Below are 57,671 nucleotides of genomic sequence, written 5' to 3'. Positions count from 1 at the left end.
CCCTTCGGAATCCCGATCCAGCCGGCCGACCGGGAAAATCCAACCGCCCCGCCATTCCGGCGGGAGCAGATCATAAATGGTCTTGCGGCCCATTTCATCGCTGCGGGAGGTCACGTAGCCGGGCGGCTTGTGCATGCACAGGTAGATGCGGGCCGCCGGGGTAGCAGGTGCGTTACCCTTCTCCCCCGCCCCGACGGTTTCCCCCGGGGCGACCTCGATCCGATCCGATCCCAACTCGACCCATTGTTCGGGGGAGGATGCGATCTCGCCGTTGACCCGCACCCGGCCTTGAGCGATCCAAGCCGCGGCCAAGCCGCGGGAACACAGGCCCAGCTTGGACAGGGCCCGGTTCAGCTGGGTGCGTTGCCGCCGTGCCAACATCGTTCCACGTATTCCTTGATTCGGACTTGCGATGCCTTGCCCCCGTCCAGCCCTTGGGTGTCGAAAGGCGGGAAAACCTTGAGCCGCACGGGAATCCGGCGCGCTCCGGGCTTGCGTTTTTCGACGGCGTCACGGGAACCTTCGATGCGTACCGGAACGATGACCGCCTGCGCCAGAAGGGCCAACCGCGTCCCTCCCAATTTGAAGGGCAGCAGGCTGCCGTCCTTGCTGCGCGTACCTTCCGGAAAAACGACCAGGGGCTTGTCCGACATGGCGTTCGCGGCCTTCTCCAGCGCTTGATGGGCGCCGCGCTTGTCGGTGCGATCGATGAATATGCAGCCGATCTGCCGCATCCAGTAATTCAGAAGCGGCACGCGCGACAATTCGCGCTTGGCCACGAACCCGATCAAGCGATCCGCCGCCTTCGCCAGGCACGGGATGTCGAGTTGGCTCTGGTGGTTGGACATGATGATGATTTTACGGCCGGGGTGCTGGGCCAAATACTCGGTCCCTTCCATGGCCACATCGGCGTCGAACACCTCCAGAACGTATCCGGTCCATCGCCGGAATTGGCGCGTCAGCCAAACCTCGGGATCCATGGCCCTGGTAAGCCGATTCCACACGTAACCGAACATGCTCTCCAGCATGTAGGCCAGGATCTTGAGGACCCGCAGGATCATGATCGGGCATCCTTTCCGCGCAGGGCCCTCAGGGCCTGTGTCATGGCGACCGGCCAGGCCGAAAGGCCCCGCCGCAGGAAGGGCGAGGGCGCGGCCTGCACCGGCTTGCCCCGCAAGACGCGGCGGCGGCAAGCGCAAAGGTAGAGGAATCGTTGGGCGCGCGTTACGCCCACGTAGAAGATGCGCCGTTCCTCGTCCATCCGCTCGCGGGGCAAGGGAGCGCCGGCGCGCCGATTGGGCAAGATGCCGTCCTCCAGCCCCATGAAAAAGACGGCGGCGTACTCGAGCCCCTTGGCCGCATGCACGGTGGCCAAGATCACCTCCCGCGCCGCTTCGGCCCCCGCCAGGCGCTCCAAAGCCACGCGGTAATAAGGCTCGAGCGCGTTGATGCGGAACAGGATGGCCATCTCGGACCAGGCCAATCCTTCCTCTTTCCGCAGCCGCTCCATCTCGCCGATCATCCAGCGCGCCTGTTCCGCGCCATCGGCATGGATCAGGGTGCGTACGGGGGCGTGGCCCCGCGAGGATCCAGGCCGCAACCGCTTGCGCAAAGCCGCGGGCTTCCCGTAGAAAACGGAATTCGCGTAACTGACGATGGGACCTGAAGAGCGGTAGTTGGTTTCCAGCTTCAGCACGCGCAGGCCGGGGAACATTTCCATGGCCGCCCGCAGATTGCCGGGATCCGCCCCGCGAAAACCGTAGATGGCTTGGTCGTCGTCGCCGACCAGGAACAGGCGCGGCGGATCGTCGGCCAGGAGTCGGACCAATTCCAGTTGATCCCGCGAGGTATCCTGGAATTCGTCCACCAGGATGCGCGGCCAGCGCGCTCGGTATCCCGCCAGCAGGTCCGGATGCTCGCCCAGCAGACGTAACGCCAAGGTGACCATGTCCCCGAAGCCGAGCATGCCCTGTGAGAGGAGATACGCCCGGAAACGGCAGCGCCAATCCGCCCGCTCCCCGGCTCCGCGGGCCCCATCCCCGTCCGAATCCTCGGCGAAGGCGTCCGCCAGCCAAGCGGATAGCGTGGCGGGCGTCAGATCGGGCGCCCGACCGGCGGACCGCTCCGATTCCAATTCGCTACGGACCCAGGCCTCCGCATCGTCGTCCCCGAGCAGGCGAGGGCAGACGGAAAAACCGAGACGCCCCCAATTGCCTTCCTCCCGGATCAAGGAAAACGCGAAAGCATGAAAGGTACCGATCCAAGGCGGATCGGCGGCTCGATCCCAGGCGCCTGAAGCGCGCAAACGCGTTTCCATCTCCAGGGCCGCGTCCTTCGTGAAAGTCAGGGCCAACACCCCCCTTCCTCCGAAGGCGGGATCGCAAAGGTAAGCCGCGCGGCGCGTAAGCACCGTGGTCTTCCCGGATCCGGCCCCCGCCAGGACCAGCAACGCGCAGTCCGGATCGGCCGAGACCGCCTCCGCCTGTTCGGCATTCAGCCCCTCGATCCAGCCCGCCGCGGTAGGCGCAGGCATCTTGCTTTCAACACCTCGCGAGCGTATACTTGCGTTTAATTCGGATGTTGGCACGTTCGGGAAATTTAGTCAAAAGCGGAAACCCATGTTCAAGATCCTAGTGGTGGATGACGAAGCTCCCATCCGGGACATGCTCTCGGACGCGCTTCGCATTTTCGGTTACGCGGCCGACACCGCGCCCGACGGCCCCACCGCCCTGCTGAAGCTATCCGCAGCGCGTTATGACATGATCCTTTCGGACATCAATATGCCCCACATGACGGGCTTCGAACTCCTCCGCAAGGTGGAAGACGCGTATCCGCAAGTCAAGCGCGTACTGATGACCGCCTATAACCTCGACGATTACATGCGCATGGTGCGGGACCATAACGTAGGCAACGTCATCACCAAGACCGTCCCCCTGAATTTCAAGGAGATCCGCGAGATCCTGAACGCGCTCCTCAACAACGCCATTTTCGGCTTGTCGCAATACATGCTCGAACCTTGCGCCAGCCAAACCTACAAGCTGGTAGAGCCCTCGCAAATCGATGAGATCAGCGAATCGCTTTCGCAGCATTATTCCGGTACCCCGACGCACAACAAATTCAAGGTCGTGCTGATCGAACTCATGACCAACGCGCTTTTTTACGGAGCGCGCAATGAGTCCGGCGACCGCAAGCAGGAATGGGTGAAGGATTTCCGGCTCCCGGACGATCAGGCCGTGATCGTAACCGCCTGCCGCGATCGGGAAAAGTTCGGGGTGTCGGTGCTGGACCGGGGCGGCAAGCTCGACAAGCACACCGTTCTCTATTGGCTCGATCGCCAAACCACCCATGACGAAAAGGGCCTGCCCATGGGCATTTTCGATTACCACGGCCGCGGCTTCTTCATCACCCGCAAATACGTCGATCGCTTCATCATCAACATCGAGAAGGGCAAGCGCTGCGAGTGCTGCATCTTCAACTACTTCGAAGAGAAGTACGCGGGCAACAAGCCCCTCATCATCAACGAGATTTAGGCAACAAAAAAGCGGTTCCCGGAAGGGGAACCGCTTTTCGTCCGAAGGGACCTAGCGACCGGCACGCCTTACGGCGCCACCGGTCTCCGGCGTTCAGACATTTGCTTCCAATTGCTCTTTGATATGCTTGCGAATGGCTTGATTGCGCTTCCGTTTCTTTTCATCGGAAGGCTTTTCGAAGCGCTGGTTCTTCTTCACGTCGGACAAAATGCCCGACTTCTCGCAGGTCTTGGTGAACCTCCGCAAAGCCTTTTCGAAGGATTCACCGGGTCGTACGATAACGCCTGTCATGGGTAGTTGAATTCACCTCTTTTCCGTGCCTAAGGACCCTGCCGAAGCGGCCAAGGTCCGTTTGGTAATGTATCAAGCGGGCTTACCGGTGTCAATGAAAATGGGGGTATTTAGAGAGGTTAACGCCGGCTGATCCCTTTCTTTAACCTAAGTGAAATCAAAAGGTTAGACAAACCCGAAAATTCTCATTGGTTACCATTCCATACGAACCGCTGCCTGGGTACTTGAGAGACCTCGATAGGTGGTTCCGGGTAATTGGATGCTTCCCCTTTGCAAATGCTCTTAAGCAGGTTGATGCAGGAGGGAGGCATATTAAATTTTTGTATAATTTGGGGTTTGTCGGTTAAGATCCTTGAAATTCCCCAAAAAGGAGTCATACGATTCCTGGAGGGAAGAGAAAACTCGTGAAAACCGCGTTATCCGAGGGGGCAAGTTTGTCTCACCGTTATTTGCAATTCGTGTTTGCCGCCAGCCTGGTATTGCTGATTGGCGGTTGTAAGAAGGACAAAGAAAACTCCGCGGTCGTGGAAGAGGTCCCCGCGGCCGCTCCCCCGAAAGAGACGGATACCTCGGCGACTTTGGCCGAGGAGCCCAATTTGCAGCAGGTGGGCAAGGATAAGCCCGGCAGCGCCAAGAACACCTTCCATCCCGGCAAGGGCAAGGGGAAGAATCCGGGCGCGGCCTCGGCGCCGGCTTCGGAAGCCGGCTTCTCGGATGCCGGCCATTTCGTGGTCCAGGTCGCCATATTCAAGAGCAAGAAACAGGCAGGGGCCCTGGTGGAGAAACTTTCGGGACAGGGTTATCCCGCTTATGTCGCGGAAGTAAACGATCCCGTTCCCCAATTGTCGGGCACCTATCAGCGCGTACGCATCGGCAAGTTTCTAAAAATCGGGGACGCCAAGGCCTTCGGCGACAATACTCTCAAGCCCCTCGGTTATGACTATTGGGTGGACAATAAGAAGAACGACGCCGTAGGCGGGGCTGGGGGCAGCTATTCCGCCCCCGCCGCGGAGCCCGCTTCCGGCAGCGCCACGCCGAGCGCGGAGGCCCCCGCGCCGCGCAAAGGTAAGGGCAAGAAATCCAAAACCGCCGCCGCCGAGCCCAGCGCCCCGCCGGGCGGGACCTGGGGAACGCCCACTGACGCGGCTCCGAGCGAACCCAAGACCGCGGAACCCGCTGCGCCTGCCTCCGGGGATTCCTGGAGCAATTCCAAGCCGGAAACCTCCACGCCCGCTCCAGCCGCCTCGTCGGATTTACCGGGCACGAAGCCGGCTTCCGCCGCCGCTTCGCCTTCAGCCCCCACCCCCTCCCCGGATGCGGCTCCCGCCTCGCCCGCGCCCGCCTCTTCCGCGAAGGCCCCGGGCCAGCCTGCCAAGGCCGATTCCGGTAAGGTCAATCTCGACGAGTGGTAATCCGCCTCGGCATTTCCTACCGTTCCTGAATGCCCCCTCGTAAAACGAAAAATCGGCCGGACGCTCCGCCGGCCGGCGCCTCCGCCATTTCCCCGTCCCCCAAAGTCCGCCTCCTGAACCTGGGCTGTTCCAAGAACCAGGTCGATAGCGAGAACATCCTGGGCGAGTTCGGCCGGGCCGGATTCATCCTGGCCGATGAGGAAGACGAAAAGGCCGCCATCACGGTCATCAATACCTGCGGATTCATCGAAGCCGCCAAGGAAGAATCCATCCAGGAAATCCTCGCGGCGGTCGGGAGCAAGGGCAAGGGCGAAAAGCTGGTGGTGGCCGGCTGCCTGGCGCAACGGTACATGGAGGATCTCAAAAAAGATATCCCCGAGGTGGACCTGTTCATCGGCACCTACAGGCCCGGGGAAATGCTGGAGCGCCTGGGGCTCAACTCCTCCCTGCCTTCGGACTGCAAGGTGGGGGCGGGACCGCGCGCCTTGATGGGCGAGGAACGCCATCATGCCTTCCTGAAGATCGCGGAGGGCTGCAACCGCGTATGCGGGTTCTGCGCCATCCCCGGCATGCGCGGCAAGCAAAAGAGCCGGAGCATCGCCGACATCGTGGGCGAGGCCCAGCAATTGCAAGAGTGGGGGGTCAAGGAAATCTCCCTCATCGCGCAGGACCTGACTTATTTCGGGCGCGAGAGCGGCGGCCAGGAAAGCCTGGAGCAGCTTTTGCATGCGCTTCTAAGGCATACCGACATCCCGTGGTTCCGCATGATGTACGCCTATCCCGCCTTCATCACGGACGGGCTCATCGACGTGATGGCGAACGAAAAGCGCATTTGCAAGTACCTGGATATCCCTATCCAACACGCCAGTTCGGCCATGCTCAAGGCCATGCGCCGCAATTACGACTCCGTGCAGTTGCACGAAGGACTCGCGCGCATGCGCAAGGCCATTCCGGGCCTCGCCCTACGTACCACGGCGCTGCTGGGATATCCCGGCGAAACCGAAGAGGACGTAGAAATCCTCATGGCCTTCCTGGAGGAGATGCGCTTCCGGCATTTGGGCTGCTTTTCGTACTCGGACGAGGAAGGCACCTTCGCCTATGACCTGGAACCCAAGGTTCCCCAGGACGTCATCGAGGCGCGAGTGGATCGGATGATGACGCTGCAGCGGCAGATCTCCCTGGAAGAGAACGAGAAGCGCATCGGGGATGTCGTCGAGGTGATCATCGACGCGGCGGCGGAAGGAGCCGATCACCACTTCACGGGCCGCACCGAGGGAGACGCGCCCGAGGTGGACAATACCGTGATGATCTATGGCGCCGAAGGGGCCATGGAAGCCGATCCCGGCAGCTTCCGCAAAGTGCGCATCGACGATGCGAGCGAGTACGATCTGATCGCGACCCTACTGCCGCCTGGCGCCTGACCCTTCCGAATCGTTCCCATGTGTCGGAACCGCGTCCCTACCTCAGCGAGCCATCCGCGACTCTGACGAGATTTCCTTGGGCGGGTAGCAGGTCGCCTGATCGCATGCCTGATATTTCAAGGTGACGATTGTGCGGGGCCCCCCGGGCCCATCCGCATTCCGCGACGAAGGCTTCTTGAGAAAGGGCAATACCACGTCGAAGGCGCCGGAGAATAGAAGCACATCTCCGCCCATGGCATCGGAATGAACCCGTTCGGGCCGCGGGTATCCGGGCTTGCCGAACTCGCATCCTTCCGCCTTCGCTTCCACCCGCGTTGGTACCAGGAAATCGTCCAGGGGGGCATCGGAATTGATGTGCCAGCCGGGAGCGATCTCCACGTGAACGATGAGCTTGTCGGCGCGGGATGCAGTATCGCTGGAGGGCACCTCATAACGGAAGGAAAGCTTGGGAACGGGTTGGCGGGACGGGGACTGGGCGCGAACCGGGATAATGATGCAGAGAAGCGCCGTTCCCGAGGTTCCCAACCACTTTCTTATCAGGTTCATTCGAAGGTTTCCCACCGCAAGTAAAAAATGTCCAAACCCATAGGCGCAAAGGTCAAGATGTCGTCTCGCAAGTGTAACATTTTCCGGCGCTTAGGAAGCGTCGATGCGATTGACATGCCCTTCGGCCTTAAGGTATCTTGTCCGGGTAATGCGGGCCGTCGCTTACGGCCCTTCGCGCCAGCCATAAGGGAGGATTAGGGATGTCGGTATTGATGCGGTCCGTTTCGGGCATCCGTGGCATCATCGGGCCGGCCTTTTCGCCATCCCTGATCGTCAACTACGTGAACGCGTTCATCCAATTGACCGGCGCCAAGAAAGTGGTGGTCGGCCGGGATACCCGGCCCACCGGATTCATGATCGAGAACCTGGTGGCTTCGGCCTGCTCGGCCTCGGGCGCGGAAGCCATCATGCTGGGGGTGGCCAGCACCCCCACGGTGGAAATGGAAGTCATCGAATCCAAGGCGGGGGGCGGCATCATCATCACCGCCTCGCATAACCCCATCGAGTGGAACGCCCTCAAGTTCCTCACCCACGAAGGCATTTTCCTGGACGAGCCCCAGGTGAAACAGCTCTTCGAATTGGTGGATAACAATCGCTTCGACTGGAAGGGATGGGCGGACGTGAAGCCGGTGGGCCGGCGCGAAGGCGCCGACGAACGCCATATCGAAGCCGTCCTCAAGCTCCCGTTCATCAAACCCGATCTCATCCGCGCCAAACGCTTCCGCGTGGCTTATGACGCCGTGAACGGCGCCGGCAGCCTTATCGTCCCGAAATTATTGAAGGCCCTGGGCTGCGACATGGAGCTCATCCACGTGGAACCCAACGGCATCTTCCCCCATGGGGCGGAACCCACGCCGGAGAATCTGGTCCAATTGGAAGAGCTGGTGCGGCGGAAGGGCTGCCACGTCGGCTTCGCCACCGACCCGGACGCGGACCGTTGCGCCATCGTGGTCGACGGCGGCAAGGCCATCGGCGAGGAATACACCTTGGCCTTCGCGACCATGCTCGTGCTGGACCACAAAACGGGCCCGGTGGCCGTGAACCTCTCCACCAGCCGCATGGTCGAGGACATCGCCGCGCGCCATAAGGTGCCGGTGCTGCGCACCAAGGTCGGCGAGATCAACGTGACGGTGGGGATGAAGAAGAACGGCAGCGTCATCGGCGGCGAAGGCAACGGAGGCGTCATTTCGCCGGATCTCCATTACGGCCGCGACGGCATCCTGGCGGTGGCCATGACCCTGCAATTGATGGCCGAAAAAGGCAAACCGCTCTCCGCCATCGCCGCATCCATCCCGGCATACCATATCGAAAAGCAGAAGTATTCGGTGGCGGGCAAGGATTTGCAGGCCATCATCGCGAAGCTGGCTACCCGCTTCCCCGATGCCAAGGTCGATCGGCAAGACGGGCTCCGCTTCGAATGGGAGAAGAGCTGGGTCCACTTGCGCGCTTCCAACACCGAACCGGTCGTGCGCGTCATCGCCGAAGCCCCGGACAAGGACCAGGCGCAAAAGCTGTGCAAAGCGATCGAAGCGGAATTGGGATAGGAAAATGCGTCCCGGCAGATTGAATTTCGGATATTCCAACTCGCCTTTTGCCTTATCAACGAAGGATTGACGTCTATGTGCGGAATCGTGGCCTATACCGGAAAGCGCAATGCCCAACAAATCCTGGTGGAAGGGCTGAAAAAGCTCGAGTACCGCGGTTACGATAGCGCGGGCGTTTGCATCCAGAGCGACCACAAGCTGGAACTGGTGCGCGCAAAGGGCAAGTTGGTGGAACTGGAGAATGCCCTCAAGACCGGGCCGCTCACGGGCAGCGTGGGCATCGGCCATACGCGGTGGGCGACCCACGGCGCCCCCTCGGTGATGAACGCCCATCCCCATACCAGCGAAGACGGGAAATTCGCGGTGGTGCATAACGGGATCATCGAGAACTACGCCATCATCAAGGCCGCGCTCCAGAAGGAAGGCGTGGTCTTCAAGTCCGAGACCGACACCGAAGTCATCGTCCACCTCATCTCCAAGTTCTATAAGCAATTGCCCGGCAAGCCCGGCGACCTGGCAAAAGCCGTCTCGGAAGCCCTCGCCAGCCTGGAAGGCGCCTTCGGCATCGTGGTGGTTTCGGCCCATGAACCCGGAGTGCTGGTAGGCGCCCGGCGCGGCAGCCCGCTGGTCTTGGGCGTCGGCGATAACGAATTCTTCCTGGCCTCGGACGTGGCGCCCATAGTGGAACATACCCAAAAGGTGGTCTACCTCGACGACAACGACATGGTGGTCCTGAACGGCAATTACAAGATCACCAACCAGGCCAATGCCGAGGTCCGCCGCGAGGTGCAGAACATCGAGTTCAGCGCCGAGCAGGTGGCGCGCGGCAACTTCGATCATTTCATGCTCAAGGAAATCTTCGAGCAACCCACCACCGTGCTCAATTCCCTGCGTGGCCGCATCCTGCCCGACGGAACCGCCAAGTTGCAAGGCCTGAACCTCGTGACCCAGGAATTGCGTTCCATCCAGCGCATCATCATCGCGGCTTGCGGCACTAGCTTCTACGCCGCCAAGGTGGGCGAATACCTCATCGAGGAGCTGTCGGGCATCCCGGTCGAGGTCGAATACGCCTCGGAGTTCCGCTACCGCAACCCGATCATCAACGACAAGACCCTGGTGTTCGTGATTTCCCAATCCGGCGAAACTGCGGATACCCTGGCCGCCCTACGGGAAGCCAAGCAGAAGGGCGCCACCGTCCTGGGCATCTGCAACGTTGTGGGCTCCAGCATCGCGCGCGAGACCGACGGCGGCGTCTACCTGCATGCCGGCCCCGAGATAGGCGTCGCTTCGACCAAGGCCTTCACCTCGCAGGTCACCGTATTGACCTTGATCGCCCTGCTTTTGGGACGCATGCGCCGCACATCGCCCGACGAGGGCATGAAGATCTGCAAGGCGCTCAACAAGATCCCCGACCAGATCAAGGAGATCCTGCAGCTCAACGATCAGATCAAGTCCATCGCCAAGGAGATCAAGGACCACGGCAACTTCCTCTTCCTGGGGCGCGGCTACAATTATCCGGTGGCCTTGGAAGGCGCGCTAAAGCTGAAGGAAATCTCCTACATCCACGCCGAGGGCTATCCCGCGGCCGAAATGAAGCACGGGCCCATCGCCCTTATCGATTCGAACATGCCCACCGTGGTCATCGCCCCCACCGACGCCCTTTTCGACAAGATGCTGTCGAACATGCAGGAAGTGAAGGCCCGCGGCGGCAAGATCATCGCCATCACCGATTCCGAAGCCAACCTGGGCAAGCTGGCCGATTGGACCATCATCATCCCGAAGACCCTGCATATGCTGACGCCTTTGCTTTCGGTGGTGCCGCTGCAGCTGTTGGCCTATCATGTGGCGGTGATGCGGGGATGCGATGTGGATACGCCGAGGAACCTGGCGAAGAGCGTGACCGTAGAGTAGCCGGTCGAGCGCATTCCGGATCCGTCGTTAGTACGGGACCATGGCCGATTCGGCCTTTTGCCTATCCGGGAACCAAATGGCCGGTCGAATCGGAATGCAAAACCCGTACGGAATCCCCGACCAACCCTCCCGCCTGGGGCCGCACCCGCAGGTCCATGAATATCCCGCCCTTCGCCGCCAGACTGGCCCGATCCTGGGCCGAGGGTATGAAGATCGTGCGCTCGTATGCGTTGATACGCAAGGTATCCCCTTCGAGCCGCAAACTCGCGGTGTCTAGCGGGAAGGAACGGAAGCTCCAATCCGGGACCGCCTCCTTCGATAGGATTTTGTCCAGGTAGTATTCGATGGAACCGGGGCCATCCATCTCCGGGTGGCTGACGTGATGGCGGTTCAACCGGACCCTTTGCCTATATCCCCATTCGAACCGGAATCCTTCGATCTCCCCCTCGGAGAAGTCTATGCGTTGGCTGTCCGCATCCGTTCCCACCATCCTCGGCCCCATGGTGAATTCGAAGGTGGAAGGCATCAGGTAGGGTTCCAGGGTAACCTCGATGGGAGACATGGCGCTGTCGGGAAAGCATCCGGCCAAGGCCACGGCCAATGCCAGGGCCGCGGCGGCGGCTATCATCAGCGAAACGAAGGCATAAGGGGAACGCATAGGACAAAAATACTAGTCATTTTTAATCTACCCACGGGAAAAATGCGGGCCGGTCCCGGGGAAACGCGGCCCGCGCCGATCAATTCGGCAACTCCATCGTTCCCGTCAAATCCGCGGCAGCGGCATCGCGCGAGCTCAGCGGCAACAGGCTGAAGCGACGCTCGATAAGGCTCAGGATGGAAACCGTCTCGTAGGCGTGCTTGTCCACATACCCCTTTTTGGCGAACGGGGAGATGACGATTCCCGGCACCCGGGTGCCCGGGCCCCAGCGGTCGATGACCGGAGGCGCCACGTGATCCCAGAAGCCGCCGTTCTCATCATATGTGATCACGATGACGGCATCGTTCCAAATGGCGCTGGCTTTGACGGCTTCGATCAGAGCGACCGTGTGCTGCTCGCCTTTTTTGACGTCCGTATAGCCGGGATGCTCGTTGTTGTCGCCCACGGGTTTGATGAAGGAGACGGCCGGCAGGTTCCCGGAGTTCAGGTCGGCCATGAAATCCTTCTCGTCCTTGAGATGGGCAGCGCGACCGGGCGTGCCGTCGGCGTAGTTCTTGAAGAAGGCGAAGGATTGATGATGGAACTGGAAGTTCGAATCCGGGCGGCCTGCCGCGGCCGAATCCCATCCGCCCGAGTACCATTTCCAGGTCACGCCCTTATCGTTCATGCGATCGCCGATGGTGGGAAAATCGAGATCGGGTACTAATTGATCGGCCGCCGCCGTGGCCGGATGCGGCGTGTTGTGCGTGTAGATGGTGTTAATCAGGTAGCCCTCGGGGGTGGCTTGGCCATCGGCGAAAGTCCGGTCGGACTTCTTCACGATGTTGCCGTTGGCGTCCAGGGTCGCGCGGTACTTGGCGGGGATTTCCGGCCAGAGCGGCGTGCGCGCCGCGATGAACCACATATGGTTGAGGAACGACCCGCCGAAAGCGGAATGGAAGAAGTGATCGCAGAGCGTGTAATCCTTGGCGTACTTGGCTAACGGCAGGCTATCGGTATCGAAGTAACCCATGACCATGCCGCGGGCGTTGGAGACTTGCGCGTAGTAATCCATCTTGCCGCCATGGATTTGCAGTTGCTCCTGATAAAAACGGTGCACCAGATCGGGAACCTGGTCATCGAGCTTCTGGTACTTGAAGAAGGAGAAGGGCGCGTTCGGCATGGTATCCGTATACAGGCTATCGGGCGTGTTGTTATTGGTGTTCCAGGGACGGGGAAGATAAGAGTAGGCGGCGCCGTTGGTGTCCTTCTGGGGCTCGGCGGAATATCCCGAATCGAGGTTAGCGGCCCCGGGGAACTTCCCGTACAGGCTGTTGAAGCTCCAGTTCTCGAGATAGATGACTATGATGTGGCCGGGCTTGGCGATGGGCTTCTTGAGGGTGACGGACACCGCCGTTTCCGAATCGGACATGGGCACGTACAGCATGGGCGCGAAGGCATCCTTGGAGGCGGCCAGGCCGGGCTTGCCGTTGAGATCGGGTAGCGCCGCGGCGGCTTTGCCCAGGCTTCGGGCGGCGGCCGCGGAATTGCGTTGCGTGCCGGTCGCGAAGGCCCCTTGCGCGAGCCGCATGTGCAGCGAAAGGCCATCGCCCCGCAGCAGCAAGATGTAAGAGCCCCGGGGCAACGGGCCCAGGACCTTGTCCAGCCGATTGGGGCCCGCGGAAAGCATGACCGGGGTATCCTTGCGGAGGGCCCGCCCATCCACGGACGCCAGGGTGAGGCGGACCACGGCGGTCCTGGGGGAACGCACGAGGAGCGAACCATCGGCCCCGAATACGGCTTGTAAGCCCTCTCCCCGCGCCGGGCCTTGCGGACGCAGGGCGGAAGCGGCGTGCGCGAAATGGAAGGACCCGTCCGATCCGGTGGTGACGGAATAGGTCGCATCGTCGGTGGCCCAGACCTTAGCGCCGGCGATGGCGGCGCCGGAGCTGTCGATCACCTTTCCGGTGATGTCGTAGGCATGCGGGGAGGAGGCGAGGGAAAGGGCCGCCGCGAGGGCGGCATAGGTCAAGCGCATCATGGGATCTCCTGGTTGCCACGGAATTTATTTCCGCGGCCGTCACGGATCCGTTTCAGGAGATTTCGATCGGATTAAGGATGTTGCGGAACCGTTAGGAAACGATGTCGCCGGAAACCCGGCCGCATCGCGCTGGCCGAGATTAGGCCGCGCCGGCCGAAGTCAAGCCTGGATAGCGGCCGGCACCGGTTTCGCCAACTCGGCCTCGATGGCCCCGATCAGCCCGGGATCTTCGGGCTTGGTGTCGGGCGAGAAACGCACGGCCACCTCGCCTTCGCGATCGACCAGGAACTTCTCGAAGTTCCAGGTGATTTCCCCCGCCTCGCCGGTGAAGCTGCCCGCATGCAAGGCCTTGCGCAGGACCCGCAGGATGGGGCTGCCAGGCTTGGTCGCCTGCGGCTGGGCCCGGGTGAGATAGGCGTACAAGGGATGTTGCCCCGGCCCTTTCACCACTAGCTTGGAGAACACCGGGAAGCTGACGCCGTAATTCAAGCTGCAGAACTCCTGGATCTGCGCATCCGTACCCGGTTCCTGATGGCCGAATTCATTGGCCGGGAAACCCAGGATCATCAATCCGCGATCCTTGTAACGCTTATAAATCTTTTCCAGGCCTTCGTATTGCGGCGTGAGGCCGCATTTGGAGGCCACGTTCACCAACAACAGGACCTTCCCGCGGAAGGCGTCCAATTTGGTTTCGCCGCCATCGGCCTTGCGGATCGGGATATCGTATAGTTCGCTCATTCCCCGAAAATACATCTTGGCGGACGCCAAGTCGCGGGAATCGATCGAATTCGATGGGTCGAAAGAGATCAAGGCCGGGCGAAAAGGCCTGCGTCGATGGCGTTGCCGCCGATCCTGAGCACCGCGCGATAGAGGCCGGCGGGAAGGGAGGCGGGCAAAGGCAGCACCCGATCGGGGCCGCCATCGAGCAATGCCGCCCAGGCCAGGCGGCCGCGGAGGTCGCGCGCTTCCAGGCGCGCCTTCTCGGGCCAGGCCATCCCCGTCAAACGCAAGCCCCCGGCCGCGACGGTGAGGCGGAAGGCCGGACCGACGGCTCCGGGCCGGACGGGGGCTCCCGGATCCGCCGCGGTAAAGGCGGCGGCCGTGGCGGACGCGCCGCAGGTGCCTCCGCAGGCGTCGGGCATGGAGAAGGTGTATTCGCGACCTCCGAATACGGGCTTGTCGGCCGCGTCGGTCAGGCGGATGCGGAAGGAGTCGGCCGGCTTGAGGATGAAGCCCTGGCCCATGTCGCTGTAGCGATCGGCCGGGCCCCACGCCCCGTTCAGCCATTGTTCCACCCCGTGGATGCCGTTGGGCAGATGGGTGACCATGATTGCTGGCCAATATTTCATGGCGCCCTTGAGGAAGTAAATGCGCACGTCCCCGGTATAACCGGGCGCGGCCATGAAATCCCAGCTGATGGCGCGGTTGTTCCAATGATCGGGAGCGAGGCCCGTCAGGACCTTGCCGTCCTTCTGGAAGCGGTCCAGGGAGGGCTTGGACAGGTCGAGGTGGCGGGGATTGTCGCGGCACCAGGCATTGCCGTCGCCGCAGGAATCCGCCACGATGAAATCGAGGCTACCTCCCGAATAGGCATCGTCGACCCATTGGGCGTTGGCCCCGCGGCAGAAGGGCTGGCCGGGCGCGCCGTCGTTGGTGCCGTCGCACATGGGCCCCAGGGTCACGTGCACCCAACGCCCGCAGTTGAGCCCATTGTCGAAAGCGCCGATGACGGCCAGATCGGACCCGGTCAAAGGCCGGGCCGGCGAGCTGGAATAATTTCCCGGCGTGTTGTACACGTTGAGGGCCACGAAGTCCTGGGTCTCCAGCAAATCCTGGGGGACCCCGCAGCCTCCATAGGGCGATCCTAAGGCATCGAACCAAGTCGCCACGGCGGGAGTCTCCGCCCGCGCCTGGGGCGGGAGCAGGGCCAGCCCCAGCGCCGCGAGGCAACCGGTCGCGAGCACGGCCCGCCGGGATGATTTTCCGATCCTCATTTTCGCCATGGGGCCCCTCGCCTATATGGTCGCGAATCCCCCCGTGGCGGTTCGCCCGGTTCCGGATTCCGGGGTTTTTAGAGGGGTTTCAGGCACGGGCGGGAGCGGGCCTCCGGCCACTTTTCTACCTTGGTGCGACTGATCTTCAAGACGCCTATGTCCTTGCCAAGCAAACAGATTATCGAAACCGAATACGAGGTGAAGCTGGGGGTTTTCGAAGGCCCCCTCGATCTGTTATTGTACCTGGTCCAGAAGAACGAGCTGGACCCCCGCCAGATCCAAATCAGCGTCATCACCGATCAATACCTGGCCTATATGGACGGCATCAAGGAAATGAACCTGTCCAATGCAGGGGAATTCCTGGTGATGGCCGCCCGCCTGATGCGCCTCAAGGCCCGCGAGTTGCTCCCTGCCGACCAAAAGGACGAACTGGAGGAGATGGAGTATGAACTGGACCGGCAAATGCTGATCCAGCAAATGCTCGAGTACCAGAAGTTCAAGGAAGCGGCCCGCGTGTTGCGGAACCATGAATCGCGGCATTTCGGGGCCTATGGCCGCGGCCGCCCGGAAACCGCCGACGAGAAGAGCGAAGCGGAGCTGGAGGAAGAGGCGGGGGTTTTCGACCTGATGTCCGCCTTCCGGAGCGTGGTGCTGCAAAAGCCCAAGCTGCCGGTCCACGAAGTCGAAATCGACGATGTCACCATCGAAGACCGCATGCAAGAGGTGGAAATCGCCTTGACCGAACGAGGCCGCAGCCTGTTCGAGGATTTGTTCGCCAACGACACGCGCACCATCTCGCTGGTGGTGACCTTCATGGCCATCCTGGAATTGGCCAAGCTGGACCGCATCCTGTTCCGCCAGAGCCGCGCCATGGGGCCGATATGGGTCTACCGCAAGCAAAAGGCCGCGGACTACGAACTGGAGCTGAAACACGACGAATCCATGCTCGATACCTTGCCCGAGTTCAAGCCCGGCCTGGTCGGGATCGTGCAGGAGCAGATCAAGCAGCGGGCGGTGAAGAACGCCTTGGAAGAGGCACTGCGGGATTTGGAGAACGGGATCCTTCCCGGAGACGCCAAGCCCTCGGAAGCGGCTGGCGCGGAAACCGCGGGGCCGGAAGCTGCGGTCGCGGAAGGCGCCAACGGCAACGATATCCCTTCGGAAGCCGCCAACGGCGAAGCCGGCCCCTTGGAAACAGCCAGCGGGGAAACCGGCGACGCAACGCTTGCCGCGACGGCTAAGGCCCCTATGGACTCCCGGCCTGCCAGCGAGCCGGACGCTCCGGATCCCATCGCCGATGCCGCCCTGAGGGACCTGATGAAACGGATGCGCGAAGCATCTTCCGGCGAGGTCACCTCCGACATTCCCGAGGACGAAGATTGAGGCGCCTACCCGGCCGCCAGGACGAGGAATCCCAAAGTTGAATCTTCCCGAAGACCATTCCCAAGACGAGACCCCGGTAACGCCGGCGGCCGAGAGCGCGCCTGCATCCCCAACGGAAGAAATCGCGGTCGATGCGGAAGCCGCGCCCGCTTCATCCGCGCTGGATACCGTCGGCGAGGCGGAAGGCGAAGAAGTCGAATCGGCCTGGACGCCGGAGCCCGCCAAACTCCTTTCGGCTTTGCTTTTCGCCAGCAACGAATACCTGAGCGGGCGCTCCTTGAAGGAAATCATGGGCGATGATTGGGACCTGGCGTCCCTGCGGCGCCTCATGAAACAGGCCAACAAGGACTTCGAAGCGCAAGGGCAACCCTACGAAATCATGGAAGTGGACGGCACCTTCCGCATGCGTACGCGCACGCAATACTATCCCTGGGTGCGCAAGCTGTTCAAGGAAAGCAATCCCCGCCGGCTGTCCCAGGCCAGCCTGGAGACCTTGGCCATCATCGCCTATAAGCAGCCCATCACCAAGGCCGAGATCGAAGCCATCCGCGGCGTGAACGTGGACGGTTGCATGAAAAGCCTGCTGGAGAAGAAGCTGGTGGACGTGAACGGTCGGACCGACGCCATGGGCGGCGCCTTCACCTATTCCACTACCCGCGAGTTCATGCGCTATTTCGGCGTGAACCGCGTCCCCGACGATTTGCCGCGCTTGACCGAGTTCGAGGCCATCGTGAACGCCCAAGCCCTGATCCCGCAGATCGGGCAGGATGGGACGGTCATCGAAATCGAGCAACAGGAACCGGACGGGGAGCAAATGTCCTTGGATCAATTGGAATGAAGAAGGGTACAGGGTTAAGGGTACAGGGTACAGGGTTAAGATCTAGAGGGATCGACCCACCGGCGCCTCGGCGCCGATACCCTTAACCCTGTACCCTGTACCCTAAACATCGACCCACCGCAGGGAATCCTATGTCTGCCACGCCCATGATGAAGCAATACCTGGACATCAAGTCCAGGCATCCCGGCTCCCTGCTTCTTTACCGCATGGGCGACTTCTACGAGCTGTTCAACGAGGACGCGGTCACGGCGGCCAAGGTCCTGGGGCTCACCCTCACTTCGCGCAACCACGGCGGGACCGACAAGACCCCTTTGGCGGGCTTCCCCTACCACGCCATCGAACGGTACATGCCTAAGCTCATCGCAGCGGGCATCAAGGTGGCGGTCTGCGAGCAGGTCGAAGATCCCGCCGAGGCCAAAGGCGTGGTGCGCCGCGAGGTGACCGAGGTGGTGACCCGCGGGACAGCCATCAACGAGAACTACCTCGACGCCAAGAGCAACAATTACCTGGCCGCATTGTGGCCCGCATCCCTGGTGCGCGGTCCGGACGCGCAACCTTCCGCGGCCGGGGCCGCTTTGACATTGAACGCCTTGGCCTCAGGCGCTTCGGTCGCCGATGGGGTCGCCGAAGACGTTCCCGCCTACGCGACTTCCCCCGCCTACGCCTCCGGGCCCAGGCCCGGGATCAAAACCGAATCGCCCTATGGCTTGGCTTATCTGGATCTCAGCACCGGACGCTTCGTGGTCATGGAAGGGGATCTGGAGCAGGTCGCCAACGAGATCTACCGCCTGGGCGTCCAGGAAGTGCTTTTCCCCGAGGCCGCCGAACTCCCCGGTCCGCTGGCCGAGCTGCACGATCAGGATCAAGTGCTGGTCACCGCCTTGCCCAAGGGATTCTTCAATCTGCAAGAAGGCATCGCGGCCTTGGCCCGGCAGTTCAAGGTCCATTCCCTGGAGGCCTTCGACTGCGGCCATATGCATCTAGGCCTGCGGGCCGCCGCCGCCGCCCTCGCCTACGTCAAGGACAATAAGAAGTCGGAGCTGGATCATCTGGTGCGCCTGACGCCGGCGCGGTTCGATAGCCACATGACCTTGGACGCGGCCACCATCCGCAACCTGGAACTGATCCGGCCCATGCACGGCGACGACGAGCAGGGGACCTTGTTCCATCTGATGGACCGGACCGTTACGGCCATGGGCGGGCGCGCCTTCAAGTTCTGGCTCACCCACCCCTTGCTTGATCCGGTAGCCATCCGCGAACGGCAGGACGCGGTGCAAGAGCTGCTCGATCGGCCTGAGGCCCTCGAAGATCTGCGCAAGCACTTGCAAGCCATCAACGATATGGAACGCATCGTGGCCCGCTGCGGCGCGGCTCGGGCGCATGGACGCGATCTGCAGGGCCTGGGATTCTCCATGACGGAAGCCGGCGCCGTGGGGCAATGCCTGGAATCCTTGCGGTCGCCGATCTTCGCGCGCGAGCGCGGAAAGCTCGCGGCCATGCGGGAACGGGGCGAACGCCTGCTGGGCCTCCTCACGGAAAGGCCGCCCCTCACGGTGCGGGAAGGCGGCATGATCCGGGCCGGGGCCTTTCCCGAGTTGGATACCTTGGTGCACGGGATCAGCGACGGCCGAGAATGGCTGAACGGCTTGCAGGCCCGCGAGCGCGAGGCCACCGGAATCCATACCCTCAAGGTCGGCTACAACAAGGTATTCGGCTACTATATCGAGGTCACCAAGGCCCAGGAAGACAAGGTTCCCCCGCATTACCTGCGCAAGCAAAGCCTGGTCGGGGCCGAACGCTACATCACCCCCGAGATGAAGGAGTGGGAGAGCCGCATCCTGGGGGCCGAAGGCGAGATCAATTCCCTCGAGTACAAGCTCTTCTGCGGAATCCGCGACGGAGTCAGCCGCGAAGCCGGCGAGATCCTGGAGGCCGCCCGCGTGCTGGGCATGGTGGACGTCCTCTGCTGCCTGGCCAAAGCCGCCCGCGATCTCCGCTTCACAAGGCCCATCCTCGCCGAAGACTCCGCCCTCCGCATCGTGGGAGGACGCCATCCCGTGGTGGAATCGATTACCGAGGAAGGCGCTTACATCGCCAACGACGTCCATCTCGACGCCGCGGACAGGCAGATCCTGCTCATCACCGGGCCCAACATGGCCGGTAAGTCGACCTACCTGCGCCAGGTGGGCCTTATCGCCCTCTTGGCCCAGATAGGCTCCTTCGTACCCGCCGACGAGGCCCGTATCGGCATCGTCGATCGCATCTTCACCCGCGTGGGAGCGACCGATCGCCTGGCCAAAGGCCAGTCCACCTTCATGGTGGAAATGATCGAGACGGCCAACATCCTCAATCACGCCACCCCGCGCAGCCTGATCCTGCTCGACGAGATCGGTCGCGGGACCAGTACCTACGACGGCTTGTCGCTGGCCTGGGCCATCACCGAGGCGCTGCACCAGGATCCGCGCATCGCCGCGCGCACCTTGTTCGCGACCCATTACCATGAATTGACCCAGTTGGCCCAAAGCCTGCCGCGCCTACGTAACGTGCAGGTGACGGTGAAGGAAGCGGACGGCCAGGTGATCTTCTTGCGCAAGGTGATCGAAGGGGGCTGCGATTCCAGCTATGGCATCCACGTGGCCAAAATGGCGGGCGTCCCGGATTCGGTGATCGAGCGGGCTTGGGACATCCTGGCCGGGCTGGAGAGCCATGGCCTGGCCGCAGGCCCGTCCTTGCCTGCGCCCGATGCCGGCCACGCCCCCGCTCCGGCCGCGGCGCCATCCCCCGCGTCAGGCGACGAGAGCGTGCGCGAAGCGGCGCCGGGATACTCTGGCTCCATTCTCGCCCCGGGCCGGAAAACCAAATCCGCGCCCCAGGATCAAATCGATCTGTTCCAACCGACCGTGGTCGAAATCGAGAATCCCTTGCACCGCAAGGCCTACGAGGATTTGCTGCGCATGGACCTGGATCATATGAGCCCCATGCAAGCCATGCTGAAATTGCACGAGCTCAAGGCCCGCCTCTCCGAAGCCGCCGAGGCCAAAAGCGCCGCCTCCGCCAGGACGTCCGCACCGGCTTCCGCGCCCGGCCGGCCTGGATGAGAACCGCCTTCCCGACCGGTTCCCTACCCGACGGGCTCCTGGCCCGCATCCAAGCCCGTGACGCCGAAAAGCCCTTCTCCCTTTTCTGGGAAGCGCGCGCCTGCCTGTCCCTCGGAGTGCTGTCCTTGAGCGCCGGGCTCGGTATCCTGGTCTATAAGAACATCGGGACCATCGGCCACCAAGCCATCCTGGCGGCGATCGCCCTGGGGGCCCTCGCTTGCTTCGCCTACTGCTTCCGGCGCGCGCCCGCCTTTGCCTGGGAAAACGTCCCCCGCATCGCATCGGGCGCCGACTACGCGCTCTGGCTCGGGGCCCTTCTCACGGGCACCTTCGTCGGATACCTGCAAGCCCGCTACTCTCCCTTCGGCGAGCATACCGCGATTGCCTTGGTCCTGCCCGCCGTCTTCTACCTGTTCCTCGCCTACCGCTTCGATCATCGCGGGGTGTTGCAACTCGGCGTCGCGGGCCTGTGCGCGGCGGCGGGGGTCGCGGTGACGCCCGTCGCGGCCATGCGCGCGGGCCTATTCGACTCGCATCAACCTGTGTTCACGGGCCTCGTCTTGGCGGGAGCCTGGGGCATCGCGTCCTGGCTTTCCGGGCGACGCGGCTGGAAGCCCCATTTCGCGTTCAGCTACGGCAACTTCGCGGCGCATCTTCTTTTCCTTTCCTGCATTGGCGGGATGTCGGCCAATAGAGGCCTCGGGGAAGCCGCCTATTTCCTGCTTGCGGCGGCGGGAGCAGGCGGACTCTTCGTCTACGCGCGGCGGCTGCGCAGCGCCTATTACGTTCTGGTGGCCGTGGCATACGGTTATGTTGCCGTCACCATCATGGTTTTCCGCCATATGCTCATCTCGGGATGGGCGTCCATCGAGATGGGATTCCTCTACTTTCTGCTTTCCTGCGCCGGGGCCATCGGGCTATTCCTCAACCTGAAAGGGCTGCAAGGAAGCGAATCGTCCGGGGAGGAACATGCTGGCCTATAAGCGGAAGGATTGGGACCTTCTCGCGCGCCGCCGGGAAATCTCCCGTTGGGCCGCTGAAGGCTATATCGAAACGCCCGCGGCCGAAACCCTGCTGGCGGATTTCCCCCAGCCTTTCTACTCCCCCAACCCTTTCTTCCGCATCGGGCTTTTCTTCTTCGGAGTTATCTGCGTTTCCGCCGCCCTGGGATTGTTCTTCCTTTTCTCCGGCGAGATCGCGGATGGGGATACCGGTATGGGAACGCTGTTCCTGGTATCCGGCATCGCTTGCCTGCTAACCACCGAGATGCTGATGCGCCAGGCCAAGCCGTTTTTCCGCGCGGGCGTGGAGGAAGCAGCTTGCTACACGGGGATGGCCTGCGTGATCTGCGCGTTCCTTACCTTCGCCGGTTACCGCCACGGGAGCCCGCTTCATGCCCCCTTCGCTTTGCCCATCGCGGCCTTGCTGGGAACGGCGGCCCTGCGGTACGCCGATCGCTTGCTGGCGGCTCTCGGCTACGCGACGCTGGCCTTTGTCGTGCTGGATTCGGGCCGTTATCCGGGCATGACGGGGATATTCCTGTTTCCCCTCTCGATGATCGCGTACTCGACCCTCAGCGCCTGGGCATGCAGCCGGGCCTTGAGATCCCCTGCCCTCGCCCCTTGGGATCCGATCTGGACGGCTCTGCGGCTGTTGGCCCTCGCCCTCACCTACGCCGCCGGGAATTATTGGGTGGTGCGGGAATGGTGCTACCCCATGCTTCCGTCCGGAGCCGGTCCCGCGCTTCCCTTCGCCTGGGCCTTCTACGCCTACACGTTCGCCGTTCCCGTTGGCTACGTGGCATGGGGCCTGGCGCGGAAAGATCGGCTCTACCTGGACGCAGGCCTCATCGCCATCGCCGCGGCGGTCCTCACCTATAAGGCCTACCATAACGTGATGCCGGTCGAGACGGGATTGACCCTGATCGGGATCGTTTTGTTGGCGGTAGCCTGGGCCTGCCTGAGGGCTTTCCGTACGCCACGCTTCGGCCTCAGCACGGAGCCACGCCGCCGCCAAGCGCGCGGAAGCCTGTTGGATGCGGAAGCCTTGGCGGCCTGGGCTTCCTTCGGGGGAGGGACTTCGCAAGGCAAAATCCCGGAAGGCTTCCAAGGCGGCGGGGGAAAATTCGGGGGAGGCGGGGCCGGGGGCAGTTTCTGAACCCGACTTTCCCTCTCTCATTCCGTAATCATTCTTCCTAAGTAATTCCTCAAATTATGAGGGTTTTTGCCTCTATTTTTGGAATATTATCCCACTTTCTGTAATCCTGAATCTAAAACGACTTCATTTCCTACCGGGTTTTGGCTATACTGCGGATATGGACGTCTACGGATACGAGGATTACCGGAAATTCCTCGCCGACTCTTTCGCCGAAAAGCGGAAGGCGCCCGCCGAGGATGGCGGGAAGTACACCCATAGGCGCCTGGCCGCCGACGCCGGCTTCAGCAATCCCGGCTTCTTCAACGATGTGGTCAAGGGCCGGCGCACCTTAAGCGACTCCGCCCAAGACAAACTGGCCGCCGCCTTCGGCCTCAAGGCCGGCGAAGCCGAATACTTCAAGCTCTTGGTCGCCTACGGCCAGAGCAAGGATCCCCAAGAGCGCGACGATCTCTATCGGCAGATGTTGTTCCGCCGCAACCGTTCTTCTTTCGTGCGGCTCAACCCGATCAACAGCAAGTACTACCAGGATTACCATTACCCGCTGGTCCGCGCCGCCATCCAGGTCTTCGACTTCCGCGGCGATTACGATGCCCTGGCCCATTTCATCCGGCCGACCATTCCCGTGGCCACCTTGAAGAAATGCGTGCGCGACCTTTGCGAATGGGGATTGGTGGCGCAAGCGCCGGACGGAAGGTACCATCCCGCGAACAAGAACCAGGAGCCCGCGCCTTCCATGGGCGATCTGGTCAAGCGCCTGAACCGCGAATGGGTGATCCAGGCCGCCGATGCGCTGTTCATGTTCCCCAAGGAAGAGCGCTACATCTACTCCGCCTTGCTCACCGTCGGCAAGGAGACCTTCCAGGAAATCCAGCGCCGCATCGAGAAGTTCCGCGAAGAGATCATCGCCTTGGCCAAGCGCGAAGAGAAGCCTGATCGCGTCATGCAATTCAACATCCAGCATTTCCCCCGCAGCCACGTGAAGGAGACCTGAAGCCATGGACGCTCGATCCTCAGGCAATCGCTTCCCGTCTCCGGCGCGCCGCGCAGCGGCCCTGTCCGCCATCGTCTCGGCCCTATGCCTCCTAGGTTGCATCGTCGGCGGCGAAAAGCACGCCGGGGTGGATGAATTCCCCAACAGCGTCTACGCCCGCGTAAGCGGATTCCTGGACGAAGGCAAGAAGTCGGGCGACCTGGGCGTGCCCGACCTGGGCGACAGCCTGCAAACGGCCGGCGGCTTCATCGTGGCGGCCGCGAAGCTGGCCGTCGCCAAGGAAGCCGCGAACGGCTTCGAGGCGGCGCATGCCCTGGCGAAAGCGGCGGCCGGGTGTACCGGATTGGTCGCCACCTGGACCGACTCCCTCGCGAAACTGGCGCCGGAAAAGCTTTACACCAAGGATAGCGTACAAGTCTGCCTCGATGCGAAGGCGCTCGATACCATCAAGGGCAACGAGACCATCATCCACGTCAAGAGCGTCACGACTTTCGTTTCCGGACGCATCGAGACGGCCGAAATCTCCGATGCCGACGGCGACGGGATAGTCAATCCCGTGTCGGGCGGATCCTCCCGGGCCTCGCTGGTATTGACCGCCTTGGACAAAGGCGTTCTGGAAAAGACCGTGCTCACGGTGGGACCGGGGCCGGACAACGATTTCTCCACCGAGCCCGACAACCTGACCTACACGGCGTCCTGGACGAAAACGCAGGGCCCGGATACCCTGGCGCTCGCTTCATACGCCGATGCCGACAGCGACGGGGTAGCCATAGACAACGGCAAAGCCTCGGTGGTGGATTTGGATTTGTATCAGAAGGGACCTTCCGCGGATCATCCCGATGCGCTCTGGACGCGCGCCCTCTTGCGGATGGTGGTCCGTTACCACGTGGACGCCAAGGAAGTGCGGCGCGTCCGCTTCGAAATGGAAGACCCGGCCCATCGCGTTTCGACCGGCGAAGTCTTGTCCCGGGACGGCGCCCCGGATTTCGACATGCGCGATACCGTCATCGCCCATTTCTCCACGGTGGGCACGGCCGCCGCCGATTCGCTGGACACCCTCCACGTGCGCCTGACCATGAAACTGGGTGCCGATTTCGATAGCCCGCTCGACGATACCGTCTACGCCATCCGCGCGGTGTCGACGCAGAAGAGCGGCGACGAACGCCGGGCGGAATTCAGCTTCATCTCATCCAAGCCCATTCCCTCGGGCGCGCCTCCGGAAGACGGGGCGCTGTCGATGGCGATCGACTACCGCGACGGCACCAGCCTTACCCTGGACGGAACGTTGAAGGCGAAGGCCTTGGACGTGATCATCGTGGATCGCGAAGGGCGGAAAGCCCACGTGACCTGGGATGCGGAGGGTCGGGGCGTTTTGTTCGAGAGGGTTCCTTAACAACCCGCTTTCGCTCCGAGTCGCCCCGCCCATAGAGGGCAAGGCGGCTCTATCCGACGCCAGGAGCAGACATTCCCCACCGGCCCAGATTCCCTCGGGATGCCCGATGTCTGCGGAATGATCGGCGAGGGGATGCAATTGTTGATCGTCCCGCATCTAATGGGGACTTACGCTGCGGAATCCCCCGGATTCTACTTACAATCATCATTGGCATAGGCATTGCTCGAATCACACGATGATTTGGAGGCCGAATGGGAACATCAACCGATCGTATCGCCGCCGTGATTCTTGCCGGCATGCTGGGTTGCCATGCGGATTGGAAAGCCCTCCCGCTTCCGCCGCTGGATTCTTCCTCCCACGATCCCATCTGGTCCATCGCCGCCCATGGCGGCGCCCTCTGGGCGACGACCCCCGAGGGGATGTTCCGGTCCCTGGATTCGGGCAAAACCTGGTCTTCGACTCGGCCGCCGGGCTTTCCCCGCGATGCACGTTTCCCGGGCACCGGCGGACGCCTGTTTTCCGCCGCCGGTTGCCTGTATGCGACCGCGGCCACCGGCCTTTTTTCCACCTGCGACAATGGGTCCAACTGGAAAAGGCTGAACCGGGATATGGGATCGATCGAGCGGCTCAAGGGCGATGCGAAGCGGATCATGGCGGGCGCCGCCGACGGAGTGCCGCGTCTCTCCGAAGATAAAGGGGCCACCTGGAGGACGCCGCCGCCCTTCTTCCAGGACGATTACGGATTGGGGATGGATGCGAACTCCCTTTTCCAGGACGGTTCGCTGCTCTATGCCTGCGGATGGAATGCCTGTGCCAGTTCGTATGATTCGGGCCGGACTTGGGGAGTCGGTTCGCGTTTTTACGACCGCACCGGTAATAGCATTCCTGGCTGGATCGACCGGAAATTGGGACGCCTCTGGTCGGAGGGCCCGGAGGGTCTGGTAATGTGGGATGAGAAAACCGCGGAAGATCTCCCGCGCGGGGTCCCGGACGACCCGCAATTGGGTTACTTCCGGGCCAGCGGCGTGGCGGTCGTGGGCAAGACCTTGTTCACCAGCGGCAGCTGGGGCGGGATCGTCCGCTCCGCGGGCGTCTACATGTCCACGGATACGGGCAAGACTTGGCAAGCGCGGAACGAAGGGCTCCCCTCCTATACGGCTACTCCCGGGACAGGCACCGGCTATTACGTGGATTCGGTCTTCGCCATTGGGAATATATTGTTCGCCCGGGGCTCAGGCCCGGGAGGCGTCTTGTACCGTTCCACCGATTTGGGCGCCCACTGGACGCATTCGGATGAAGGTCTTGCCGGGGCCGGCAATTTCGTAGTCCACGGGAACCGGATCTTCGCCTTGGGCAGCGATCAAGCCGGCCACTGGTCCTTCTCCGACGACACCGGGCGGACTTGGTCGCCCTGGAACGAAGACAACCGCGGCATTCTCGCCTTCTCGTCCACGGCCGCGTTCGAAATCCGCGGCGACGGCGGTCCCTATTCCCAGGACACCCTGCTGGTCTCCCGCGACGGGATGAAGACCTGGCAAACGCTGCGCGGGCCCTGGGCCGCCTCGACCGGACCCTATCCCGATCATCTGTTCGCGTCGGGAAAGTACGTCCTCGCCGGCTACGAATACCTATACCAACGATATTGGTTTTCCCGGGACGAGGGACGCACGTGGGAACCGGATTCGGTTTTCCTGACCCAGGAGGGCTTCCACCTGCAGGCGCAGATCGGGAACTCGATCTTCAAGACCGATAGCGTCAATCTGCTCGCCTCCCGGGACCAAGGGCAGACCTGGGCCCCTTCCCTCTTGGCGCGTCCCGCGTTCACGGCCCTGGTCGGTTTCGGGAAAACCGTCTTCGCGATCACGGGGGATAGCCTGTACGCCTCTTCCGATGCCGGGACGAATTGGGGCAAGCCGGTGTTCGGGAAGGGCGAAGCCAAGGTCTTCGCGCTCGATACGCTGGGCGGGCGTTTATATGCGGCCACGGAACGAGGGCTGTGGAGCACCCGCGACGGGGCCGCCTGGACCGAGGCCCCCGGAGCGGGGTTGTATTCGACGGGCCTGAAGGCGATCGCGGCCTCGGGTTCGAACCTGGTGCTCGCCACCCGCCAGGGCCTCTTCCGCAGCCCCGATTGGGGAGCGCATTGGTCCGCCATCCCGGCGGGCCCGCCAACGGTCCGTTCCCTGGCCTATCGCCAGGGCCGTTTCTTCGCCGACTCGTGGGAGGCGGGACTGTGGTCTTCCTCCGACTCCGGGAAATCCTGGGCTTTAGGCTTCCCGTCGCAACCTCCCGGGGAATACCAATTGTACGGACGGCATCTGGGAATGGCCGCGGGGTTCCAATCCCTGTATCTGAGCGTGGCGAACGGGTTCGGAGTAGTGCAATCCATCGATACCGCAGGAGCGAAAGGATGGAGCGGGATGGGAAAGCCGAACGACCAGGAGGACGCCTGGAGCCTGGCGCGGGGCGCCAATGCCGTCTACGCCTGCGATGGCGAAGGGTCCTACTCCTTTCCCCTGCCGGGAGGACTTTGGTCCGCCGTGAAACTCCCGGGATCGGGGCCCCATGATTTCGTCGCCGGGGACGGCCAGACGGTGGCCGCAGCCTCAGGGTCCGGGGTCTCCTATTGGCCGGCGTCGGCCTCGGATTGGCAGCCCACCGTGGCGGGCATGCCCAAGGACGATATGACCGCCCTCGCCGTGGCCGATGGCCGCCTGTATGCGGGACTCTTCGGCAACGGCCTGTGGGTCGACTCCGAATCACCGGTTGGGACGCTCCCGCGCCCGGATGGACCGCTCCTCTCCTCCCGTCCCAGGGCCGCGTTGGGGCCCGATGGCAGCGCCCTGTTCCGCGTGGAGTTCGCCCGCCCGGCGCGCGTTCGCTTGGAACTGTTCGGGATATCGGGCCGGACATCGGCATCGGTGGATCGCCTGGCGGCCGCGGGGGCGCTGGACCTGCGAGTCCGTCCGCGGGACAAGGGCGTGGCGTTCTACCGGCTCACGGTGGCTCCGAAGGGCGGAAACGGGGAAGCGGAATCCTTGGAGGGGAAACTGGCGAATATACGCTGATCGGATCAGCCCGGGGTGCTGATCTTGACGTTCAGATCCACCAAGCGATGGCACAACGTGCGGATAAGCCCGTCCACCATGGCGGGGCGGTATTTCATGATGCGCAGGAATTGCTGCTGATCGATCACCTGGACCAGGCAGGGCTCCAAGGCCAATACGGTGGCGGTGCGCTTGAGGCCGGTGAAGAAACTCAGTTCGCCGAACACTTCGCCGGGTTTGATCTTGGCCAGGCTGAAGCCGCGCGCGGTCACCGAGGCCGTACCGCTCAGCATTTCGTAGACCTCGTTCGGGCGATCGTTCTCCCGGATGATGATCTCGCCTTCCTGGTATTGGCGGATCTCCGGTTCGTGCTTGATATCCTCGGCGATGTAGAGAGAGCAGAGCAGATGCACGATGCGGCTTTCCAAGGCTTGGTAAGCCAGCCAGTCCGATAGCAAATCCGCATCGGATGAGAGGGCCAGCAGGAAGTCTTCCTTCGCCACCACTTGCACTTCGGATCCGAATTCGCTCGTGATGGAAAGCCCGCCGGCTTCTCCGCAGCCGGGAGCCAAAAGCAGATCGCCGCTGGAATACAGGCGGATGGTTTTCTCGCCATGCTGGCAACGGAACACGCCTTTGACGATGCGGATCAGGGAAGTCGGGGCGACCGTGAGCAATTCCGAGTCCCGAGTCAAGACGCGGACCTGGCCTTTTCCCTGGAGCGAGGCCGCGAGGGACTGGCCTAATTGCTTGGCCTTCTTTTCCATCTCCTCCAGGAACGGAGGGGTATCCATGAGGGTGAGCATACTGTAAGGATATTTTCCCAGGTGGGTCGGGATTTCGACGTGCTCTGCGTCACGCGCAAGCCTGATAATTCCCTAGGACCCAAACCAAAAACGCTAAGGGCCCAAGGAGCCGGATTCGGGCGGCTTGCGATGGAACCGCTCTTTCGGATTCCGGATCCGATTGAGGTATTCCAAGGCCTTTTCCCGGTTCCCGCGGATCATGTACAGGGCGTAAATATTCCCGTATTCGCTTTCCTGATCCACGATGGCGGCCAAATGATCTTCCGGGGACCGGCCCGATAGGAACAGGTATTTCAATTCTTCGGGAGAGGGCTCGTGGTCGAAAACGGTTTCCATGCTATTCCTGCCATCATTATAGGACGCTGCTTTCTGATAAAACAAGAAACCACGCTCAAAAAAACCAATCGCCTTGCCGGGTCTGGCACTGGTTAACTCCGCCCCTGAACTTGACATCCGAGCCTCCGGTGCCATAATGGGAAAGCCTTCCTCCAGGCCAGTTCCGTGTGTTTTTACCGCAATTCGAGGTAGTCCGTCATGAAGCAGTCCCCACTCCTCCACAATGAATCCTCCCTGCGCGGGAGCATGCTGATCCTCGCCATCGCCGCGGCCTTGGCCGGATCGGGGGCGCGACCCGTCCAAGCGGCGGGCGCGAAAGCCAAAACCACACCATCATCGTCCGGCGAGATAAATCAGGACGGCATGGTGGAAGCCACCGTGGGCAAGATCCTGAAAGGCGACTTCATCGGCGTCGACACGGCGGGCTTCGTGGTGGAATTGGAAAACCGCCTGGCGCGTAAGCCCGGGCAAGAAGCCTGGCAGGAGGCGGCGGCAATACTTCATTACCGTGCGGGACGCTTCGCCGAGGCGCGGCGCGCCCTGCTCAAGCTGCGCAAGCCTTCCCCGCAGGCCATCCGCCTGCTCGCCTTGTCCCACTTCGAGCTCCAGGAATACCGTAAGGCTCTGGCCTGGTTCGCGCAGATGCGCGACGTCCGTTCCGCCCAGGCGGACTGGGAGAAATTCTGCATCGCGCTCTCGTATGGCGGCTCCCGGGCGGAGGCGCTCAAGGAATGGGAAAGCTTCCGGGCCCGCAATGCCGGCTCCGACGCGGGCCTCGATTTCCTGGCGGATTACTATCGGCATCCCTTGCAGAAGGAAAAGCTGCTTCCCGTCCTCGAGAAGCTGGCCGTGAAGGACAAGGGCGGCCCCGATGAAGCCAAGGTGGTCCTGGAGCTTTCCGGCTTGTACGGGGAGAGCAGCGCGAAGGCGGTGGAGCTGCGGCAGCAATACCTGAAGCTGATGCCGGAGGACTTCGCGGCCGCGCGCGGGTTGGGCGCCATGTTCGAGTCCCGCGGCGAGATTCCCAAGGCCATCGCCATCTACCTGCAGGTCGCGGGGCGTTTCGCTTCCGATCTGAAGTTCAACCGGCATTTGGCCGAGCTGTTGTCCAAGCCGGACAAGGATAAGGCCTTGCTCTACTACGAAACCTGCCGGACGCTGGCGCCCAAGGACGCCGCCTATCCCCTGGCCATGGCCCGCTTGCACGAAGAGCTGAAACATCCCGACCTCGCGCTGGAGATGTATAAGGCGGTACTGGACCTCAATCCGACCCAGCCGGAGGCCAAGGCCCGCATGCTGGCCCTGGCGGCCGGCCGGCCGCAGCCGGGACCCTGGCTTTCGGCCATGGTGGAGAACGAGCGGAAGAACCCGCGCGATCATGCCTTCCAATTCCAATTGGCGAAAATCTTCCTGGGAACGGGCGATCGCGAGAACGCCTACAAGTACTTGCAGAAGGCCCTGCAGAATTCGGGCGACAAGGAGGAATACGCCGATCTCTTGCCCCAGGTGGCGACCACGGACGCCCAGATCCTCAAGCATTTTTCCTTGCTACAAAAGCTGGTCCAGCGCCCCGGCCCCACCCCCCAGGCCCTGCTCCTGGTCGGACGCGGCTATTCGCTGTTCAAGAACAAGGAAAAGGCGGCTGAGGCCTATGCGCGCGTGCTGCGCATGGACGCCAAGCTCATCGAAGGCCATCGCCAACCCATCCTGGACCTGTACGCCGTGAAGGACAATGCGGACGCCGCGCGCCTGGCCGACGCCTACATGGCGAAGGACCCCAAGGATGAGGAAGTGCTACGCATTCGCGTTTCCGCGCTCGATGCCCTCAACGTGCCGTCCGCCCGCATGCGCGCGGCCATCCAGGATCTGATCGCGTCCGAAGCGTATAACGATCAATGGTACTTGCGATTGGCCGAGCTGGATTTGGCCGCCAAGGACACCGCCGCGGCCCTGGCCCACGGAAAGGAATGGACCAAGCAACATCCCGACGACAAGCGCGGGCTCCAATTCGTCGAACCCCTGGCCGCCAAGGCCAAGGACGGCGATCTGTATTTCGCCGTGCTGGACAACCAGGCGCGCCTGGAACCGGCCAACCAGGCGGGCTATGAACTGAAAATGGGGTATTTCTTTTTCGACCAGGGTAAATGGTCCCAAGCGGCGGAAACCCTGGGCAAGCTTACGGGATCCTTCGCCAACGACGCCAAGTTCTGGTATCGCCTGGGCATGAGCCAGGCCAAGCTCGGGCGGGAAGGCGCGGACGTCTCCTTGGAGAAGGCCTATCATCTGGAAACGACCAATGTGTCCTATGCGCGCGCTTTCGCCGGCCTCATCGAAGAAGACGCGGCCCTCAAGGCCAACGTGGACGTGTTCCGCTTGATCGCCCGCAACCAGCCGGACAAGGGCGAACGGCATAAGTTCGCCCACGCGCTTTACCTGAACGGCGAGTACGGATCTTCGGCCCGGGAATGGGAAGCCCTGTTGGCCCTCGATCCGGCCGTAGCCAACGACGATTCCACCGCCGGCCTGGCTTTCCTCAAGGCGGGCCAGGTCAATAAGGCCAAACCCATCCTGGAGAAGCGCCTGGCCGATCACCCGCGCGACGTGCAACTCTTGGCCACCCTTTCCGACTTGTACGCCAAGGAAGGCGACGGCAAGCGCAAGGTGGGCATGATGGAACGCCTGGTGCAGGAAGATCAAGGGGTGGGCGATTACGTATTGCGCCTGGCCCATGAGAAAGAGAAAGCCGGCCAGGCGGCCGAAGCCCTGTCCTATTACTCGCAATGGGCCTTCCGCCACGCGGACGACGCGCCCGCGCTGAAGTCCTACCATGATCTCGCGGAGAAGCAGAAAGACACCACCGCCCTCATCGAGGCTTTGCGGGCCTTGACCCAGATCAAGGGCAGCGACCGCGCCTGGCGCTTCCAGTTGGCGGAACTCTATTTCGCCCGCAGCGGCGAGACCAAGGAAATCGAAGAGCTGGTGAAGGCCAATCCCGACTACCGCCAGGGCAAGCTGCTGTTGGCCTGGGAATGGCATTCCAAACGCGCCTTCGCCCAGTTGGCCGCCCTGGAGCCCTTCCTCGCGGCCGAAGCCCCCGGGAACGGGGCTCTGCTGGAAATCCTCGGCGATCTCTATGCCTGGCAGAAGAAAGGCCCGCAGGCCCAAGAGGCCTATTTCCATTGGCTGGCGGTCAAACGCAAGGACAGGGACGTGTTCGACAAGGTCTACGCCTATGCGCGGGAGACCAAAGGCGCCAACCTGCAAGCCGTATTGAAGCTGGGAGCGGATGCCTTCCCGCAGGACAACGAGATCCTGGCGGACTACGCCGCTTCCCTGGGGATCACGCGCTCGGCGCTGGACGCTTATCAGGGGCTTTTGGCTAAGGACCCGCAGAACGCGGACCTGGTCGCGAAGGCGGCGGAACTGGCGCGCGCTCTGGGGGACCAAGGAGCGACGGCCAAGTGGGCCAAGCGCTGGACCGATCTCAAGCCAGGAGATGAGAAACCGTGGTTATGGTTGATCGAAGCCCTGGCCTCTTCCGGCCGGAAGACCGATCTGGCCGACGCGATGGAAGGCCTGTTGCGGCTGCAATCGGGTAATCTCGATCTCATCTTGAAATTGGCGCGCTTGGAAGAGGAGGTCGGCCGGCCGGATCGGTCCATCGGCCTTTATCGCAACGCCCTGTACCTGGCCCCCAAGGACAAGTCCATCCGCGATCGCCTGATCGCCCTCATGAAGACGAAGGGGAAGAAAGAGGATCTGGCCGACGTGTTGACGGAAATCCAGAACATCGACTCCAGCGCGCATGAGGCCCAATTCGAATTGGCGAAGCTGTTCCTGCAAAAGGGGGATAAGGTCAAGGCCTACGCCTATCTGGGGTCCGCCCTGGAACTGGCGCCCCTCAACCAGTCCTACCTGCGCTTACTTCCCCACGCCATCCATAGCAAGCAGCAGATCGGCAAGCACTTCAAGCAATTGCAGGCGTTGGCCGCCCGCCCCGAGACCTCGCGTTCGAATCCCGAGAGCGGCGATCTTTTCCTGCTGCTTGCCCAGGGCTACGCGGCCCAGGGCCAATGGGATCAGGCTGCCGCGAATTACGCGGTGGCGTATAAGCTGGAGCCCAAGCCCCTGCTGGGCGATCGTGATGCGGTGATGGCCGTCTACCGCGGCAAGAATTACCAACTGACCGCCGAGCTGGCGGATCGCTTTATCGAGGTCAATCCCGATTTCGATAAGGAAATCCGCCAGGTGCAGATCCTCGCCTACGAGAAAACCAACCAGGACCCCGCGAAGATCCGCAAGGCCCTGCAAATGCTGCTCTCCATCGACAAGGAAAACGCGGGCGGCCTCTTGCGCCTGGCCGAACTCGATCTGCGCGCCAAGGACACCTCCGCCGCCACCGCCAACATCCGCGCCTGCCTCACCACCAGCCCCAATGAATTGCGGGCCTTCAAGATGCTGTTGCCCCTGATCAATCCCGCCATCGCGCAGCAACGCGTGACCTACGTGGTGGTGCTGGAGAAATTGGCCCAGCTGGATTCGGCCCACCATGCCGACCACCTGATCCGCCTGGCGGATTTCTATTTCGGCCGCAAAAGCTATCGCCAGACCGCGCGCCTCTTGTCGGAAGTCATCGAGCTGCGCCCCAAGGACGCCGAATCCTGGTACCGCTTAGGTCAATGCCGGAACCAACTGCAGGTGGGCGATCAAGGCGTGGAATGCTTCCGCAAGGCCTACGCCTTGCAGCCCTCCAACCCGGCCTATGCGCATACTTACGCCCAGTCCCTGGAGAAACCGGAAGAGTTCAAGGCCAACCTGAAGCTGTACCAGTTCACCGAGGATCGGGGCCCCAGCCTGCATGAGCGTTACGGATTGGCCATGGCCTACTTCTACAACGGCGACGCCGCGGCATCGGCCAAGGCCTGGGACCGCTACGGCTCCGCCAACGATCAGTTGGTTTCGGGGCCCAAGGGCGAAGCCCCTGTGAAGGCAGAACCCAAATGGATCCCCGAAGCCGCCCTGGCTTACGTCAAAACCAACCAGCCCGCCAAGGCCCTGCCTTTCTACCGCCTTCGCCTCGATCACGAACCTGATAACCTAGGGCTGCTGGACACCGCTTGCGGCCTGTTCGCCAAGACCGGCGACGAGAAGGGCCGCGTGGCCATGCTCGAGGGCCTGGTGCGCGTGGACGCCACCTACAAGGACTACCAATTGCAATTGGCCCAGGCCAAGGAGAAGTCCCGCGACACGGTGGCGGCGATCGATCAATACGGCCAGTGGACCGCGCGCCATACGGCGGACGCCCCCGCCCTCAAGGCTATGCATCGTTTGGCCGAAGGCAAGCGCGACACCGCCAGCCTGGAAAACGCCCTACGCCTCCTCTCCGCCATCAAGGGCATGGACCCGGAATATTCCTTCCAGTTGGCGGAACTGCAATTCAAGTTCAGCGGCGATCCGGCCCAACTGGAGAAACTGGTGAAGGCCTATCCGCAATACCATCGCGGCCGCGTGATCCTCGCGAAGGAGTATTACCGCCGCTACGACATGGCCCGGATGATGCCCTTCGAAAAAGCCCTCGCGGAGGAAGCGGGCAAGGACCGCGATCTATTGGGGCCCTTGGCCGAGCTGTACGCCTACCAGGACAAGAAGGCGCTCGCGCATAAGGCCTTCCGCGATCATCTGGTATGGCGGCAATTGGTGGCCCAGAACCGGGCCTCCGCTGCCGGCGCGGCAAACTCGGGGAAAGCGGCGGACGAGAAGGCCGCGGCCCTGGCCGACCTGCGCCAGGCCTTCGACAAGGCTTGGCTCTACGCCGATGCCAACAAATCGCCGTACTTGGCGGAAGTGCTCACCATCGGCAACGACAATTTCCCGGGCGAACAACCCATCCAGATGGGCCTGGCCGCCGCCTTGGGCAAGGATCCCAAGGCCCTGGCCCTTTACTCGCTGGTCCTGGCCAAGGACGGAAGCGACGTGAATGCGCTACGGGCCGCATCGGAATTGGCCGTGGGGTTGAACCGCTTCCAGGAAGCCTCCGTTTGGCTGGAGAAGTGGACGGCCCTGGAGCCGGCCGCCTCCCGTGCCTGGCAGCTTTCCGCCGATGCCTGGCTGCAGCTGAAGAATCCCGCCAAGATGGCTGATGCCCTCGATCATCAATCCCTCCTTTCCCCCACCGATGCCGCCCTGGCCTTCCGCGCCGGCCAGGCCTTCCTCGACGCCAAGAACAAGGATAAGGCCCTCGAATACCTCATCCGCGCCGACGAATTGAAGCCGAGGGATCCCACCTACGCCTCCGAACTGATGGAACTCTTGCGGACTTCGGCGGAAGAGTTCCTGGCCAAGGGCGAGACCGGCAAGGCGGTGGAGATGTACGGCCTGATGCTGCAACGTGATCCCAAGCAAAAGAAGGCGAACTTGTACATGGGCATGTGGATGGCCGAGAACCGCGATTACGGGACCGCCGAAGCCATGCTTAAAGTGGGCCTGGAACAGTCGTCCGAAGGCAAGCCGGTTTTGGCCAAGGCCTGGCGCCTTCTGGGCGATTGCCGCCAAGCCGCCGGCAAGTATGCGCCGGCCCTGGAAGATTACAAGCGGTCCTTAAGCTTCGATCCCAACGACAAGGCCGCGGCGCTCGCCCGCCTGGACGTCACCCGGGCCCTCTCCCTGCCGGCCGAACTCCCCGCCGCCCTCGCGGACGTGATCCGTATCGACTCGACGAACATCGACGCTTGCCTGGCCCTGGGCGAGATCAAGCTGAAGGCCCCCGACTATCCCGCCGCCGCCGCCCTCTATCGCCGCGCGGCCCTGGCGCGCGACAACGATGCCGACGCCTGGGCCCGCTACGGCGACGCCCTGGAAGGGGCCAAGCGCGGGAACGAGGCCATGCAGGCCTGGGACAAGGCTTACGCCTTGGGGGATCGCAACGCCTATACCTTACAAGGCCTGGCGCGTATGCACCGCGAGGCCGGCAGCCTGGACAAGGCCCAGAGCGCCCTGGAAGACCTGGTCGCCATGCAGCCCGATAACGACGAAGCCTGCGCCTGGCTGGGGGCGCTCTCGCTCAAGAACGGCAAGTTGGAGCGCGCCGAAGAGCTCTTTGCGCAAGCCTCCCAGGCCGCTCCCGAGAAGATCGAATACGCCGAAGGCCTCGCCGATATCTTCCTGAACCGCAACGACGCCGAATCGGCGCGCGAGCTGCTCGAGCCGCAGAAAGCCAAGCTTACGCCCGGCGGCAAAACCATCCTGGGCGACGCCTATCGGGCCACCGGCAAGATCGAAGCCGCCTTGCCGCTCTATGGCGAAGCCAACCAGAAGGCCCCCGCTCCCCGCGCCTTGGTCGGGCTTTGCGAAGCGCTTCTCGCCAAGGGCAAGGCCGTCGATGCCAAGCGCCAGATCGAAGCCTCCGCCTTCGCCAAGGATCCGGCCGTGCAACTGTGCCTGGCTAAGGCCCTGCTCGCCATGCATGATCGCGAGAAGGCCGTCGAAATCCTCGCGGCGCTGGCCAAGCAGGATCCGGAGAATGCCGATTACCGCTACAACCTGGCCCTCGCGCATTACGAGCAGAAGAACCTGGGATTGGCGTTGAAGGAATTCAAGGAAGCCCTGGTGAAGAGCGCCGATCTCGCGGATGCGGCCTACCACATCGGGCTCATCCTCATCTCCCAAGGCCAGATCAACGATGCGCGGTCCTACTTCTATTCCCTGGCCCAAACCGTGGCCAAGCCCGATCGGGCCTTGGGGCTGCGGGGCCTGGGCGCCGCCAGCCTGGCGGAGAAGAAGGCCGCCGAGGCATCCGAATACTTCATCCAGGCCGCCGATGTCTTCCCCGCCGCCGAAGCGATGGCCGAGGTCTCGGAAATCAAGCTAAGCCTGGGCGATCCGAAAGAGGCCGAGGAATGGGCGCAGAAGAGCCTCGCCGACGACGAGGACTATTCCCGCGGCATCGTGGCCTTGTCCGAATCCATGTTGGCGCAAAACCGCCGGGACGAAGCGCGGGACTTCCTCAAGGAAGCCCTGGGCCGCAATCCGCGGGCCTGCGACGTGCACCTCGAACTCCAGAAGGTCAACCTGGCCCTGGAGAACCTGCAGGCCATCGCCGATGCCAGCCGCCAGGCCCTGACCCTTTGCCCGGACGAACCGCTTTCCTATTACTACGCGGGCGTGGCGGCGGATAGGACCTACAAGAAGAAGCAGGCGGAGGAATACTTCAATTCCTATAAGAAAATGGGCGGGGACCGGGCGGTCCTGCCGAAAGGGTATTAAGAGTCCCTAACATAAGGGGGCGGGAAACTCCCCCCTTCCCGATGCCGGGGATTCGGTATATTCCTTATTCCCAATCTAGGAGGCCCCATGGAAAATCCTTCCCCGTCCGGTCTCAATCGCAGAGAGTTCCTGGGAACGGCCGCGGCCGCCCTTCTCTCCGCCATCGCCCTTAGCCTGCTTGGATGCGGGGACGATAAAGGGACCAGCGATTCGGCCGGGGCCGGCGATATGGTGGGGGACATCGCGGACAACCACGGGCATCGGGCCATCCTTTCCAAAGCCCAAATCGACGCCGGCAGCGCGGTCGACCTGCATATCCAGAACACCGCGAACCATGACCACACCCTCTCCCTCTCCGCGGAAGATATGGCCAAACTGAAGAACGGCGGCATGGTCACCGTGGAAACCGGTACGGCCTCCGATCCCGCTAATCCACACACCCACAGCGTAATGTTCATGTAATCGGGTTCCGGCCCAACCGGTACCCCTCCCGCATGAATTAATTTCTAGGACGCGCCGCGGTCCGATGCTTCCGCCGCGCGGAGGTTCCGATCGGACATTTCGACGTGGTGCTTACTTGTAACTACTCTCCTTGGTCCAATTACCGTGGAGGCGGCCAGAAGTCCACCCATATGCTGGCCAGCGCCTTCGCGCGCGCGGGCCGCCGCGTCTGCGTGGTGTATAGCAAGTCCCCCTGGGAAAAGGTTCCCGTGCCCGCGGCTCTCCCCTATGCCGTCCGTTGGGCCTGGTTCGTCGGCATCAGCCCCGGCATCAGTTCGCCTTTCCGCTTCCTGAACGGATTCACCTACCTCCTGGCCGTCCGCGGCTTGATCGGCCCCGGCACCCTGGTCATCGGCAACGGGGACGAGTCCAGCCTGCTCTGGCTCATCCGGCCGCGCGGGAGGCTCATCTTCTCCAGCCGTAACACCTGGGATACCTGGCTCAAGGGACGCGATTGGACCCGGCCTTCGACCTGGCTGCGCGCGCTTTTCAAGGAACCGCGGGACGCCGCCGCAGTGCTGGCCGCCCGCCGCGCCGACAAGGTCGTTTGCACCAGCTCCTTCTCGCTCGCCCAGGCCTGCGATTGCTTCGGCATCCCCGCCCATCGCGCCATGGTCATCCCCAACGGCTTGGATCCGTCCTTCCAGGGAGTCGCCTTCCAGGAATCAGGCCAGCGCGGCGTGCTCTTCTTCGGGCGCCTGGCCGCCAATAAGGGCGCGGCCCACGCCCTGGAAGCCTGGCTGCGCCTGCCCGAGGCCTTACGTCTGACCCATCCCCTCACCTTCGTCGGGGACGGGCCGCTTCAGGCCCGCTTGCAGCGCCAAGCCGCCGAGGCGGGCGCCGGGGCCCAAGTCCGCTTCGCCGGTTGGTTGGCGGGGCCGGAATTGGCGGAGGCCATCGTAGGGCATCGGCTCGTGGCCTTGCCCAGCCTGGAGGAATCCTTCGGCAACGCCATCCTGGAAACCTTGGCCACCGGTCAGGAACTGGTCTCCACCACCGCTTGCTCCATTCCGGAGATCGCGGGACCCTTCGGCATTCTCGTTCCCGCCGGCGACATCGCGCAGTTGGCCGCGGGCATGGAACGGGGATTGGGCCGCATCCGCGATGCGCAGGAGATCGCGCGGCAACGCCGTTATTTCCTGGATCGCTTTTCCTGGGATCAGGTGGCGCAGGCCTACTTGAGCGTAGCGGAAGGCGCCGCGACCGGGCCGGAACTGGCCGGAACGCGGAAACCGGCTCTCCCGGTATGATTTCCCTCGGCCTGGTGAAGGGCGCTTGCCTGGCGATCCTTTCCGGCGCCTGGGCGGATGCGTCGGCCGGTCCCCCCAACCGTTCCGCCGCCAAGCCCATCCGCCTGGCCTTGCGCTACGACGATTGTTCCGCGCTTTCCCCCGGCGACCTGGAAGACCGCATCCTGGCGGCCTGCGCCCGTACGGGCGTCCCGGTCACCTTCGGCGTGATTCCCGATCCCGCGATGGGGGGAAGCTTGGGCATGCCCGCGGACCGGATCGCCAGGTTGACCGCCGCGGCCCGTAGCGGGGTGCTGGAAATCGCCTTGCACGGCTGCACCCATCGTTCGCGGGTTCCGGGAAGCAAATCCGAATTCGCCGGCGTCGCCGCGGAAGATCAAGACTCCCTGATCGCGCGCGGACTGGAGTTATTGAAGCCGCTCGAACCCGCGCCGCGCACCTTCATCCCGCCCTGGAACGCTTACGACGGGGCGACCATGGCCGCCCTGGAAAGGCACGGCGTGCGCACCCTTTCGGCCATCGCGGGAGGGCCATGGCGGATCGGTTCCCGCCCGGCCAACCTCGCTTTCCTGCCCTCCACCTGTGTTGTGCCGGAGATCCGCGCCTCGGTCGCCGAGGCCCGCCGCCATGGCGGCGGGATCATCGTCCCTTATTTCCATCCTTACGATTTCAAGGAGATGAATCCGGCGCGCGGCCTGTTCACCTTCGCCGAATTCGAATCCGCCCTGGAGTGGATCGCCGCGCAACCCGATATCGAAACCGGAACCTTGGGCGCATGGCGGGACCTCCCCGAAGCGCGGCCCCAGATATATTCCGGCTACTCCCGCTGGCATACCTTGGCGCCTTCGGGCTTGGAACGGATGCTGCGCCCCGCCTACCGCGTTTATCCCTTCGCCGCTTTTCCCGTGGCGGGCGGAAGCCTTTGGTTGCGCCTGGCCATCTTGGGCGGTTACTTCGCCGCCGCCCTTCCCGTGCTGGTGCTACTGCGATATCTGTCGCGTTTTTTATCGCGTTAAGTTCCCTATTCCCTTGGCGAGTCGAAGTCCTTCCTTCCCACCCGGACGCGAAGGTATTTTCTAGGGAAGAGCATCCCGGCGCCGCCGGGGATCGGATTCATTCCCCGCCTCGCGCCGCATCCACCCATCGACCAAGGAGGCCGGTATGGCAGCACTCGATTGGACGTTCGCGCCGATGGCAAACCTCGAACGGGAGTTCGATCGCTTGCGCAGGCAAATGGATTCCGTTTTCGGCCGCATCGGGCCCGATTTCGCGGCCGGTTTCCCGCCCATCAATATTTACGACCGGGACGCGGAAATGATCGTGGCCGTGCAGGCGCCCGGCATGCGGAAAGAGGATCTCGGCATCGAACTACGCGAGAACACCCTTACGGTAACGGGACGCCGCGACGCCCCCGAAGCCTCCCGGGACGCGTCTACCTTGCGGGAAGAAAGCGCCTTCGGGGAGTTCCGCCGTTCCGTGCGCCTGGAACCGCGCCTGGCCCAGGACAAGGTCGAAGCCAAGCTCAAGGACGGCATCCTTTGGCTGAGGCTGCCCAAGAGCGAAGAGGCCAAGTCGAAGCAGATATCCATCAACGCATGACCATCAATGCATCAAGCGAGGCGTCGGGGAAGACGCCGGAAAGGAGGACGCCATGGCAACGGAGATCTCCAAATCCAAGCGGGACGTTTCCCGCAAGGAAGCGGGCGGCATGCCCGAGAACCTGAAGGAACTGGAACAAGCTTTTCTACCCGATGCGTGCGTTTACGAAAACGAGGACGGCTTGATCTTATCTCTGGATGTCCCAGGGGTGGAAAAGGGACAAGTGCGCGTGGAGGTGGACGAATCGGACACCTTACAGGTCTATGCCCGCAACGGATTCAAGGAACCCGAAGGCGCGCTATTCCGGGAATGGGCCCCGGGCAATTACCATCGTTCCTTCCGGTTGGGCCAGGGGTTCGATAAGGATTCCATCCAAGCCCGGCTCGACATGGGAGTCCTGGAGTTACGTATCCCGCGCCGGGAAGAAGCGAAACCCAAGCGGGTGGAAATCCAGGCCTAGGAACGAACGGTTCCTTAACGCGCGTCCCCCGCGCTTTGCGCGAGGGCGGTCCGTCCCCGGGCGCGCGGCTTGCCCTTCAGGGCCACGAAGAGATCGACGGCGAAGCCTTTCAGGCGCGCCCCGTCCGCGTCCGCCAATCCGTTCAGGCTGCGCAGGTGGGCCAATACCTTTAGCTCCGCGTCCTCCGCCTCGAGCTGCATCTCCTCCGGCGGAAGATTCAGGTCGTAGGCGTCCGGATAGCGCCGTCGGAGCTTCTGGAAATGACCCGCCAAATCCAGCGCCAGGCCGCTGGTATCCTTTCCGCTTTGGAACCGCAAAAGCCCCGAGGTGGAATCGAAGGCGAAACGGAAAGCCGCATCGTCGGCGGGGGCGTTCTCGTCGCTGGCCGCGGGCGCGCCCGGTCCGATCCGGAAATCGGCGATCAGATAATCGAAGCCCGTCACCTTGCGCAAGGGCGCGGCCAGCCCGCGGCAATTGAAAGCCACGGCTTCGGCATGGTCCGGTCCCGTGGCTTCGGGGGGCATGAAGGGCAGTTCCAACGCTTCCAGCAACGCGAACCGGCTGTCCAAGGCCTTGTGCCAGGCCACCGAATTGGTCTGCCCGGAATCATCTATAGCGGGCAGCCAGGGCTTCAAATCGGATAGGCGTTCATGTTCTTCCAAGTACCCGGCGATGCCCCCGATTTCACGGATGGCCAGGCGAGGGACGCGGCCCGGCGCCTTCGCCAGCTTGCCACCCACCAGCATGCCGTGCGAATCGAGCAAGCCCTTGAGCCGAAGCTCCTGGCTCTTGCGCGAAACCTCGAATGCGCCCCAAGGCCCGAAGGCGGCCATCAAGGCGGCCAGGCACAGAGAGCCCGGAAGCAAGCGCAGGTCCCGCGGAGCGTCCACGGCGGCATGCAAAACGATTCCGGCCAGCCAGACCCCCAGGGCCAAGGCGAAATAGCGGTTCTCGGTGATGCCGTATTCCTGCACGCGTTTGCCGATGGCGGCGAAGAGCAGGATCAACACCGGGACCAGGGCCACGTGGAAATGCCGACAATACAGCTTGACCCAACGGTTCCCTCCGCGATCGGCCAGGGGTTGCGCCAGGAACAGGCAGAGCAGGGCCATGCCGCAGAAGGCCAGTAACAGCCAGGTTACCCAACCCATGGGCCAATGGCCCATCATCATGGTGCGGACGCCGTAGGCGTAAATTATGATCAGGTAGACGCAGACCAGGGGCATAAGGATAAGCTGCACCAGCACCCGCAATTGGCGGGGATAGGGATAGACGGGTTCGCTCTCGGCCGGGGCGGCGGCGGCTGCGCTTACCGGCATGGGCACGCCCGCCAGGAAGAACCAGGTATTAAATACGCCCAACGCGAAGATGCCCGGATCGAGGAACCATGCGTCCGGGAAATCCAATTCGAATAGCCCCTTGATCGCCGCCAGGCCCAACCCCAGGCCCAAATGCATGAGGGCGCCGTAGCCCAGGGACAATCCCAAGCGCGAGGCCAAGCGCTGGTTATAACGCCAGAAGGATTCGGCGCTGGCGCCCGGCCCGATGCCGGCCGCCAGGGAAGCGAGCAGATGGGCCGCCAGCATGCACAACCAGAAGCGGGAGACGCGTACCGGCCAAGGGGATGCCGCCATCAAGCGATAATACCCGAGCAAACACGCCACTCCGGCGCCTTGCAGGCCCAAGGCCGCCCACATGGGCAGGCGCCTGGCCTCGGCGGCGGCGGCCAAGGCGAAGAGGAACGGCACGCCCAACCAGGCCGTCATGGCCAGGTTGCCCGCCACCGCGCGCGCATCGCTTTCCCCGAAGGGCAGATGGTTCAAGGTCAGCGCCGCCACCGCCCCGATCACCCCCGCTGCGAAAACCAGGGGGAAACGCGCCAAGGCCCCCAGGGCCTGGCGCATGGCATGGTTCAAGGCGATTCGTACCACCGCTTCGGCTCTCCCTCTCCCGGACGCGCAGGGCATCCAGGTCAGCCAAGGAATATCTACCTAATGATACCGGGCGCAAGGGATTTTCGCGCGCCTAAGGGGAACGGTGGCGCCCCTTAGGCGCCGAAGCCGGAAAATCGCTTCAATTGAAGCGATTCAATTAAAACGGATAGGCATGTAAAGGACATCCTCGCCGCGACGCACAAGCAGCAATATCCTGCCGCGCTTCCGTCCGTTGGAAACGGCGGCCAACAAATCGCCCGCCGACCTCAGCTCGCGGCGATTCGCCTCCACGATCAAGTCGCCTTCCTGGATCCCGGCCGCTTGGGCCCGGCTGCCTTCGGCCACGCTCAGCACCACCACGCCTTCGCCCGGCCCGATTCCATACCGGCGCCGAAGCCAGCGATCGGGATCGGCGACCTTCAACCCCAGGCGTTCCCCGCGCGGCATCTCCCGATCCTCCTCATCGCCCCCGACGCGGGCCGCGGGCGGCATGCTCCTGGGGGTGATGGACAGTTCCAGGGTCTTGATGCCGCGCACCAAGGTGAGATCGGTCTCGCGCCCGGGCTTGATCGAGCCGAAAGCCGCCGCCAACCCGTCGGCGCCCCGCACCACCGCATCCTCCACGCGCAGGATCACGTCCCCGCGCTTCAATCCCGCCTCCTCGCCAGGCCCCCCGGGTAACACCGCGGTTACGATGGCCCCCTTATCGGCGTGCAGTCCCAGGGCATCGGCGAGCTCGGCATCCACGCTTTGCACCGAAAGCCCCAAGCGGGATCGGGCCACCGAGGCGGGGGAAACGGGTCCGTCCTCCTCGCCGTTATACGATCCCGTCTCGGACTCCAGATGGCGCGGGGGGGAGGCATGGCCGGGAGCGGCCAAGGCGAGGAGGGCCGCCGCGAGCGCGGCGATGCGGAAAGGAACGGGCGCGAGGGACATGGAGGGCCTCCTGGAGATCCGGAGCCGGAATGGCATCCGGAAGCTTGCCCATTCCCAAGGCAAAGCCCGTACCAACCAAGGAAGCGGCGAAATGAGGCCGCCAGCAGCACCTCCCTGCCGAAGCATCGCCCTCCCGTTGTCCGTTCCCTGGACATCGCCCACGGATTGGACATTGAACCTGATGGGCGGTTGGTCGGCGATCGAGCCGCTTACGGGCATTGAATCTTGCGGAAAATAGCCGCCAGAGCGCCAATTTTTGTAATCATCCTATATTTTATTTCCTTCGAAATTTCTCTCATAATATGGCTTTAATTCATTTAATTTTGGGTTTAATCTGAATATTATGTAATCATTATCCGATATGTACTTTACACAGCCTAGCGCAGGGCGGTATATTCAAAGCGTGTCGGACGGCTTTTTCCATTTTCAAAAGGAAACCCCATGAATCCCATCCTTGCCCGCAAGACTGCCCGGGCCGGCCTTCTGGCCGCGGCCTTATTCCTCGGAGCCTGCGTCACCTCCAACGAGGACAAAATCGCGGTCGATCCGCAATTCAAGAACGCCAAGGTGGACGCCCAAGTGGCGGGCCGCACCTTGATGAACAGCTACTCGCAAAGCCTGCAATGGAATTCGACGGCGACCGCGCCCACGGGCCTGGAGGATCTCAATGGCATTTCCACCGGCGTCGGGAGCTTGCAAAAGGCCGCGGCCTTGGCCAAGGGCGCCGCCGACATCGACATCGGCGGGGGCGTGATGGCCAACCTCGACGACACCGGCAAGGGCTTCGCCCTCATCTACCATAAGTACAACATCGTGCTGAACAGCATCGAGGATACGGCCATCGTGAAATGGGATGACCGGGCCCGGGACACCGCCCAGAAGGACAAGAACATCATCTCTTTCAAGCGGGTGAACCGCGGCATCGGCAACCTGCGCGTAGAGACCAGCGAGTTCGCCGATGCCGATGGCGACGGCCTGGTGAACGCGGTCGCGGGCGGGGACAATAAGGTGAAGATCACCTTCACCGTGGATCAGGGCGGCAGCGTGGAAAAGACCGAGGTGGTAGCCGGAGCCGGAAAGGACGAGAACTTCGATACGGAAGACGACAATATCGTGTACGAAGCGAAGTGGACCCGCAGCAAGGACGGCGTGGTGATCGGGACGGGTTCATTCCAGGACGCCGACGGCGACGGGATCGTGGTCGACAATTCGAAGGACTGCATGGTGCTGGTCCAATACTCGGACATCGAGCCCAAGGATCGGCCCCTGATCGAGAGGGTGGACTTCAAGGCCAAGCTGAAGGTATTGGCCCATAAGGCAGGTAACGAACCCAAGAGCTTCTCCTACGTGGAGACCACCAAGAACGGGCGGACCAATTCGGCCACCCTCAAGAACCGCGCGGGCGGGGAGGAGATCGTGAAGGGCGACACCATGTACGTGACCCTGGAAACGACCAAGACCGCCGATGACGATACCTTGCAGCATGCCGTCATCGTATTCGCCATGAATCCGGGCCAGGATCTTTCCACCGATGCCGATGATTCCTGCTACAGCATCCACGTGGAAAGCGATAAGCGTTTCGGCCTGGAGCGCCATGCCGAGTTCGACTTCGTAAGCGCCTCCGCCATCCCCCATGGCCAGCTTCCCACGGCGGGAACATTCTCGGGCGAGGCGGATTACGCCAACGGCACGAGCGTGACCCTGAAAGGTTCCTTCTCCCCCACCGGCTTCTCGGCGGAGTACAAGGGCCCGGACGGTTCGGCCAAGGTGGAATGGAGCCTGAGCGGGATCCTGACTTCGAATCCGTAATTGGCTTGGGAAGGAATGGGAATCAAATAAATCCGTCCGGGAACGTCTGACACCCTGGACGGAGGGCCGCGGTTCCGCCTTGCCAAGGGGCGGGCCGCGGCTTCAGAACATCACCGGCTCATCCGGCAACTCGTTCACGTCGGCGCCCCGCCGCGGGAAATGGGTCTCCAGATGGCGACCCACTTCGGCGATGCCGGCCAGCACGCCGGCTTCGAAACGACCCGCCCGGAACTCCGCTTCCATCTTGCCGCAAATCGCTTCCCAGCCCTCCGCGCCCACCTTGGCGTGCACGCCGCGATCGGCGACGATTTCCACGTTCCGATCGGCCAAGAGCAGGTAGATGAGGACGCCGTTATTGGCCTCCGTGTCCCACACCCCCAGCCGCGCGAAGGTTTCGATCGCCTTCTGGCGGGCGCTGATCCCATGCAGGATTTCCGAGGCATGCAGGGAGGATTGTACCGCGAAACGGATCTCGCCATGATGCTTGGTTTCGGCCGCCGCGATGGCCGCCGTGATTCGATCCAAGGAAGCTTGCGGGAAGGTCCGATCGCGCTCCGGCTTTCCGATCCAAAGATGGCGCGCCAGGCGTTTCCAATCCATCTTCACCATCCCCCCGATGCGCCGCCGCCGCCGAACCCGCCGCCGCCGCCGGAAAAGCCTCCCCCGGAGCCGCCGCCCCATCCGCCTCCGGATCCGGCGCCCCAGCCTCCCCCGCCCAGGCCGCCGAAGCCCCCGAAACCGCCCGGTCCGCGTCGCCGTACGCCGGATCCGCCCAAGCCGCCGCCGCTGCCGAAGATGGAGGTAAGTATGAATGCCAGGAAGCCCAGGACCGAGGCGAAGGCGATGGACTTCAGGATCAGGAACGCGATGCCGCCCACCACGCCGCCCGAAACCAGCCCGCCGCGCATGGGGCCGAAAAGGGCGGCGACCCCGCGCGCGAGGGCCCAAGCCATGAACAAGGCCAGGAAGAGGAGGCCCGGGGTCGTGCCGCCGCCGGGCGAACCGGTCCGGGAACGCGGTTGCGGCGCGGGCAGCGGTTCGCCGTCGATCACCTTCACCATCGCGTCCACGCCCGCCGCGATGCCGCCGTCGAAATCGCCCTCGCGGAAACGCGGGGCGATGATGTCGCTGATGATGCGCTTGGAGGCGATGTCGGTGAGCGCGCCTTCCAGGCCGTAGCCGACTTCGATGCGCAAGGCATGATCGTCCTTGGCGACCACCAGGATGGCCCCGTCGTCCACCTTCTTGCGGCCCAGCTTCCATTGCTCGGCCACGCGGATGGAGAATTGCTCGATGGCCTCGGGCTGGGTGGTGGGAACGATGAGCACGGCCACTTGGCTGCCCTTGCGTTCCTCGAAGGCGGAGAGCCTTTCGTCGAGATCGCGTTGGACTTCCGGGGAAAGGGTGCGGGTCAGATCGACGACCCGTCCGGACAAGGGCGGGACGGGAACGCGATCGTCCGCCGCGCGGGCGATGGCGGCGAAGCCGGTTAGCAGGATGAACAGGAGGGCCGCGTTCAGGGGGACGCGCGCCCTGGCGGTCCGCATCAAGGGGATTTACCGCCGGCGGCGGGCGCGGACGGGGCCGCGGAACCGGTCGGGGCGGCGGGAGCCGCCGGGGGCGGGCCGAAATCCACCTTCGGAGCCGTCGAGATTTCTTGCTCGTTCTCCACCGAGAAGTTCGCCTTGGTCTTCATGCCGAACATCTTGGCGGTTAGGTTGCCCGGGAAGGACCGTACCTGCACGTTGTATTCGCGCACCGCGTCGATATACCGGTTGCGCGCCACCGTGATGCGGTTTTCCGTGCCTTCCAATTGGGCGGCGAGATCCCGGAAGGATGCGTCGGCCTTGATGTTGGGGTAATTCTCGCTGACGACCATCAGTCGGCTCAAGGCCCCCGTCATGCTGCGCTGGGCCGCGATGAACTTGTTCATGGCTTCCTGATCGTTGACCAGTTCGGGCGTGGCCTGGATCGATCCCACGCGGGCGCGGGCGTTGGTCACTTCGGTCAGGACCTTTTCCTCGTGGGTCGCGTAGCCTTTGACGGTATTGACGAGGTTGGGGACGAGATCGGCGCGACGCTGGTACTGGTTCACCACTTCCGACCAGGCGGCTTTGACGTCCTCGTCCTTGGATTGCAGCCCATTATACCCGCATCCGCCCAATAGGAGCGCGGCTCCGAACAGGGTCAGGAGCGCCAGGAGACGGTGAATTCCGGATTTCGTTTGGGACATTTCGATTCCTCTCGCGATTGCCAGCATGAATATAAATCTTATCTTTTCGCCGGCCCGTCTCCGCGGCGCCAATGCACACGTGAGGTTTCGATCAGGTAACTCGCCTGATCTCTCAACCCCGAACAAAGGCCGACCCTATGCCGCTCACGACCCCGATGAAGCTCAAGTCCCGGGCGAGCCTTCTGCTCGATAAGCTCCACCTGCTCGCCCTTCCCGCCCTGGCCGCCGCGATGCTGGCACTGGCCGGGTGCGACAAGAAGGATGCGGGCAACGAGATCCTCATCGGGGAATACGGATCGCTCACCGGCGCGACCGCCACCTTCGGGCAGAGCTCGAAGAAGGGGATCGAGATGGCGGTGGACGCGATCAACCAGAGCGGCGGGGTGCTGGGCAAGAAGCTGAAGGTGCTGGTAGAGGACGATCAAGGCAAGCCCGAAGAGGCGCAAACCGTGGTGACCAAGCTCATCAACAAGGATCGCGTGGTCGCGCTGCTCGGCGAGATCGCTTCGTCCAATAGCCTGGCGGCGGCGCCGGTGGCCCAGGCCAGCCGCATCCCCATGGTCAGCCCGGGCTCGACCAATCCCAAGGTCACCCAAGTGGGCGACTACATCTTCCGCGTCTGCTTCATCGATCCGTTCCAGGGTCTGGTGATGGCCAAGTTCGCCATGAACACCTTGAAGGTCCATAAGGTGGCCGTGCTGCGGGATATCAAGAGCGATTATTCCGTGGGACTGGCGAATTTCTTCGTGGAGAACTTCAAGAAACTGGGTGGCGTGATCGTCGCCGATGAAAGCTATAGCCAGGGCGATAAGGACTTCAACGCGCAATTGACTTCCATCAAGGGCAAGGATCCGGAAGCGGTATTCGTGCCCGGCTATTATACCGAGGTGGGACTGATCGCCCGGCAAGCCCGCAAGGCGGGCATCAAAGGTCCCCTACTGGGCGGCGACGGTTGGGATTCCTCCAAGCTCTGGGAAATCGGCGGGGATGCGCTGAACGGATGCTATTACTCCAACCATTACTCCGTGGACGATCCCAGCCCCATCCTGCAGAAATTCGTGAAGGACTACAAAGCCCGTTACGGGACCACCTCCGATAGCATCCCGGACGCCATGGCGGCCTTGGGGTACGATGCGGCCCTGGTCCTGGCCGACGCCATGAAGCGCGCCAATAGCACCCAGCCCGATAGCATCAAGATGGCCCTGGCCCAGACCAAAGCCTTCATGGGCGTCACCGGCAATACCACCCTGGACGAGAACCGCAATGCGGTCAAGCCGGCGGTGGTGCTCGAAGTGATCGTGGACGAAAAGGGCAACGGCCGCAACAAATTCAAGGAATCGGTATCCCCTTAATCGTCGCGCGCGGCGGCGCCGGAGCGGGCCTCTAGGGCATGCAAAGCTTCCTCCAGCAGCTCATCAACGGCATTTCCCTGGGCAGCATCTACGCCTTGGTGGCCCTGGGCTACACCATGGTTTATGGCGTACTGAGGCTGATCAATTTCGCCCACGGCGACGTCTACATGCTGGGGGCATATTTCGGCTATTACTCGGCGCGGTTCCTGCGGCCCTACATGAGCGGCAACCCCTGGCTGGATACCTTCGAGGTGCTGGCGGCGTCCATGATCGGCTGCGCGATCGCGGGCCTGCTCATCGAGCGCCTGGCCTACCGCCCGGTCCGGCGGGCCTCGCGGCTGACCCTCCTCATCATCGCCATCGGCGTCTCCTTGCTGATCGAGTACAGCAGCCAGCTCGTCTTCGGCGCGGAGCCTAAATTCTTCCCGCAGCTGATCCCGGAAAAGGCTTGGCACTTGGGCGGGGTCATCATCACCAACCAGCAGATGGTGGTGTTGATCATGGCCGTGCTGCTGATGGTGCTGCTCAATCTTTTCATCTACCGCACCCGCACCGGCAAGGCCATGCGCGCGGTCTCCTTCAATCTGGACGCGGCCAAGCTGATGGGCATCGATACCGATCGCATCATCGCCCTCACCTTCGCGCTGGGTTCGGCATTGGCGGCGGCCGGCGGGGTGTTGGTTTCCATCAACATCCCCGGCATCGATCCCCTGATGGGCGTGATGACGGGGCTCAAGGCCTTCGTGGCCGCCGTGCTGGGCGGCATCGGCAACATCTTCGGCGCGGTGATCGGCGGCCTCATCCTGGGGCTGGCCGAGGTGATGGTGGCCGGCTACGGTTCCTCGACGTACCGGGATGCGATCGCCTTCTTGATACTGATCGCCATCCTTTTGTTCAAGCCTTCCGGCATCCTGGGCAAGGGGCAGGTGGAAAAGGTTTGATGCCGGCCGTGGTGAAACGCCTGCTCTGGCTGTTGGGCGCGCCCTTGGCGCTCCTGGTCCTGCAATGGGGCTTATCGGCCCTGCTCCTGGACGGGCCTATCCGGCAGGGCCCTTATTACTACCAGATCCTCATTCTCGCCGGCATCAATATCGTGCTGGCGGTGAGCCTCAACCTCACCAACGGCATCACGGGCCAATTTTCCATCGGGCATGCGGGCTTTTTCGCCGTGGGCGCCTACGTCGCGGCTTCGGTCAGCTTTTACGGCGGGCCGGCCCTTCGTTCCGCGCTGGCTTTTCTGCCGCCCCTCGGCCAGGATACCGGGGTGCTTTTGGCCGCGCTGTTGGCGGCGGCCATCGCCACCGCCTTGGCGGGCCTATTGGTGGGCATCCCTTCCTTGCGCTTGCGCGGCGATTACCTGGCCATCGTAACCTTGGGCTTCGGGGAAATCATCCGCGTGCTCATCCTCAATATCGACGCGGTGGGCGGGGCGCGCGGGTTCGGGGGCATCCCCAAGCTGAGTAACTTCTTCTGGGTCTACCTGCTGGTCTTCGCCGTCATCGCGACCGTGCGCAACCTCGTGCGCTCCAGCTACGGCCGCGCCTTCCTGGCCATCCGCGAGAACGAGATCGCGGCGCAAGCCATGGGCATCGACGTCACCCGCCATAAGGTGCTCGCCTTCGTGATCGGCGCGGTGTTCGCCGGCATGGCGGGTTGCCTGTTCGGGCATTTCACCATGTATCTGCATACCAACTCCTTCACCTTCGTGAAGTCCTTCGAGATCATCATCATGGTCTCCATCGGCGGGCTGGGCAGCATCGAAGGCGCGGTGCTAGGCGCGGTGTTGCTCACCATCCTGCCGGAGGCCTTCCGCGGCTTCGAAGGCATGCGCATGGTCATCTATTCCCTGGCCCTCATCCTCATCATGATCTTCCGTCCGCAGGGCTTGCTGGGCACGGCGTCCTTGTTCGGGGGCCGCGGGAAACGGAAGGCGAAACCCTGATGGCCGGCTTGCTGGAGGTCGCGAGCGTGACCATCCGTTTCGGCGGTCTCGTAGCGGTGAAGGATCTTAGCTTCACCGTGGCCGAAGGCGAATTGTTCGGGCTCATCGGGCCCAACGGCGCGGGTAAGACCACGGTTTTCAACCTCATCACCGGCGTCTACGCGCCCACCGCGGGTACCATCCGTTTCGCCGGTCGCGAGGTGCAGGGACGTCCGCCGCACCGGATCGCCGCGGCCGGCATCGCGCGCACCTTCCAGAACATCCGCCTGTTTCCCGATCTGACCGTGCTGGAGAACGTCATGGTCTCGCGCCATATGCATCGGCGGCAAAGCCTGGCCGGCGCGATATTCCGGACCGCGGATTTCCTGCGCGAGGAAGAGGAGTTCCGCGCGGACGCGTTGCGCCTGCTGGAGTTGTTCCAGATGGGGCATTTGGAGAACGAGCAGGCCGCCAACCTGCCGTACGGCTCGCAACGGAGGCTGGAGATCGCGCGCGCATTGGCGGCCAAGCCGCGCCTATTGCTTCTGGACGAGCCCGCCGCGGGCATGAATCCGCAGGAGTCGGCCGATCTCATGCGCCTTATCCGCCGGGTGCGCGACGAGTTCAAGGTTTCCATCCTGCTGGTGGAGCACAACATGAAGGTCGTCATGGGCGTGTGCGAGCGCATCCAGGTGCTGGTGCACGGGGAAGGCATCGCCATCGGGGAACCGGGGGCGATCCGCAGCGACCCGAAGGTGATCGAGGCCTACCTGGGGCAAGAGCATGCTTGAACTAAAGCAGGTCTCCAGCCGCTACGGCGCCATCGCCGCCTTAACCGAGGTCAGCTTCTCGGTGGAGAAAGGCGGCCTGGCCACCCTGATCGGCTCCAACGGGGCGGGGAAATCCACCACCTTGCGCAGCATCATGGGATTGGTACAACCGTATGCCGGCGAAGTGCTGTTCGAGGGGCGCAAGCTCAACCGCATGCCCACCCACAAGATCGCCGCCCTAGGCATCGCCTTGGTGCCGGAAGGGCGCGCCGTATTCGCCAACCTTACGGTGCGCGAGAACCTGGAGCTGGGCGGCTACCTGGGAAGGGACGGGAAGAAGCTCCGTCGCGACCTCGATCACGTTTACGAATTGTTCCCGCGCCTGAAGGAACGCCTGGCCCAGATGGCCGGAACCTTGAGCGGGGGAGAACAGCAAATGCTCGCCATCGGCCGGGCGCTGATGGCGAACCCGCGCCTGCTGCTGCTGGACGAGCCTTCGCTGGGCTTGGCCCCGTTGGTGGTGAAGGCCATCTTCGACGCCATCGCGCGCATCAACGCGGACGGAACCACGGTGCTGCTGGTAGAGCAGAATGCCAACCTGGCCTTGGCCCGATCAAAGCACGCCTACGTGCTCGAGACCGGACGCATCACTATGAGCGGTCCTTCGGGCGACCTGGCCAAGGATCCTCGCGTCCAGGAAGCCTATTTGGGGGAATGACGCCGGGGTTTCCCCGCGGCCTTCGGGGTCGCTTTCACGGCTTTCTTCCGCTTCGGGCCGCGAGGGGCTGCCGCCTGGGTAACATGTCCGTTACGGGAAGCCGGTTCGGCCAGGGGATCGGATTCCGCTTCCTCCAGTCGCGTTCGGCCGGCGTCGGTCAGGTGCAACTTCCAATCCTCGGGGACAGGAGCGTGGCCCGACCGGGGACGCGTTCCGGTTAGAGAGATGAGCGGCTCTGGCGATTCGGAAAGGTCCAGCGCGTAGCGGGCGATCTGCATGTCCCCCAGCCCCAGCGGCTTCACCATAGGTTCGGACCAGGCACGCCGGGCGTAGTGGGCGAAATCGAGCGGCCCGGAGGCGAGCGGACGGAGCAAGGCGGCTTCCAAGGCGTTGGGGCCGCCGTGGGCGGTGGGCAATCGGCCCAGATGCGCGCGCAGCCCTTGCCTAAGCGCGGGCCACGGGGCGAAACCATCGCCCGATTTCGCCCAGGCCAGGAAATCCTCCCAACCGGTCGTGGAGTTGGCGGCATAGGCCTTCCATACCTTGGCGGCCAAGTTCGTAAGCGGGGTCTTGAGGGGTAGGCGGTTGGCCAACAACTTGGGGAATGCCGCGGGCAGGCGCGCTCCCAGCGGTTTATCGGGGCAGATGATGGAGACGCGGCCCTGGCGGCGTAAGCCCGTGGGTAGATGGGCCAGCAGATAGATGAGATGGATCTGGCAGAAGAAGTCCTCTTCGAACCAGAGGACGACTTCGCCCTTGCCCCGGGCGGCCCTATCCAGGGCGGCGAACAGGGCCCGCATATCGGAACGGTATTTCTTGGCATCGGCGCCGTACTTCGCGTGCAGGAAAGCGCCTCTCGCCTTGAGGTCGATGGGGCCGCCGTCCGACGAGACGGGCCCTTCCATGAGCATGTCCTTCCAAACCAGGAAGGTCCCTTCGACGGGGCTTTGCTTCAAAAGCGCCAAGGCGGCATCGCCATTCACCACGTGCAGCATGGAAGCCATTATAATCCTTCCCGCCTATGCGCGCCAGCCCGGAGTGGGAACGGTCTTTTGCCCGGAAGGCTCAGGGCGGGGGGTCCTTCCGAGACTACGGCGCGCCATTGGCGCGCCATTCGGAGCGCCAATGGCGCTCCCTTTTCGCTGCGTTAGCGCGCGCTTTGCGCTCCTTTTGCACGCTGTTGGCGCCGCATTGGCGCTCCATAAGACGCTCCATTGGCGCGCCACGACCCACGAGGCTGCACGCCAGCTTCCATTAGCCAGGCCGGGTACCACCGCCGAGCAGTCGCTCGCGCATTTCCCGGTACCGGACCGAATAGAACGGCGCGCCCAGGGACTCGCGATGATCGAAACCGAAGGCGCGCGAGCTGATGGCCAGGATGGGCGGGGCTTGCACGCGTTTGGCCACGGCGATGCCGTTGTATAGGTTCCACCAACGCTCCAGATCGCGCACGAAGCCCTGGGCATCCGGGAATAGGCGGTATACGTCGGCAACGGAAAGGTCCAGCCCGAGTTCGGAATTCAGGGTGCCGGCGGCGTACCATTCCAGGATTTCCTCCGGAGTGGCGCGGTTCCAGCGCTGCACCCAGGAAAAGAACAGCCGGTCGTGGTAAGGGTAGATCAGCGGATCGCCCTTGCCCTCGTCCACGGATTGGTGCGCGCCCAATTCGGCGCTGGGGACCACGTTGAAAATTCCTTCGGGGATGGCCTCCCGCCCGAACACCTCGTCGTTAAGATAACGGCCCAAGGCGTATACCTCTCCTTTCCAAAGGTCGCCGATCAATGCCAGGAAGCCGCCCAGGTCGCCGTACAGGGTGCTATAGCCCACGGTGAGCTCGGCCTTGTTGGCGTTGCAGGTGAATACGCCTCCGAAGGCGGCGGCCAACGCCGCCAAGATGCGGCTGGAACGGTCCCGCGCCTGCACGTTCTCCATGACGAAACCGGCCAGGGAAATGGGGGCGGAATGCGCTCCGTCCAAGGAGGCGATCTGCGCGCCATCCAATTGCGCTTGGGTCAGGTTCACGCTGTCTTCGATCGGCAACTCGGCGTAGAGGCAACCCAGGTTTTCGGCCAGGCGCCGGGAAAGATCCCGGGTGGTGGCGCTATTGTAGCGGCTGGGCATGTTGGCAAGCAGGATGTTTTGGGGCGGGAGGAACTCGCGGTAGAGCGCGGCGGCCACGGCGCTATCGATGCCTCCCGATACGCCGATCACGACCCTATCGGTTCCGATCGAATCCAGGAATTCGCGGGCCCCGAAGCGCAAGGCCTGATGGATTTCGCGGATGGCGCGCGCCGTGCCGTTGGCCGCCCCCGTGGTCCCGGGGCTGCCGACTTCGTCTTCGGCGGCGGTCGCCTCGTCGGCCGGGGCCCAATCCAGTCGCCCTCCGGCATCGTCGAGGGACAAGGGCAGCAGGGCCTCTTCGAAAGCGGGCAATTCGGCCCGGATGGATCCGTCGGCGGCGTAGGCGGTGCTCCGGCCGTCGAAGGTATACAGGGTTTTGCCGTTGTTCTGGAGGCCGGTGCAATTGACGTAGAGGAGCGGCGCCCCGATGGCCCGCACCTTGTGCGCGAAGACGCGGCTGCGTTTCTCGTTCTTGCCTTGGGTGAAGGGCGAGCAGCTCAGGTTAAGGAGGAAATCGCAGCCCTTCGATCCCAGGATGGCCAAAGGCTTCTGGGCATAATCATCCTCCCAGGCGTCCTCGCATAAGAGGATCCCGGCCCGCACGGAACGGCCGCCCAGGCGCATGGGGATGGGCTCCAGGAGGGATTCCAGCGGGCGCCCGGTTTCCAGGGCCAGCTTGCGCGCGTCCTGGAAATGGCGGGGCTCTTCGAACTCGCGGTAGTTGGGCAGCAGGGTTTTGATCCCATAGGGACGCCCGAGGCCGGGATGCATGGCGGCCACCCCATCCTGGGCGGCGATATAACCGTTGTATTTGCGGGGACGGCCGTCCTCCCCCTTCCGGCCCCATTCGGGGATCACGGTGCCGAACACGGCGGCCAAGCCTTCGCCCGGGCCGCCCGGACCCGTAGCGGCCACGATACGTGCCGCCCAGCTTTCGCATTCCCTCAGGAAAGCGGGCCGCTCCCACATGTCCCCCAGCAGGTATCCGGGGAGGCACATCTCGGGAAAAGCGATCAAGTGCGCGCCCAGGCCCCGGGCCCCGTCCAGTAGTTCCAGCATGCGGGCCCCGTTACGCGCCGGATCACCGGGGAAGACCTGCATCTGCGCGATGGCGATCTTGATCATGTCTTGCCCAGTTGTTCCGCCAGGCTCAAGCGGTGGTTCCTCCGAATCAGGGCCTGATCGTAACGCCGTTTTTCCTTTTCGGATTCGGGGATGATCGGCGCGATGGCCTTGGGCTTACCGTCCTTGTCCAGCGCCACGAAGGTGAAATAGGCCGTGCACACGTGCTCGGGAGCCTCATGGCCCGGCGCCAGGGTGGTGGCGACGACGCCCACTTCCATCGAATGGGCGAAGGCCCGGTTCACCGAGGCGCGGATGGTCAGGATGGATCCGTTCGTCACCGGCTTCTTGAAGATGAGGTTATCGATGGAAACGGTCACCACGGTCCCGAGCACGTGCTTGATGGCGCTGATGGCGCCCACCTTATCCATCCAGGAAACCAGCTTCCCGCCGAAGAGAAAACCCAGGCTGTTGAGATCGCCGGGCTGGATGAATTCGGAGGATTCCGTGATCGATGCGGCTACCGTATGTTCCATCTACTGAATTTAACCGACCTGAGGGCGGCTGGCACGTTTCCCGGTTTCGGCCACGACCTTCGCTGGACAAGGCCCGGCGCCCGACCTAGTTTTCCCGTATGCGCCTGCCGTTCTCGATCGGGATACTGCTGGGTCTCGCCGCCATGACCCTCCGCTGCCAAGCCTCGCCCGCCTCCCCAGCCGACGCGGGAGAGGAAGTCTGGATCCAGGGGGAATACGCCGGACCGATGGGAAGCAGCGGCGCGCCCATGGGGGTACAGGTGGTGGCCAATGGCCAAGGCCAATTCACCGTGGTCTTCCTGACGGGAGGCCTGCCCGGCGCCGGTTGGGACATGGCAGGCCGTAGCGAAGCATCCGGATCGCTGCGAAGCGAAGGCGTTCCCTTCGCGGCCACGACCACCGGAGGATACTCCGGGCTCCTCTCCCCCGACGGCTCCAGCCTACACGGCAAGTCTCCCCAGGGCGATTCCTTCTTCCTGCCCAAGGTGCAGCGGCAAAGCCCCACCTTAGGCGCCGCGCCGACGACGGGCGCCCTGGTGCTCTTCAACGGCCAGAACCTGGACGCTTTCGAAAAGGGTTCGGCCGTCCTGGACAGCGGCCTCTTGTTGCCGCAAGGTTCGGCCTCCACGGGCGCGGTGACGACCCGATCCTTCGGCAGCTTCACGTTGCACCTGGAATTCCTCGAGCCCTTCATGCCGGACAATACCGGCCAGGCCAGGGGTAACAGCGGCGTTTACCTGCAAGGACGCTACGAATTGCAGATCCTGGATTCCTTCGGGCTCGACATCCATCGCAGCCCCGCCGGCGAAGAAACGCAGGAGTGCGGGGCCT

45 protein-coding genes (1 of these 45 running past the window's edge) are annotated in these 57,671 nt (G+C 63.1%); 26 read left to right on the top strand and 19 right to left on the bottom strand.

Annotated elements, in window-relative coordinates:
- The 3 genes in view from JF616_05955 to JF616_05945 are tightly spaced (each overlapping or abutting the next) and all read right to left on the bottom strand, a layout consistent with a single transcriptional unit that may run on beyond the window.
- A protein-coding gene (locus tag JF616_05955; protein ID MBW8887289.1) for an rRNA pseudouridine synthase crosses the window boundary here: on the bottom strand, positions 1-381 show its 5' portion. Its footprint begins 378 nt before the window's first position; only the first 381 of its 759 coding nucleotides appear in the window; the start codon lies at positions 379-381; the stop codon falls past the left edge of the window.
- Positions 351-1,061, bottom strand: coding sequence for a 1-acyl-sn-glycerol-3-phosphate acyltransferase (locus tag JF616_05950; protein MBW8887288.1), 711 nt, complete (start codon positions 1,059-1,061; stop codon positions 351-353). Before JF616_05950 ends, JF616_05955 begins: the two co-directional genes overlap by 31 nt.
- Positions 1,058-2,533, bottom strand: coding sequence for an ATP-dependent helicase (locus tag JF616_05945; protein ID MBW8887287.1), 1,476 nt, complete (start codon positions 2,531-2,533; stop codon positions 1,058-1,060). Before JF616_05945 ends, JF616_05950 begins: the two co-directional genes overlap by 4 nt.
- A gap of 85 nt (positions 2,534-2,618) precedes the next feature.
- On the opposite strand from JF616_05945, the gene JF616_05940 reads away from it, so the two are divergent.
- Entirely contained in the window at positions 2,619-3,530 is a 912-nt protein-coding gene (locus JF616_05940; GenBank protein MBW8887286.1) for a response regulator, read from the top strand.
- 93 nt (positions 3,531-3,623) lie between these two features.
- Here the strand turns inward: JF616_05940 and rpsU are convergent, their stop codons facing one another.
- Positions 3,624-3,821: a 30S ribosomal protein S21 gene (rpsU, locus tag JF616_05935; GenBank protein MBW8887285.1), complete on the bottom strand. Its 198-nt coding sequence runs from the start codon at positions 3,819-3,821 to the stop codon at positions 3,624-3,626.
- 434 nt (positions 3,822-4,255) lie between these two features.
- On the opposite strand from rpsU, the gene JF616_05930 reads away from it, so the two are divergent.
- A complete protein-coding gene (locus JF616_05930; protein ID MBW8887284.1) occupies positions 4,256-5,233 on the top strand; it encodes an SPOR domain-containing protein in 978 nt (325 codons plus the stop codon).
- Between the two features lie 29 nt (positions 5,234-5,262).
- Positions 5,263-6,654: a 30S ribosomal protein S12 methylthiotransferase RimO gene (rimO, locus tag JF616_05925; protein ID MBW8887283.1), complete on the top strand. Its 1,392-nt coding sequence runs from the start codon at positions 5,263-5,265 to the stop codon at positions 6,652-6,654.
- Positions 6,655-6,696: 42 nt separating this feature from the next.
- Here the strand turns inward: rimO and JF616_05920 are convergent, their stop codons facing one another.
- Positions 6,697-7,200, bottom strand: a complete 504-nt coding sequence (locus tag JF616_05920; protein ID MBW8887282.1) for a protein-disulfide reductase DsbD N-terminal domain-containing protein — start codon at positions 7,198-7,200, stop codon at positions 6,697-6,699.
- 200 nt (positions 7,201-7,400) lie between these two features.
- Here JF616_05920 and glmM point away from each other — a divergent pair, with 200 nt between their 5' ends.
- Together glmM and glmS are read left to right on the top strand one after the other, a co-directional pair.
- Entirely contained in the window at positions 7,401-8,744 is a 1,344-nt protein-coding gene (gene glmM, locus JF616_05915; protein ID MBW8887281.1) for a phosphoglucosamine mutase, read from the top strand.
- A 75-nt stretch (positions 8,745-8,819) separates the two neighbouring features.
- Positions 8,820-10,655 (top strand): glutamine--fructose-6-phosphate transaminase (isomerizing), encoded by a 1,836-nt coding sequence (gene glmS / locus JF616_05910; protein ID MBW8887280.1) that lies wholly within the window; start codon positions 8,820-8,822, stop codon positions 10,653-10,655.
- A 61-nt stretch (positions 10,656-10,716) separates the two neighbouring features.
- Here the strand turns inward: glmS and JF616_05905 are convergent, their stop codons facing one another.
- The 4 genes from JF616_05905 to JF616_05890 form a co-directional block, all read right to left on the bottom strand.
- Positions 10,717-11,313 carry a DUF4377 domain-containing protein gene (locus JF616_05905; GenBank protein MBW8887279.1) on the bottom strand — a complete coding sequence of 199 codons (597 nt, stop codon included), beginning with the start codon at positions 11,311-11,313 and terminating at the stop codon, positions 10,717-10,719.
- A gap of 79 nt (positions 11,314-11,392) precedes the next feature.
- Positions 11,393-13,333, bottom strand: coding sequence for an acid phosphatase (acpA, locus tag JF616_05900; protein MBW8887278.1), 1,941 nt, complete (start codon positions 13,331-13,333; stop codon positions 11,393-11,395).
- Positions 13,334-13,492: 159 nt separating this feature from the next.
- On the bottom strand, positions 13,493-14,071 hold the full coding sequence (locus JF616_05895; protein MBW8887277.1) for a glutathione peroxidase: 579 nt from the start codon (positions 14,069-14,071) through the stop codon (positions 13,493-13,495).
- Between the two features lie 68 nt (positions 14,072-14,139).
- The gene (locus JF616_05890) at positions 14,140-15,336 is read right to left on the bottom strand and encodes a cellulose-binding protein (protein ID MBW8887276.1); all 1,197 of its coding nucleotides are present in this window, start codon (positions 15,334-15,336) and stop codon (positions 14,140-14,142) included.
- A gap of 147 nt (positions 15,337-15,483) precedes the next feature.
- On the opposite strand from JF616_05890, the gene JF616_05885 reads away from it, so the two are divergent.
- The 8 genes from JF616_05885 to JF616_05850 all read left to right on the top strand — a co-directional run bounded on the left by JF616_05885 (position 15,484) and on the right by JF616_05850 (position 28,255).
- Positions 15,484-16,710, top strand: a complete 1,227-nt coding sequence (locus JF616_05885) for a segregation/condensation protein A (GenBank protein MBW8887275.1) — start codon at positions 15,484-15,486, stop codon at positions 16,708-16,710.
- Between the two features lie 37 nt (positions 16,711-16,747).
- Positions 16,748-17,548, top strand: coding sequence for an SMC-Scp complex subunit ScpB (gene scpB / locus JF616_05880; GenBank protein MBW8887274.1), 801 nt, complete (start codon positions 16,748-16,750; stop codon positions 17,546-17,548).
- A gap of 131 nt (positions 17,549-17,679) precedes the next feature.
- Positions 17,680-20,646: a DNA mismatch repair protein MutS gene (gene mutS / locus JF616_05875; GenBank protein MBW8887273.1), complete on the top strand. Its 2,967-nt coding sequence runs from the start codon at positions 17,680-17,682 to the stop codon at positions 20,644-20,646.
- Positions 20,643-21,629, top strand: coding sequence for a DUF2157 domain-containing protein (locus JF616_05870; GenBank protein ID MBW8887272.1), 987 nt, complete (start codon positions 20,643-20,645; stop codon positions 21,627-21,629). The genes mutS and JF616_05870 overlap by 4 nt, the downstream gene beginning before the upstream one ends.
- Positions 21,616-22,803, top strand: a complete 1,188-nt coding sequence (locus JF616_05865; protein MBW8887271.1) for a hypothetical protein — start codon at positions 21,616-21,618, stop codon at positions 22,801-22,803. The genes JF616_05870 and JF616_05865 overlap by 14 nt, the downstream gene beginning before the upstream one ends.
- Positions 22,804-22,960: 157 nt before the next feature.
- The gene (locus JF616_05860) at positions 22,961-23,794 is read left to right on the top strand and encodes a TIGR02147 family protein (protein MBW8887270.1); all 834 of its coding nucleotides are present in this window, start codon (positions 22,961-22,963) and stop codon (positions 23,792-23,794) included.
- A gap of 4 nt (positions 23,795-23,798) precedes the next feature.
- Positions 23,799-25,187, top strand: a complete 1,389-nt coding sequence (locus tag JF616_05855) for a hypothetical protein (protein ID MBW8887269.1) — start codon at positions 23,799-23,801, stop codon at positions 25,185-25,187.
- 251 nt (positions 25,188-25,438) lie between these two features.
- A complete protein-coding gene (locus JF616_05850) occupies positions 25,439-28,255 on the top strand; it encodes a hypothetical protein (GenBank protein MBW8887268.1) in 2,817 nt (938 codons plus the stop codon).
- Positions 28,256-28,260: 5 nt separating this feature from the next.
- Here the strand turns inward: JF616_05850 and JF616_05845 are convergent, their stop codons facing one another.
- Both JF616_05845 and JF616_05840 read right to left on the bottom strand, forming a co-directional pair.
- Entirely contained in the window at positions 28,261-29,040 is a 780-nt protein-coding gene (locus JF616_05845) for a cyclic nucleotide-binding domain-containing protein (protein MBW8887267.1), read from the bottom strand.
- Between the two features lie 93 nt (positions 29,041-29,133).
- On the bottom strand, positions 29,134-29,376 hold the full coding sequence (locus JF616_05840; protein MBW8887266.1) for a hypothetical protein: 243 nt from the start codon (positions 29,374-29,376) through the stop codon (positions 29,134-29,136).
- A gap of 198 nt (positions 29,377-29,574) precedes the next feature.
- On the opposite strand from JF616_05840, the gene JF616_05835 reads away from it, so the two are divergent.
- The 6 genes from JF616_05835 (at position 29,575) to JF616_05810 (ending at position 41,448) form a co-directional block, all read left to right on the top strand.
- A complete protein-coding gene (locus tag JF616_05835) occupies positions 29,575-37,638 on the top strand; it encodes a tetratricopeptide repeat protein (GenBank protein MBW8887265.1) in 8,064 nt (2,687 codons plus the stop codon).
- Positions 37,639-37,725: 87 nt separating this feature from the next.
- Complete coding sequence (locus JF616_05830) at positions 37,726-38,100, top strand: hypothetical protein (GenBank protein ID MBW8887264.1); 375 nt, start codon at positions 37,726-37,728, stop codon at positions 38,098-38,100.
- Between the two features lie 170 nt (positions 38,101-38,270).
- A complete protein-coding gene (locus JF616_05825) occupies positions 38,271-39,389 on the top strand; it encodes a glycosyltransferase family 4 protein (protein MBW8887263.1) in 1,119 nt (372 codons plus the stop codon).
- Positions 39,386-40,405 (top strand): DUF2334 domain-containing protein, encoded by a 1,020-nt coding sequence (locus tag JF616_05820; GenBank protein ID MBW8887262.1) that lies wholly within the window; start codon positions 39,386-39,388, stop codon positions 40,403-40,405. The genes JF616_05825 and JF616_05820 overlap by 4 nt, the downstream gene beginning before the upstream one ends.
- Positions 40,406-40,550: 145 nt before the next feature.
- Complete coding sequence (locus tag JF616_05815) at positions 40,551-40,988, top strand: Hsp20/alpha crystallin family protein (GenBank protein MBW8887261.1); 438 nt, start codon at positions 40,551-40,553, stop codon at positions 40,986-40,988.
- Between the two features lie 52 nt (positions 40,989-41,040).
- Positions 41,041-41,448 (top strand): Hsp20/alpha crystallin family protein, encoded by a 408-nt coding sequence (locus tag JF616_05810; protein ID MBW8887260.1) that lies wholly within the window; start codon positions 41,041-41,043, stop codon positions 41,446-41,448.
- A gap of 14 nt (positions 41,449-41,462) precedes the next feature.
- Here the strand turns inward: JF616_05810 and JF616_05805 are convergent, their stop codons facing one another.
- Positions 41,463-43,379 carry a DUF4153 domain-containing protein gene (locus JF616_05805; GenBank protein MBW8887259.1) on the bottom strand — a complete coding sequence of 639 codons (1,917 nt, stop codon included), beginning with the start codon at positions 43,377-43,379 and terminating at the stop codon, positions 41,463-41,465.
- Positions 43,380-43,535: 156 nt separating this feature from the next.
- A complete protein-coding gene (locus JF616_05800) occupies positions 43,536-44,318 on the bottom strand; it encodes a PDZ domain-containing protein (GenBank protein ID MBW8887258.1) in 783 nt (260 codons plus the stop codon).
- 441 nt (positions 44,319-44,759) lie between these two features.
- On the opposite strand from JF616_05800, the gene JF616_05795 reads away from it, so the two are divergent.
- Complete coding sequence (locus JF616_05795) at positions 44,760-46,127, top strand: hypothetical protein (GenBank protein ID MBW8887257.1); 1,368 nt, start codon at positions 44,760-44,762, stop codon at positions 46,125-46,127.
- Between the two features lie 102 nt (positions 46,128-46,229).
- Here the strand turns inward: JF616_05795 and JF616_05790 are convergent, their stop codons facing one another.
- The 3 genes from JF616_05790 to JF616_05780 are packed head-to-tail and all read right to left on the bottom strand — an operon-like array spanning position 46,230 to position 48,360.
- On the bottom strand, positions 46,230-46,727 hold the full coding sequence (locus JF616_05790; protein MBW8887256.1) for a TPM domain-containing protein: 498 nt from the start codon (positions 46,725-46,727) through the stop codon (positions 46,230-46,232).
- A 2-nt stretch (positions 46,728-46,729) separates the two neighbouring features.
- Positions 46,730-47,674 (bottom strand): YgcG family protein, encoded by a 945-nt coding sequence (locus tag JF616_05785; protein MBW8887255.1) that lies wholly within the window; start codon positions 47,672-47,674, stop codon positions 46,730-46,732.
- A complete protein-coding gene (locus JF616_05780; protein MBW8887254.1) occupies positions 47,674-48,360 on the bottom strand; it encodes a LemA family protein in 687 nt (228 codons plus the stop codon). The genes JF616_05785 and JF616_05780 overlap by 1 nt, the downstream gene beginning before the upstream one ends.
- Before the next feature lie 155 nt (positions 48,361-48,515).
- Between JF616_05780 and JF616_05775 the strand changes: the two genes are divergently transcribed.
- The 5 genes from JF616_05775 to JF616_05755 are packed head-to-tail and all read left to right on the top strand — an operon-like array spanning position 48,516 to position 53,121.
- Positions 48,516-49,712, top strand: a complete 1,197-nt coding sequence (locus tag JF616_05775) for an ABC transporter substrate-binding protein (GenBank protein MBW8887253.1) — start codon at positions 48,516-48,518, stop codon at positions 49,710-49,712.
- Positions 49,713-49,750: 38 nt separating this feature from the next.
- Positions 49,751-50,653: a branched-chain amino acid ABC transporter permease gene (locus JF616_05770; GenBank protein ID MBW8887252.1), complete on the top strand. Its 903-nt coding sequence runs from the start codon at positions 49,751-49,753 to the stop codon at positions 50,651-50,653.
- Positions 50,653-51,654 (top strand): branched-chain amino acid ABC transporter permease, encoded by a 1,002-nt coding sequence (locus tag JF616_05765; protein ID MBW8887251.1) that lies wholly within the window; start codon positions 50,653-50,655, stop codon positions 51,652-51,654. Before JF616_05770 ends, JF616_05765 begins: the two co-directional genes overlap by 1 nt.
- Positions 51,654-52,424 carry an ABC transporter ATP-binding protein gene (locus tag JF616_05760; GenBank protein MBW8887250.1) on the top strand — a complete coding sequence of 257 codons (771 nt, stop codon included), beginning with the start codon at positions 51,654-51,656 and terminating at the stop codon, positions 52,422-52,424. Before JF616_05765 ends, JF616_05760 begins: the two co-directional genes overlap by 1 nt.
- Positions 52,417-53,121, top strand: coding sequence for an ABC transporter ATP-binding protein (locus JF616_05755; GenBank protein ID MBW8887249.1), 705 nt, complete (start codon positions 52,417-52,419; stop codon positions 53,119-53,121). Before JF616_05760 ends, JF616_05755 begins: the two co-directional genes overlap by 8 nt.
- Here the strand turns inward: JF616_05755 and JF616_05750 are convergent.
- The 3 genes from JF616_05750 to JF616_05740 all read right to left on the bottom strand — a co-directional run bounded on the left by JF616_05750 (position 53,106) and on the right by JF616_05740 (position 56,840).
- Positions 53,106-54,125, bottom strand: a complete 1,020-nt coding sequence (locus JF616_05750; GenBank protein MBW8887248.1) for a DUF1835 domain-containing protein — start codon at positions 54,123-54,125, stop codon at positions 53,106-53,108. The genes JF616_05755 and JF616_05750 overlap by 16 nt on opposite strands.
- 250 nt (positions 54,126-54,375) lie before the next feature.
- Positions 54,376-56,367, bottom strand: coding sequence for an NAD(+) synthase (gene nadE, locus JF616_05745; protein ID MBW8887247.1), 1,992 nt, complete (start codon positions 56,365-56,367; stop codon positions 54,376-54,378).
- The gene (locus JF616_05740) at positions 56,364-56,840 is read right to left on the bottom strand and encodes an acyl-CoA thioesterase (GenBank protein ID MBW8887246.1); all 477 of its coding nucleotides are present in this window, start codon (positions 56,838-56,840) and stop codon (positions 56,364-56,366) included. The genes nadE and JF616_05740 overlap by 4 nt, the downstream gene beginning before the upstream one ends.
- A 98-nt stretch (positions 56,841-56,938) precedes the next feature.
- Here JF616_05740 and JF616_05735 point away from each other — a divergent pair.
- A partial coding sequence (locus JF616_05735; protein MBW8887245.1) for a DUF1080 domain-containing protein occupies positions 56,939-57,671 on the top strand: 733 nt, incomplete at its 3' end.

Source organism: Fibrobacterota bacterium, from assembly GCA_019509785.1.
GTDB lineage: Bacteria > Fibrobacterota > Fibrobacteria > UBA11236 > UBA11236 > Chersky-265.
Note: the sequence above shows the minus strand (reverse complement) of the source record. Positions and strands in the feature narration are given on the sequence as shown.

Bases quoted from the DNA above. Each gene is read 5' to 3' on its own strand.
- JF616_05950 (MBW8887288.1), bottom strand. From the start codon at position 1,061: ATGATCCTGCGGGTCCTCAAGATCCTGGCCTACATGCTGGAGAGCATG.
- JF616_05945 (MBW8887287.1), bottom strand. From the start codon at position 2,533: ATGCCTGCGCCTACCGCGGCGGGCTGGATCGAGGGGCTGAATGCCGAA.
- JF616_05940 (MBW8887286.1), top strand. From the start codon at position 2,619: ATGTTCAAGATCCTAGTGGTGGATGACGAAGCTCCCATCCGGGACATG.
- rpsU (MBW8887285.1), bottom strand. From the start codon at position 3,821: ATGACAGGCGTTATCGTACGACCCGGTGAATCCTTCGAAAAGGCTTTG.
- rimO (MBW8887283.1), top strand. From the start codon at position 5,263: ATGCCCCCTCGTAAAACGAAAAATCGGCCGGACGCTCCGCCGGCCGGC.
- JF616_05920 (MBW8887282.1), bottom strand. From the start codon at position 7,200: ATGAACCTGATAAGAAAGTGGTTGGGAACCTCGGGAACGGCGCTTCTC.
- glmM (MBW8887281.1), top strand. From the start codon at position 7,401: ATGTCGGTATTGATGCGGTCCGTTTCGGGCATCCGTGGCATCATCGGG.
- glmS (MBW8887280.1), top strand. From the start codon at position 8,820: ATGTGCGGAATCGTGGCCTATACCGGAAAGCGCAATGCCCAACAAATC.
- JF616_05905 (MBW8887279.1), bottom strand. From the start codon at position 11,313: ATGCGTTCCCCTTATGCCTTCGTTTCGCTGATGATAGCCGCCGCCGCG.
- acpA (MBW8887278.1), bottom strand. From the start codon at position 13,333: ATGATGCGCTTGACCTATGCCGCCCTCGCGGCGGCCCTTTCCCTCGCC.
- JF616_05895 (MBW8887277.1), bottom strand. From the start codon at position 14,071: ATGAGCGAACTATACGATATCCCGATCCGCAAGGCCGATGGCGGCGAA.
- JF616_05890 (MBW8887276.1), bottom strand. From the start codon at position 15,336: ATGGCGAAAATGAGGATCGGAAAATCATCCCGGCGGGCCGTGCTCGCG.
- JF616_05885 (MBW8887275.1), top strand. From the start codon at position 15,484: ATGTCCTTGCCAAGCAAACAGATTATCGAAACCGAATACGAGGTGAAG.
- mutS (MBW8887273.1), top strand. From the start codon at position 17,680: ATGTCTGCCACGCCCATGATGAAGCAATACCTGGACATCAAGTCCAGG.
- JF616_05870 (MBW8887272.1), top strand. From the start codon at position 20,643: ATGAGAACCGCCTTCCCGACCGGTTCCCTACCCGACGGGCTCCTGGCC.
- JF616_05865 (MBW8887271.1), top strand. From the start codon at position 21,616: ATGCTGGCCTATAAGCGGAAGGATTGGGACCTTCTCGCGCGCCGCCGG.
- JF616_05860 (MBW8887270.1), top strand. From the start codon at position 22,961: ATGGACGTCTACGGATACGAGGATTACCGGAAATTCCTCGCCGACTCT.
- JF616_05855 (MBW8887269.1), top strand. From the start codon at position 23,799: ATGGACGCTCGATCCTCAGGCAATCGCTTCCCGTCTCCGGCGCGCCGC.
- JF616_05850 (MBW8887268.1), top strand. From the start codon at position 25,439: ATGGGAACATCAACCGATCGTATCGCCGCCGTGATTCTTGCCGGCATG.
- JF616_05845 (MBW8887267.1), bottom strand. From the start codon at position 29,040: ATGCTCACCCTCATGGATACCCCTCCGTTCCTGGAGGAGATGGAAAAG.
- JF616_05840 (MBW8887266.1), bottom strand. From the start codon at position 29,376: ATGGAAACCGTTTTCGACCACGAGCCCTCTCCCGAAGAATTGAAATAC.
- JF616_05835 (MBW8887265.1), top strand. From the start codon at position 29,575: ATGAAGCAGTCCCCACTCCTCCACAATGAATCCTCCCTGCGCGGGAGC.
- JF616_05830 (MBW8887264.1), top strand. From the start codon at position 37,726: ATGGAAAATCCTTCCCCGTCCGGTCTCAATCGCAGAGAGTTCCTGGGA.
- JF616_05825 (MBW8887263.1), top strand. From the start codon at position 38,271: ATGCTGGCCAGCGCCTTCGCGCGCGCGGGCCGCCGCGTCTGCGTGGTG.
- JF616_05820 (MBW8887262.1), top strand. From the start codon at position 39,386: ATGATTTCCCTCGGCCTGGTGAAGGGCGCTTGCCTGGCGATCCTTTCC.
- JF616_05815 (MBW8887261.1), top strand. From the start codon at position 40,551: ATGGCAGCACTCGATTGGACGTTCGCGCCGATGGCAAACCTCGAACGG.
- JF616_05810 (MBW8887260.1), top strand. From the start codon at position 41,041: ATGGCAACGGAGATCTCCAAATCCAAGCGGGACGTTTCCCGCAAGGAA.
- JF616_05800 (MBW8887258.1), bottom strand. From the start codon at position 44,318: ATGTCCCTCGCGCCCGTTCCTTTCCGCATCGCCGCGCTCGCGGCGGCC.
- JF616_05795 (MBW8887257.1), top strand. From the start codon at position 44,760: ATGAATCCCATCCTTGCCCGCAAGACTGCCCGGGCCGGCCTTCTGGCC.
- JF616_05790 (MBW8887256.1), bottom strand. From the start codon at position 46,727: ATGGATTGGAAACGCCTGGCGCGCCATCTTTGGATCGGAAAGCCGGAG.
- JF616_05785 (MBW8887255.1), bottom strand. From the start codon at position 47,674: ATGCGGACCGCCAGGGCGCGCGTCCCCCTGAACGCGGCCCTCCTGTTC.
- JF616_05780 (MBW8887254.1), bottom strand. From the start codon at position 48,360: ATGTCCCAAACGAAATCCGGAATTCACCGTCTCCTGGCGCTCCTGACC.
- JF616_05775 (MBW8887253.1), top strand. From the start codon at position 48,516: ATGAAGCTCAAGTCCCGGGCGAGCCTTCTGCTCGATAAGCTCCACCTG.
- JF616_05770 (MBW8887252.1), top strand. From the start codon at position 49,751: ATGCAAAGCTTCCTCCAGCAGCTCATCAACGGCATTTCCCTGGGCAGC.
- JF616_05765 (MBW8887251.1), top strand. From the start codon at position 50,653: ATGCCGGCCGTGGTGAAACGCCTGCTCTGGCTGTTGGGCGCGCCCTTG.
- JF616_05760 (MBW8887250.1), top strand. From the start codon at position 51,654: ATGGCCGGCTTGCTGGAGGTCGCGAGCGTGACCATCCGTTTCGGCGGT.
- JF616_05755 (MBW8887249.1), top strand. From the start codon at position 52,417: ATGCTTGAACTAAAGCAGGTCTCCAGCCGCTACGGCGCCATCGCCGCC.
- JF616_05750 (MBW8887248.1), bottom strand. From the start codon at position 54,125: ATGGCTTCCATGCTGCACGTGGTGAATGGCGATGCCGCCTTGGCGCTT.
- nadE (MBW8887247.1), bottom strand. From the start codon at position 56,367: ATGATCAAGATCGCCATCGCGCAGATGCAGGTCTTCCCCGGTGATCCG.
- JF616_05740 (MBW8887246.1), bottom strand. From the start codon at position 56,840: ATGGAACATACGGTAGCCGCATCGATCACGGAATCCTCCGAATTCATC.